At 62.7% G+C, this 55,275-nt stretch carries 55 protein-coding genes (2 of these 55 cut by a window edge); 30 read left to right on the top strand and 25 right to left on the bottom strand.

Going from position 1 to position 55,275, the window contains the following annotated elements:
• The 7 genes from JJB99_RS23425 to JJB99_RS36290 form a co-directional block, all read left to right on the top strand.
• Positions 1-90 carry the 3' end of an HlyD family secretion protein gene (locus JJB99_RS23425; protein ID WP_200494662.1) on the top strand. 1,143 nt of this gene lie to the left of the window's left edge, so only the last 90 of its 1,233 coding nucleotides appear in the window; the start codon falls outside the window, past its left edge; the stop codon is at positions 88-90.
• A gap of 112 nt (positions 91-202) precedes the next feature.
• The gene (locus JJB99_RS36295; RefSeq protein WP_246774951.1) at positions 203-454 is read left to right on the top strand and encodes a DUF2092 domain-containing protein; all 252 of its coding nucleotides are present in this window, start codon (positions 203-205) and stop codon (positions 452-454) included.
• 87 nt (positions 455-541) lie between these two features.
• The gene (locus tag JJB99_RS23415) at positions 542-2,221 is read left to right on the top strand and encodes a DUF3300 domain-containing protein (RefSeq protein ID WP_200500262.1); all 1,680 of its coding nucleotides are present in this window, start codon (positions 542-544) and stop codon (positions 2,219-2,221) included.
• Positions 2,218-3,135 carry a DUF2950 domain-containing protein gene (locus JJB99_RS23410; protein ID WP_200494661.1) on the top strand — a complete coding sequence of 306 codons (918 nt, stop codon included), beginning with the start codon at positions 2,218-2,220 and terminating at the stop codon, positions 3,133-3,135. The genes JJB99_RS23415 and JJB99_RS23410 overlap by 4 nt, the downstream gene beginning before the upstream one ends.
• Positions 3,119-3,586 (top strand): hypothetical protein, encoded by a 468-nt coding sequence (locus JJB99_RS23405; protein ID WP_200494660.1) that lies wholly within the window; start codon positions 3,119-3,121, stop codon positions 3,584-3,586. Before JJB99_RS23410 ends, JJB99_RS23405 begins: the two co-directional genes overlap by 17 nt.
• An 11-nt stretch (positions 3,587-3,597) precedes the next feature.
• Positions 3,598-3,879 carry a hypothetical protein gene (locus JJB99_RS23400; protein ID WP_200494659.1) on the top strand — a complete coding sequence of 94 codons (282 nt, stop codon included), beginning with the start codon at positions 3,598-3,600 and terminating at the stop codon, positions 3,877-3,879.
• Between the two features lie 199 nt (positions 3,880-4,078).
• Positions 4,079-4,276, top strand: a complete 198-nt coding sequence (locus JJB99_RS36290; protein WP_246774950.1) for a hypothetical protein — start codon at positions 4,079-4,081, stop codon at positions 4,274-4,276.
• A 580-nt stretch (positions 4,277-4,856) separates the two neighbouring features.
• Here JJB99_RS36290 and JJB99_RS36790 read toward each other — a convergent pair.
• From JJB99_RS36790 to JJB99_RS23375, 5 genes are all read right to left on the bottom strand, one after another.
• Positions 4,857-10,454, bottom strand: a complete 5,598-nt coding sequence (locus JJB99_RS36790) for a DUF2235 domain-containing protein (protein ID WP_349628975.1) — start codon at positions 10,452-10,454, stop codon at positions 4,857-4,859.
• A gap of 7 nt (positions 10,455-10,461) precedes the next feature.
• Positions 10,462-11,658, bottom strand: a complete 1,197-nt coding sequence (locus JJB99_RS23390; protein WP_210347625.1) for an AAA family ATPase — start codon at positions 11,656-11,658, stop codon at positions 10,462-10,464.
• A 23-nt stretch (positions 11,659-11,681) separates the two neighbouring features.
• A complete protein-coding gene (locus tag JJB99_RS23385; protein ID WP_200494657.1) occupies positions 11,682-13,232 on the bottom strand; it encodes a hypothetical protein in 1,551 nt (516 codons plus the stop codon).
• Positions 13,232-14,464 (bottom strand): hypothetical protein, encoded by a 1,233-nt coding sequence (locus tag JJB99_RS23380; protein WP_200494656.1) that lies wholly within the window; start codon positions 14,462-14,464, stop codon positions 13,232-13,234. The genes JJB99_RS23385 and JJB99_RS23380 overlap by 1 nt, the downstream gene beginning before the upstream one ends.
• 567 nt (positions 14,465-15,031) lie before the next feature.
• Complete coding sequence (locus JJB99_RS23375) at positions 15,032-16,165, bottom strand: site-specific integrase (protein WP_200494655.1); 1,134 nt, start codon at positions 16,163-16,165, stop codon at positions 15,032-15,034.
• Positions 16,166-16,336: 171 nt separating this feature from the next.
• Between JJB99_RS23375 and dusA the strand changes: the two genes are divergently transcribed.
• Positions 16,337-17,296 carry a tRNA dihydrouridine(20/20a) synthase DusA gene (gene dusA, locus JJB99_RS23370; protein ID WP_246774949.1) on the top strand — a complete coding sequence of 320 codons (960 nt, stop codon included), beginning with the start codon at positions 16,337-16,339 and terminating at the stop codon, positions 17,294-17,296.
• 5 nt (positions 17,297-17,301) lie between these two features.
• Here the strand turns inward: dusA and JJB99_RS23365 are convergent, their stop codons facing one another.
• The 5 genes from JJB99_RS23365 to JJB99_RS23345 all read right to left on the bottom strand — a co-directional run bounded on the left by JJB99_RS23365 (position 17,302) and on the right by JJB99_RS23345 (position 22,041).
• The gene (locus JJB99_RS23365; protein ID WP_200494653.1) at positions 17,302-17,856 is read right to left on the bottom strand and encodes a TIGR02281 family clan AA aspartic protease; all 555 of its coding nucleotides are present in this window, start codon (positions 17,854-17,856) and stop codon (positions 17,302-17,304) included.
• 28 nt (positions 17,857-17,884) lie between these two features.
• Complete coding sequence (locus tag JJB99_RS23360) at positions 17,885-18,088, bottom strand: DUF1289 domain-containing protein (RefSeq protein ID WP_200494652.1); 204 nt, start codon at positions 18,086-18,088, stop codon at positions 17,885-17,887.
• 44 nt (positions 18,089-18,132) lie between these two features.
• Positions 18,133-19,728 (bottom strand): sensor histidine kinase, encoded by a 1,596-nt coding sequence (locus tag JJB99_RS23355; RefSeq protein ID WP_200494651.1) that lies wholly within the window; start codon positions 19,726-19,728, stop codon positions 18,133-18,135.
• Positions 19,729-19,868: 140 nt separating this feature from the next.
• Positions 19,869-21,146, bottom strand: a complete 1,278-nt coding sequence (gene nhaD, locus JJB99_RS23350; protein WP_200494650.1) for a sodium:proton antiporter NhaD — start codon at positions 21,144-21,146, stop codon at positions 19,869-19,871.
• Positions 21,147-21,168: 22 nt separating this feature from the next.
• A complete protein-coding gene (locus JJB99_RS23345) occupies positions 21,169-22,041 on the bottom strand; it encodes an NAD(P)-dependent oxidoreductase (RefSeq protein ID WP_200494649.1) in 873 nt (290 codons plus the stop codon).
• A gap of 196 nt (positions 22,042-22,237) precedes the next feature.
• Between JJB99_RS23345 and JJB99_RS23340 the strand changes: the two genes are divergently transcribed.
• The 9 genes from JJB99_RS23340 (at position 22,238) to JJB99_RS23300 (ending at position 30,990) form a co-directional block, all read left to right on the top strand.
• Complete coding sequence (locus tag JJB99_RS23340; RefSeq protein ID WP_246774948.1) at positions 22,238-22,687, top strand: VOC family protein; 450 nt, start codon at positions 22,238-22,240, stop codon at positions 22,685-22,687.
• A gap of 53 nt (positions 22,688-22,740) precedes the next feature.
• Positions 22,741-23,877, top strand: a complete 1,137-nt coding sequence (locus JJB99_RS23335; RefSeq protein ID WP_200494648.1) for an Mrp/NBP35 family ATP-binding protein — start codon at positions 22,741-22,743, stop codon at positions 23,875-23,877.
• Between the two features lie 202 nt (positions 23,878-24,079).
• Positions 24,080-25,171: a TRAP transporter substrate-binding protein gene (locus JJB99_RS23330; RefSeq protein ID WP_200494647.1), complete on the top strand. Its 1,092-nt coding sequence runs from the start codon at positions 24,080-24,082 to the stop codon at positions 25,169-25,171.
• A gap of 373 nt (positions 25,172-25,544) precedes the next feature.
• A complete protein-coding gene (locus JJB99_RS23325; protein ID WP_200494646.1) occupies positions 25,545-25,883 on the top strand; it encodes a YunG family protein in 339 nt (112 codons plus the stop codon).
• A 605-nt stretch (positions 25,884-26,488) separates the two neighbouring features.
• Positions 26,489-26,947 (top strand): hypothetical protein, encoded by a 459-nt coding sequence (locus JJB99_RS23320; RefSeq protein ID WP_200494645.1) that lies wholly within the window; start codon positions 26,489-26,491, stop codon positions 26,945-26,947.
• Between the two features lie 114 nt (positions 26,948-27,061).
• Positions 27,062-27,289 carry a hypothetical protein gene (locus tag JJB99_RS23315; RefSeq protein ID WP_200494644.1) on the top strand — a complete coding sequence of 76 codons (228 nt, stop codon included), beginning with the start codon at positions 27,062-27,064 and terminating at the stop codon, positions 27,287-27,289.
• A gap of 215 nt (positions 27,290-27,504) precedes the next feature.
• On the top strand, positions 27,505-28,593 hold the full coding sequence (locus JJB99_RS23310) for a TRAP transporter substrate-binding protein (protein ID WP_200494643.1): 1,089 nt from the start codon (positions 27,505-27,507) through the stop codon (positions 28,591-28,593).
• Between the two features lie 290 nt (positions 28,594-28,883).
• Complete coding sequence (locus tag JJB99_RS23305; protein ID WP_200494642.1) at positions 28,884-29,558, top strand: response regulator transcription factor; 675 nt, start codon at positions 28,884-28,886, stop codon at positions 29,556-29,558.
• 1 nt (position 29,559) lies between these two features.
• Entirely contained in the window at positions 29,560-30,990 is a 1,431-nt protein-coding gene (locus tag JJB99_RS23300; RefSeq protein WP_200494641.1) for a sensor histidine kinase, read from the top strand.
• Here the strand turns inward: JJB99_RS23300 and JJB99_RS23295 are convergent.
• The 6 genes from JJB99_RS23295 to JJB99_RS23270 all read right to left on the bottom strand — a co-directional run bounded on the left by JJB99_RS23295 (position 30,959) and on the right by JJB99_RS23270 (position 37,294).
• Entirely contained in the window at positions 30,959-32,245 is a 1,287-nt protein-coding gene (locus JJB99_RS23295) for a M20/M25/M40 family metallo-hydrolase (RefSeq protein WP_200494640.1), read from the bottom strand. The two genes, JJB99_RS23300 and JJB99_RS23295, sit on opposite strands and share 32 nt — an antisense overlap.
• 109 nt (positions 32,246-32,354) lie before the next feature.
• Complete coding sequence (locus tag JJB99_RS23290; RefSeq protein WP_200494639.1) at positions 32,355-33,956, bottom strand: TRAP transporter large permease; 1,602 nt, start codon at positions 33,954-33,956, stop codon at positions 32,355-32,357.
• Entirely contained in the window at positions 33,953-34,492 is a 540-nt protein-coding gene (locus tag JJB99_RS23285; protein ID WP_200494638.1) for a TRAP transporter small permease subunit, read from the bottom strand. The genes JJB99_RS23290 and JJB99_RS23285 overlap by 4 nt, the downstream gene beginning before the upstream one ends.
• 325 nt (positions 34,493-34,817) lie before the next feature.
• On the bottom strand, positions 34,818-35,852 hold the full coding sequence (gene moaA / locus JJB99_RS23280; protein ID WP_200494637.1) for a GTP 3',8-cyclase MoaA: 1,035 nt from the start codon (positions 35,850-35,852) through the stop codon (positions 34,818-34,820).
• A gap of 118 nt (positions 35,853-35,970) precedes the next feature.
• Positions 35,971-36,465 (bottom strand): hypothetical protein, encoded by a 495-nt coding sequence (locus JJB99_RS23275; protein WP_200500259.1) that lies wholly within the window; start codon positions 36,463-36,465, stop codon positions 35,971-35,973.
• Positions 36,466-36,619: 154 nt separating this feature from the next.
• A complete protein-coding gene (locus JJB99_RS23270) occupies positions 36,620-37,294 on the bottom strand; it encodes an HAD-IA family hydrolase (RefSeq protein WP_200494636.1) in 675 nt (224 codons plus the stop codon).
• Between the two features lie 148 nt (positions 37,295-37,442).
• Here JJB99_RS23270 and rpiA point away from each other — a divergent pair, with 148 nt between their 5' ends.
• The 3 genes from rpiA to gor are packed head-to-tail and all read left to right on the top strand — an operon-like array spanning position 37,443 to position 40,124.
• Positions 37,443-38,168 (top strand): ribose-5-phosphate isomerase RpiA, encoded by a 726-nt coding sequence (rpiA, locus tag JJB99_RS23265; protein ID WP_200494635.1) that lies wholly within the window; start codon positions 37,443-37,445, stop codon positions 38,166-38,168.
• 2 nt (positions 38,169-38,170) lie between these two features.
• Complete coding sequence (locus JJB99_RS23260) at positions 38,171-38,689, top strand: DUF2059 domain-containing protein (protein WP_200494634.1); 519 nt, start codon at positions 38,171-38,173, stop codon at positions 38,687-38,689.
• A 46-nt stretch (positions 38,690-38,735) separates the two neighbouring features.
• Positions 38,736-40,124 (top strand): glutathione-disulfide reductase, encoded by a 1,389-nt coding sequence (gene gor, locus JJB99_RS23255; RefSeq protein WP_200494633.1) that lies wholly within the window; start codon positions 38,736-38,738, stop codon positions 40,122-40,124.
• Positions 40,125-40,190: 66 nt separating this feature from the next.
• On the opposite strand, the gene JJB99_RS23250 is transcribed toward gor, so the two are convergent.
• Both JJB99_RS23250 and JJB99_RS23245 read right to left on the bottom strand, forming a co-directional pair.
• Positions 40,191-41,834: a porin gene (locus tag JJB99_RS23250; protein ID WP_200494632.1), complete on the bottom strand. Its 1,644-nt coding sequence runs from the start codon at positions 41,832-41,834 to the stop codon at positions 40,191-40,193.
• A 237-nt stretch (positions 41,835-42,071) separates the two neighbouring features.
• Complete coding sequence (locus tag JJB99_RS23245) at positions 42,072-42,539, bottom strand: hypothetical protein (RefSeq protein WP_200494631.1); 468 nt, start codon at positions 42,537-42,539, stop codon at positions 42,072-42,074.
• Between the two features lie 156 nt (positions 42,540-42,695).
• On the opposite strand from JJB99_RS23245, the gene JJB99_RS23240 reads away from it, so the two are divergent.
• Positions 42,696-43,004, top strand: a complete 309-nt coding sequence (locus JJB99_RS23240; RefSeq protein WP_246774947.1) for a hypothetical protein — start codon at positions 42,696-42,698, stop codon at positions 43,002-43,004.
• A gap of 260 nt (positions 43,005-43,264) precedes the next feature.
• On the opposite strand, the gene JJB99_RS23235 is transcribed toward JJB99_RS23240, so the two are convergent.
• From JJB99_RS23235 to JJB99_RS23225, 3 genes are all read right to left on the bottom strand, one after another.
• Positions 43,265-44,494 (bottom strand): carboxylate-amine ligase, encoded by a 1,230-nt coding sequence (locus JJB99_RS23235; protein ID WP_200494630.1) that lies wholly within the window; start codon positions 44,492-44,494, stop codon positions 43,265-43,267.
• A gap of 20 nt (positions 44,495-44,514) precedes the next feature.
• Complete coding sequence (locus JJB99_RS23230) at positions 44,515-45,342, bottom strand: class II glutamine amidotransferase (protein ID WP_200494629.1); 828 nt, start codon at positions 45,340-45,342, stop codon at positions 44,515-44,517.
• Between the two features lie 65 nt (positions 45,343-45,407).
• Positions 45,408-45,854, bottom strand: coding sequence for a DMT family transporter (locus tag JJB99_RS23225; RefSeq protein WP_200494628.1), 447 nt, complete (start codon positions 45,852-45,854; stop codon positions 45,408-45,410).
• Positions 45,855-45,961: 107 nt separating this feature from the next.
• On the opposite strand from JJB99_RS23225, the gene JJB99_RS23220 reads away from it, so the two are divergent.
• The 5 genes from JJB99_RS23220 to JJB99_RS23200 all read left to right on the top strand — a co-directional run bounded on the left by JJB99_RS23220 (position 45,962) and on the right by JJB99_RS23200 (position 48,822).
• A complete protein-coding gene (locus tag JJB99_RS23220) occupies positions 45,962-46,342 on the top strand; it encodes a nuclear transport factor 2 family protein (RefSeq protein WP_200494627.1) in 381 nt (126 codons plus the stop codon).
• Between the two features lie 402 nt (positions 46,343-46,744).
• Positions 46,745-47,206, top strand: a complete 462-nt coding sequence (locus JJB99_RS23215; RefSeq protein ID WP_200494626.1) for a TerB family tellurite resistance protein — start codon at positions 46,745-46,747, stop codon at positions 47,204-47,206.
• Positions 47,207-47,208: 2 nt separating this feature from the next.
• Positions 47,209-47,571: a hypothetical protein gene (locus JJB99_RS23210; RefSeq protein WP_200494625.1), complete on the top strand. Its 363-nt coding sequence runs from the start codon at positions 47,209-47,211 to the stop codon at positions 47,569-47,571.
• Positions 47,568-48,206 carry a TerC family protein gene (locus JJB99_RS23205; RefSeq protein ID WP_200494624.1) on the top strand — a complete coding sequence of 213 codons (639 nt, stop codon included), beginning with the start codon at positions 47,568-47,570 and terminating at the stop codon, positions 48,204-48,206. The genes JJB99_RS23210 and JJB99_RS23205 overlap by 4 nt, the downstream gene beginning before the upstream one ends.
• 34 nt (positions 48,207-48,240) lie before the next feature.
• Entirely contained in the window at positions 48,241-48,822 is a 582-nt protein-coding gene (locus tag JJB99_RS23200) for a TIGR00645 family protein (RefSeq protein WP_200494623.1), read from the top strand.
• 30 nt (positions 48,823-48,852) lie between these two features.
• On the opposite strand, the gene JJB99_RS23195 is transcribed toward JJB99_RS23200, so the two are convergent.
• Positions 48,853-49,935: a substrate-binding domain-containing protein gene (locus tag JJB99_RS23195; protein WP_200494622.1), complete on the bottom strand. Its 1,083-nt coding sequence runs from the start codon at positions 49,933-49,935 to the stop codon at positions 48,853-48,855.
• A 113-nt stretch (positions 49,936-50,048) separates the two neighbouring features.
• Between JJB99_RS23195 and JJB99_RS23190 the strand changes: the two genes are divergently transcribed.
• The gene (locus JJB99_RS23190) at positions 50,049-51,533 is read left to right on the top strand and encodes an aldehyde dehydrogenase family protein (protein WP_200500258.1); all 1,485 of its coding nucleotides are present in this window, start codon (positions 50,049-50,051) and stop codon (positions 51,531-51,533) included.
• A 182-nt stretch (positions 51,534-51,715) separates the two neighbouring features.
• Positions 51,716-51,979, top strand: a complete 264-nt coding sequence (locus JJB99_RS23185; RefSeq protein ID WP_200494621.1) for a hypothetical protein — start codon at positions 51,716-51,718, stop codon at positions 51,977-51,979.
• Here the strand turns inward: JJB99_RS23185 and JJB99_RS23180 are convergent.
• From JJB99_RS23180 to JJB99_RS23170, 3 genes are all read right to left on the bottom strand, one after another.
• Complete coding sequence (locus tag JJB99_RS23180; RefSeq protein ID WP_200494620.1) at positions 51,956-52,792, bottom strand: COG4705 family protein; 837 nt, start codon at positions 52,790-52,792, stop codon at positions 51,956-51,958. The genes JJB99_RS23185 and JJB99_RS23180 overlap by 24 nt on opposite strands.
• Before the next feature lie 75 nt (positions 52,793-52,867).
• The gene (locus tag JJB99_RS23175) at positions 52,868-53,266 is read right to left on the bottom strand and encodes a hypothetical protein (RefSeq protein WP_200494619.1); all 399 of its coding nucleotides are present in this window, start codon (positions 53,264-53,266) and stop codon (positions 52,868-52,870) included.
• A gap of 63 nt (positions 53,267-53,329) precedes the next feature.
• Positions 53,330-54,079, bottom strand: coding sequence for a COG4705 family protein (locus JJB99_RS23170; protein WP_246774946.1), 750 nt, complete (start codon positions 54,077-54,079; stop codon positions 53,330-53,332).
• Positions 54,080-54,334: 255 nt separating this feature from the next.
• On the opposite strand from JJB99_RS23170, the gene JJB99_RS23165 reads away from it, so the two are divergent.
• Entirely contained in the window at positions 54,335-54,967 is a 633-nt protein-coding gene (locus JJB99_RS23165; RefSeq protein ID WP_283815993.1) for a response regulator transcription factor, read from the top strand.
• Positions 54,964-55,275, top strand: the 5' portion of a protein-coding gene (locus JJB99_RS23160) for an ATP-binding protein (protein ID WP_200494617.1). It continues 999 nt past the right edge of the window; the window shows 312 of its 1,311 coding nt (coding positions 1-312); its start codon is at positions 54,964-54,966; its stop codon lies off the right edge, out of view. Before JJB99_RS23165 ends, JJB99_RS23160 begins: the two co-directional genes overlap by 4 nt.

Genomic DNA, 55,275 nt, shown 5'->3' with positions numbered 1-55,275 from the left:
GTCGATGCGACAGCTCTCGTACACGCGCTGCTGTTGCGGATCCAGGCGCTGCTGCTGCCTATCCAGACGCTGGTTTTCGCCGGCCACTGACTGGTCGAATTGACGTGATGGCTTTCACGGCGACGGCGGCAACCGCGAACTGGCCAAAGCTTGATTCGGTGTCCCATGCGCCTCAACGGGCTTCCATTCCAGGAGGATCAATATGAAGCAACAACAGGCATTCCTTCGCGCTAGACTCTGCGCAATGTGGTGGGTTGCAGCAGTGGTGGTGCTGCTGCCTGCAACGTCCCCCGCCCGCGCGGACGATCCCGCCAGGATTTTGAAGGGAATGACGGACTATCTCGGCAGCCAGAAGACGCTGTCCGCATCCTTCGAGAGCGACATCGAGATCATCACGCCGGAGCTCCAGAAGATCCAGTTCACAAGGCAGCAGGGCGGTCAGGCGCCAGGATGAAGGCCGTGGGAGTTTCTTTGATCTCTGTCAAAGAAGACTGGTCAGCGGATGCTGATGCTTGCTGCGATAAGTTCGATGGAGGACACGATGCGTCTTGCCGGCAAGATACTGGTTCCGCTCGTGCTGCTACTGGCATTTGGGGAGCCTGCCTTGGCTCAAACTCCGGACAGCGCGCCAACGCCCGCGCCGCAAGCGCAGCCGGCAAATCAGCCCGCGCCGACGGCCGACCTGTTGAAGCCCGAGCAAATCGAGGCGCTGGTGGCACCGATCGCGCTTTATCCCGACGAGCTCCTCGCCAACGTACTGGCTGCCTCGACTTATCCGCTGGAGGTCGTGCAGGCCGACCGCTGGCTGAAGGAGCGCAAGACGTTGAAAGGCGACGCGCTGAGGACGGAGGTCGACAAGCAATCCTGGGACGACAGCGTCAAGGCGCTGGCGAGCACGCCGGAGGTTCTGACCATGATGAGCGACAAGCTCGAATGGACCCAGAAACTGGGCGATACCTTCCTCGCCCAGCAGCCGGACGTGATGGACGCAATCCAGCGCCTGCGCACCAAGGCCTATGACAACAAGAAGCTCGTCACGACCAAGCAGCAGAAGGTGAGCATTCAGACGCAGGAGAACAAGCAGGTGGTCGTGATCGAGCCGGCGGACCCCGGGACGATGTATGTGCCCTATTACGAGCCGGCGACCGTCTACGGCGCCTGGCCCTATACCGAATATCCCCCGTACTATTTTGGCTACCCATCCTATATCGGCGCCGGAGTGGTCGCAGCCGGCCTAGCATTCGGTACAGCCTGGGCCATCGGGCGCTGGGGCAACTACTGGGGCGGCGGCTGCAACTGGGGCAACCGCAACGTCTATGTCAACCATCGCACCACCAACATCGGAAATGGCTGGCAGCATAATCCGGCGCATCGCCAGGGCGTGCGCTACAACGACACCAACGTCCAGCAGCGCTTCGGCAATAATAATCTGAAGGCCGGCGTGTCCGACCGGATGGATTTCCGCGGCCGCGACGGACAACAAGTGCTGCGTCCGGACCAGGGCGGGCGAGCTCGTGCCGGCGACCGTGCCAGCGCAAGCACGCGCGACCGGCCCGGCGGCGGCGACCGTGCGGGTGCCGCGGACCGTGCCAAGGGCGGCGGTGATAGGGCCAAAGGCGGTAGTGCAAAGGGTGGCGGCGATCGGGCCAAGGCCACGGGCGGCGGCGATCGCGCGAAGGCTGCCAACCGTGGTGGCGCCAGCGCAGGCAATCGCGCGGCGGCGGCTAACCGTGGCGGCGGTGGCGGCAACCGTGGCGGCGCCATGAACGTCTCGTCGGGCCGGGCGGCTTCTGCGGCATCCGCACGCGGGCGGTCCAGCATGGCGAGCATGCCGCGCGGTGGCGGTGGCGGTGCGAGCTTCTCCGGCGGGCGCGGCGGTGGCGGCATGTCTGCTGGCGGAGGTGGCTTCCGTGGTGGTGGCGGAGGAGGCCGCGGAGGTGGCGGCGGTGGCCGACGCTCGGACATCGCGCTGAAGCACGACGTTGTGCTGCTCGGCCATCTCGCCAGTGGGATCGGCTATTACCGCTTCAGCTATCTCGGCAGCAACAAGGCTTATGTCGGCGTCTTGGCGCAGGAGGTCGAGAGCGTGAAGCCGGAAGCCGTGACCCGTGGCAGTGACGGTTACCTACGAGTCTACTATGAGCGGCTCGGGCTGAAATTCCGCACATACAGCGATTGGCTCGCCGGCGGCGCAAGAATCCCCGCGGAGGCCTTGCCATGACAAGTCTGAAGTCGCTCCAACGCGTGGCCCTGACGGGCATCATGGCACTGGCGCTGCTGAGCACAGCATCGCAGGCGCAGCAATCCTTTTCCACACCGGAGGATGCAGCCGCCGCGCTGGCGGCCGCGGTCAAGAGCGGTCCGAACGACATTCTGAAGGTGCTCGGCAGGGCCGCCGACGACATCGTCTCTTCCGGCGACGAGGTTGTCGATGCCGACATCCGCCAACGTTTCACCTCCATGTATGACACCAGGCATGCGATCAAGGTGGAGCGCAACAAAAAGGCCACGCTCATGCTGGGCCCGGACGATTTTCCGTTCCCGATTCCGCTCGTCAACACCAAGCGCGGTTGGGAATTCGACACCGATGAAGGACGCATCGAGGTTCTCTATCGTCGCATCGGACGCAATGAGCTCGACGCGATTCAGACTGCTCTCGCCTATGTCGATGCCCAGAACGAATATGCCGACAAGGATCGCGGCGAGGGGGTGGGCGTTTACGCGCAGCACATCGTCTCGACGCCGGGCAAGAAGGACGGGCTGTTCTGGCGTGACGACGCCGACCCAAGCCCGCTCGGCGCGATGGCAGCGGAGGCCTCGGCCGAAGGCTACAAGACCGGCGAGGGTGCCATCGCGCCTTATCACGGCTACTATTTCCGCATCCTGAAAGGACAGGGGGCGGACGCGCCCGGCGGCACGCTCGACTATGTCGTGAAGGGTAAGATGATCGGCGGCTTCGCGCTAATCGCCTGGCCGGCCGAATACGGCAATTCCGGCGTGATGACTTTCCTGGTCAATCACAACGGCACGGTCTATCAGAAGGATCTGGGAAAACGGACCGAGTTCATTGCCCAGCGCACCACGCTCTTCGATCCGGACCAGACCTGGAAGAAGGTCGATGCCGCGAAACCCTGAGCGACGGCGAATCGCGCTGCGTTGGTTCATCAATCGCCTGGCGGCGGTTGCGCTGCTCGCGTTGACTGCTCCGGTGACGCCGGCCTCGGCGCAAGCCTCTGGCGACGTCCGATTGAAGATCGTGAAGGCAGGTCTACTCGTAGGCGGCGGCGTAGGCAGCGGCGTCCTGATCTATCGCGGTCGCACCTATCCCTTCCGCCTGTCCGGCGTCAGCCTCGGCATCACGGCCGGCGCAACCGTCGGGCGACTCGAGGGCCGGGCGTCGGGCATCCGCGAGGTCTCCGACTTTGCCGGCTCCTACAGTTCCGTCGGTGGTGGTGCTGCGCTGGTCGGCGGCCTGAACGGCGTCCATCTGCGCAACGAGAAAGGCGTCACGATGGTGCTGCAGGGACCCAAGGCTGGCCTGGAATTCGCCGCCAACATCAGCGGAATCAGGATTTCATTGAAGTAGCGGGATGATCGATGGCCGAAAAATATGCTCGCCCTCGATTCTGGGCGCCCTTGCTTCTGGGCATGGTCGTGGCCACGTCCGCTGCCACCGCACTGCCGCTCACGCCCTTCCGCTATGAGGCGCAGGCGCAGCGTCATTGTCCTGGCGACACCGTTGTTTGGATCGACTTTCGCAACGAGATTTACTACCTCAAGCGACAGCGGCACTACGGGCAGGGCAGCACGGGTAGTTTCGTTTGTCAGAAGGAAGCCCGCGCCGGCGGCTTCCGACGCTCGGTGCTTGGGGTCAGGTGAGACGAGCTCTTTCCATTCCTTCCAGGTTCGACTGCTTCCCTATTTTCAGGCACGGCCGGCCTTGATCCAAATCAATGTCGCACGAAGGCTCGTGCCCATAAGTCGACTGTCCGACTAACAGTGCTCAAGTGGGAGGGGCGTCGTGAATTTCCTTCAGTGCTCCAGAATTCGGTCGACGTGCGCGAGTTTGGCATTCACTATGTCTCTCGCCCTCGGCGTGCTGCTTGGTGGGAGTCCGGCAAAAGCCGTGGTGTACTGCCAGTACGTTGATTATCCCCCGACCTGCGTTGCGCGGGCGGGTGTCGTGCTGCGACCGCGCCCGGTTGCGCGCGCTGCGGTCCGGCCTGGTACGCCGATGAATCGCGGTGGACCCGTAGACCGCGTCGGACGGCGGTGAACCGACTAGGCGAAGTAGGCGAAATGATTGCAATGGTCTCAGGCTCGCGATGAAGCAGGCACTCGAAATGTTGTCTGAGATGTCTGCAGCCGCCGCTGCACTGTTGTGGCTGACATCCGCCCGCGTAAGGCTGAGAGATCCGATCGCCAGGCGTGGTTTGGGGAGTGGCCTAGACGATCCAAAAGCCGTGCTGCGACTGGTTTACGAGCAGAGTCGCTGGAGTGCATGGGCGGCGATTGCTGCGGCGATGGCAGCAGTCCTGGCCATGGCGGACGGACTTTTGCCCCGCGGCTGAGGATAGAGGATAAGAGGGTGAGAAGAGACGTATGTCACGAACCGTTTCTCCGGCGCCGACTGCACGCGCTCAAAGGCACTTTTGGCTTCGAAATGCACCTTATGCCTTAAACGATCGTTCCAACCCGTTGAAATCGCAACAAATGCGACCGCCCTCCGAGCGCACCACAAACCCACTGCCTCTGGATAAAGGACGAGCGTCCATCCGGTTAGATTTTAGTGCCCACTGGCTCTTGGCAAAATGCTGACGTCTTATGAGAGACGTCTTCTCCATGACGCGCATTTGCTAGCTCCTAACAGGGGTTTGGTCACCAAGCATCGCGGCGAGTGGTTCGATCTGATAGGTCCGCGGCAGATTGATGGGGCGATAATCCGCCAGCGCCTCCATTCGCTTGATTACCGATTCGTGAATTACCGCGCCTTCCGGAATCAAGCGCGGCTCGCCGTCGGGGATATAAAAGCCAAGAAAGGACTTTCGCTCCGGCCATTCCTTGAACTTGGCTGACTTCGGCAAGAATTCGAGCAGCGACCAGGAGAGGGTTAGCGAATTGTGTATCGGTGCGGTAAACGCCGGGGTCGCGTAACGGGTCGAAGATTGTCTTGACTGAATGCCCCAGGCCACTTCGCGGAACACGTTCTGATTTATCGAAAGGCCACATCGAGCGGCCTCCTCAACCATCCAGATCAACGAGTATTTCGACAGGCCGCTCTCTTCCTCCGGATAACCGCCTCCGACATCAGCGTGCACTCCGGCAAACCAGGTTTGCAAGCTATCCTGCGGTTCGGCGCGACCTGGCGTGGGGCCAGAACCAACGAATGCCTGAGGCTCAATCCATGGAGTTAGGCGAAACATCGCTCGTCGCTCGTCAATGGAGATTGCCTGTCGGAATGTTCTAACGCTCGGATTGGATATGGTGAACGCGAGCTCTTCCAGACTTGGAAGGAAGAGCCGGTCAGACCGAGGGATGACGGCGGGTGCCACAGTGTCCCAGACGCCCACAAACCTTATTGTTGGCCGCCTTGCGGAGAAAGCCTTGGCAAACTGAGTTGCGGCATCCTCAATTCCGGATGATGTAGTCCGTTCGCCCACGCTCGATCTCTTGTACGCGGTCAGCCCAGATCTTGCAAAGCTCAACTGTTGCGGGGCGATCAGTCCAACCTTATGCACGAATCCGGCCGCAACGCGTGCCGCATAGGCGCCTCGCCCAAATCCGAATAGGTAGATCTCGTCCCCGTCTCGATAGTTTTGAACCAAAAATTCGTATGCTTTGAGGACGTCGTCGTCAAACGAGTAGCCCGTCGCCTGCCCGAGCACGCCCAGGATATTATTTCTAAACCTATGCCAGACGTCGAAATCGGACGCTGCCGATCCTGCTACGCCCGAGATGTAGAAAACAGTTTGGTGCAACGATTCTATCTCTCCTTGTAGGCACCGATACATCTTGAGGACATTCGAGGCGCTCTGACCGTAACCCATCCCTGCGCCATCGATTAAAATCACAATCCGCTTGCGAGAACCGATCGCTTCAGTCGATGCAAAGCCACTGGAGTCGGGGCTCTTCCTCCACGAAACCTGTGCCTCGACAGTCTCGGCGTTGGGCTGAGCGACTACCTCATTGTCAGAAGGGGCAATGGTGAGGGCTTTGGCTTCTGGTGACAAATCGGCAACCGTGCGCAGAAGCGAATCTCGACACACCCCTCCTAATGCGAAGAAAATCGTGGGAACAAAGAGAGCAAAGACGGATGCTGACCGGTTCGAAAGCTTCAGGATGTGGGGTGCGGGGCCGTCAGTTGGGATGAGCGACGCATCAAGGAAAACGAGGCATCCGAAGGCTACAAGGCAAACAATGCCCAGGCGAAATCCAGTGTTGTTCTGGGCAAACGAAACACCCGCCATCCACGAGAGAAGGGTGCCCAACGCGAGGAGCGACATGCTGCTGCTGTCACCATCTGGGATGAGTATCGAAAGAGAGAACAGCATTGCGACCATCCCAGCCGTCAGCAATGCGCTTGGGATAAGCCAAGTAGTGGCGATCGACGCTATAGAGGTCAGCGAAGCGGCTTCAGCCACCAGACGTCGCTTATAAAGCGGCCCGACTATAAACGCGGAGAATCCCGCAAATGCACTAACAGGCGAGATGAGACCCACATATTCGGCCTTAGAATTGAGTGCGATTGCGGCACCTGCTGCAATGAAAACAGGAACAACAACAAGAAGTGCTTGTCTTCCCAGGCGAGACAGCCCGCACAGAAAAAGAGCGAGGATCAAAAGCGTGCTGGGCGCCCACTCAAAGCTTGCATTGTACTTCGGTATGAACCGAGACGTTGGCGCTGCGCCCAATTGATTGCCTCCTATCGCCCCTAAGGCCTCGGACGGCTGCTTATTCGTCTGCTCCTCGAGTTTAAGCGCTGCGGCTGTCGGGTGCGATGGAGGACTAAAAGGTCCTGTGGAAGAGAGATGTACCTGGAACGAAAGAGCGGCCACAAGCAGTACTGCAACAACGGATGGAATTGACCGTATCGAGAGGATCTGCACAAGCAACCGTGGCCGTGCAAATAGCGCTGAGAGGATCAACGCGGTTGCGGCCAAATCGAGAGATGGGGGAGAAAGCCAGTACGGCGCGATCGGCCAGAACGCCGGGAGGACCATTAGCGCGGTTGTTCGCCAGCCGCGCAATCCGAAATGCCAGCCGAGCCAAATCGCCAAAGGGAGAACGAGATATGAGAAGTCGAATAAGAAAGGCCCCGCCGGAATCGATAAGGCCGTGGCAAAGACCAAAGGAGCGGTCACCCAGAGACGCGGCGCGATGGTACGGGCACGCCATTGCGTTGATTGATCAAGGATCGAAGGTTCATAGGTGAATATGCGTTGAGTGAGAGGCCATATCGCTGACAACGATGCCGTAGAGTAAAGGAGTGCAAACGAATCGTCGATGATGCCAAAATTTCGCAAAAGCACCATCAGTACGCCGGTCGCAACAATTGCGAGCAATGCTGAAAGATAGATGGCCCAATTACTGGGGCGGCGTTGTGCCAGCGGTAGCCCGACGAAGGCTAGGGCGATCATCGAGGAAATGACCGAAACAGCGACGTGGAATTCAATGCCAGTCGAACTGTGGAGGGGCGAAATGAAGCGCGCTAATAGCGGGGGCGCGCCCTGCGCGCTGCCGGAGGAGAGCCAATATACGTAAGAGTAGGTGCTGAGAGGGAGCGCCAGCGCGATCGGTGCAATTATGCCGGAGTAGAATATCACTCCGCGTATCGACAATAGCTTTTGCTGCCACAGCGTCACGAGGCAACCGAATAGGCCACCTAGCAGGATTGGTCCGAACGAAACATAGGGCAGATAGCCTGTGACGAAGTTGTCAGTGGGAAGACCATTGACAGCCCACAAACCAAGCTGAAGATAACGAAACAGGGTGGCAGAAGCGATTTCGCCGATAACTACGCCGGCCACAGCTTGGCCGAATGGAACGCGTTTCAGAGGAAATGATTGTTGCAGTTGCGCTCCGCCGAATGAAATCAAGATCGCTCGCACGATCCCAAGGGTGGGGATCAACGCGAGCCACAGTGACGCCTGTGCGTCCCACATCAATAACGCTATCTCTGCGGCAAACAGGAGCACTAGGTTCGTTGGCCAATCATGTAGCCCGGTGCCGCGGGTCTGCTGCAAAACGGTACGCAGATCGGCATACTCCCGATCTGCACGTTGGCGCATGGTGAAAAGGAGCGCGACCATAACGGCGACAATTAGAGGTGCGAAGAAAGCGACCCAAAGATCTTTCGGCGAAGGGTTAAAGGTGAGGTCTTCCGTCGGGAATGCGCCAAGCCAACCGAACGCAAGAGACAAAAGAGCACCCATGCCTGCGAACATCTGCGAGAGTCGGAACGATGAGGTCGGTCGTATTCCGGACGTTGCAAGCCATGCGATGGCGAGCGCGAGTGGGGTGATGGCTAACGGACGAAGCGCCGGCGCAGCGAATAATGGAAGATTATCAGCCATCAGGCGCATAAATTCGGCCCAACGCAGAAGAGCTGACTGGGTCCACACAAATAGATCGACGCCGCCGGCGAGAGTCGCAGCTACCAAGGCGAACCCTGTACCCGCGATTAGCCAGTCAATCCGATCTGGTGCTCGCAGCAGGGTCGAGAGGCCTGCCCAACGTAAAGGTGCAGGCAAATCGAACTCTCCTTTCAGAAATCCGACAAACAATTCGTCTGCCGTAATACCCGCGCCGGTGCTTCCTTCCGCGTGAATCTTCAGAACCGTTCTCTTGTCGTCCGGCTCCGGTTCCCGATCCAGCATCTTGGTCCAGGTATTACGCAGGACGCGCACGTCGCCCCGGTCAGCCCTCTGCAGGGCAAGCAGCAAATCCTCGCGAAGCCATTCAGGTATGAAGCCTTCTTTGATCCAGACCAGTCGTCCCAACTTGAGAAGCCGATCACGCTGGACGCTAGGATTACTGGCGGGATAGAGGTGCTTGTCCAAAGTTGACATCAGCTCGAGATGCACCTTTGGAAACGCAGCGATTCCGACGAGTAGCCGAAATTCCTCCGAGGTGAGCAGCCGCTTCAAAGTGTCCGTCAAACTGCGTCGGACCTCGTCAGCCGGCTTCGTGCGGGAAAGCCAGATGAAGCGCTGCTCTTGCCATAGGTCGAATTGAGCTTCCCGAGCCGGTGCAACCGGCTCGGGCGTCAGTTCCTCAGCCTGGATGCGCTGCGCAAGCGTCGATATGCCGCTCGCGTCTGCCGGCAGTACCAGAATTCCTGCCTGAGCGGCTTGAACTTCGGCGCCACTCCAAAGGTCGCGCGCTTTCGGTGTGAGAAGGACCACGTCTCTCGGCACATCGTTATCGGTCAGCCAGCGCGCACGACCTCCGTTGCGAGGGTCGATCGTGCGGGCAGCTTCGGACAACATTAAGAGGCGCGTTGGCCGCGCCTTGCCGAGCGCCCGCTCAAGTGGCGAATGCGCCCCTCGTGGACCTCCCTCTCTTACCCAATCAGGGGAGCGGCGGAATTCGTACAAGGAGTGCCTTACACCCGAGCGGGCCAGCAACGCTGACAAGCGGGCGCCGAAGGCGGGCAGAGGGTCTTGCGCGCCGCTGCGTTCGACTAAAAGCATCCAGTTGGCCGCTAAGCGCCGAAAACCGCGAACCGGGAGGAATCTACCGCCGGCTTGGGCAGTTGCACGTACAGTTGCAGATACGTCGATATGTCCGGTCGTCGTCAAGGTCGGTCGATTGAGAACACGTGCAGCTCGAAGAAAATCAGGGTTGTCGACATCTGCTGCGGGTGGATCGACTACAACATTCCGAAGAGTTTCCGGGCCGATGGGGCCTCCGGAGTGAAGCGCTAAGTGGATACGGCGGTAAATGAGCCAGCCAATCGTACCGAGACCGACTACAAGCACAATGAAAATTGTAATGATCTCTCGCTGTGTAAGGCCGTAAGTCGAGGTGGACAGCTCCACAACCGTTCGCACCAGCGGGATGGCCTGGCCCAGTAAAGTTGGGCCTAACTTTGAGATGCCGACGAGCAAAGCTCCAAGTACAATTGCAGCCGCTAGGAGCCATATCCCCCCGATCATCGGCTGCGGTCTAGGCATCACTCGCAACGGCCTCTGGTCTTGAGAGGTCGGGCCGGACGAAAAGTGCTGCTTGAGGATCACCTGTAGGCGTGCTGTTTGATCGGAGCGAGTACAGAGCACTGGCGCGACCCAGCGCGCTAGCTCTTCGGGGTCTCTCGGCGCTGCGTCACGTTCACCAAGCAATCGCAGAAGTTGGAGAATCTTGAGCTGTTCGCTCACACCGGTTTGCAGCCCTGCATCGCGCAACGCGGGCAGCAGAGAGGTCGAACGATCGAGCCAGTCGCTTACTCCGATCATCCCATTCTCACTCGGGTGAGGCCTCTGTTTTCGGTTTTAGCAGTCCGTCGATTTGTCGAGTTAGGATGTCCTGCGTTTCCTTACCTTTCACGAGCAAAGCCAGGCTGTCTCGGACCGCCTGGGGCATGTCCTCCGGCAGCTTTTTGTCGCTTCCCAAACCGTGTAAGTGCAAGTACGAGAACCACGCGAGAAATTCAGCTGTGCCTGGTCTTCGCTCCCCAGGGGGGAACTTTTTCCAAATTTCATGAAAGAGACTAACTCCCGCTGAAACGGCGGTAGAACCGCGCAGTTCAGCGAAGCGTAACTCGACCATTCGAGCCAAAGCTTTGGCATCAGGATAAGGAATGTCGTAGAAGGCGACCCGGCGAAGGAACGGTTCGGGCAGACTTCGCTCTGCATTGCTCGTAATTACGACGATTGGTCGGGTCCCTGGGATGTTGGTGTCTTTGTCCCGTGGGACGCGGATACGCAGTCCAAGCTCGCGAATCTCGAATGTCATGTCCTCCAACTCTCGCAGGAGATCGTTGGGCAAATCGCGCGGAGCTTTGTCGAGCTCGTCAATTAAAACGAGGGATACCGTTGGTGCGGGCTGCTCCAGAAATAGTCCCGGGGCTATATCTTTGAAGTACTGATGCGGCTCGTGTGAATGTCGTCCGATGAATGCGTGTCCCTCTAGTGTTTCGAGTTCAGCCATTGCGCCGCCTGCCTTGAGAATGGCCTGACCTAGCGGTCGGAATCGCAGATACGCCGACAGCGGTCGAGTGTCGGCCTCTTGGCCGGCATCATCATTGCGAGCGCTCGCTTGAGCGTCCTGAAATCGCCCGAGTTCGTCAAAATCATAGAGAAGGTCGCGCGATGTCGCGTCCGACTTCACTACGACTTCGAGCGGATCACCGAGCCCAAGCTCCCCCGCTAGCGCATAAGCGAGACGGGTCTTTCCACTGCCAGGTGGACCAGTCAGGAGTAATGGCAGACCGAGTAGTAGTGCCACATTTACCGCGCTCTTGAGCCCGGGATCGGGGATATAGGTCTCTTTCTGCCGGAGCAGGTCGTGTACGGAGGGTGGGAATACGGGAGGCGCGGCGCGCTTATTGCCTGGTAAGCCGGTATAGAATTCTGCGAGCTTGCTAGACGTTCCGGAGGTGCTTCCTCCCGCTTCCCCTCGTTTGCCAGGACTGCTCGCGGCTTCCGATTCGTCAACCATCATGTCTCTCCTTGCAGTGTTCTTTACCCCGCACGCTTCGTGACGAAGTCGACGAGCGTTGCCATTCGAAAGGGTCGCAAAGATTGGATTGCCGGTGCTCCTAGCGCCCTGGCTATTGCGCTATCGAGATCACCCCGTCCGGGATGACGCGTGCGCGGCATTGCGTCGTCGAGCCATTGCAGCAACTCTTGCCAACGAATCTCGGTTAGACGACGCCTATCTACTGAAGGGAGCGTTGGCTCGTGATAATAGTGGGCTGTATCGATCGCATCTTGCCCGGGGGCCGGATCCGGATTGACGTGGCCCACAATAAGCAGCGGAAGGGTTGGCGCGCTTTTCGCTAGAAGATGCGCCAAGATGTTGTTCCAGAATGCTAAGAGCTCTTTGACGAGTTCTCTATCCTGCGCAGTGCAACCCTCCACTTCAAGATATGCAGCTATTATGCAGTCGCCCATGGCGGCTAGCTCTTCAGCGACGTCGTCTGCGGTCTCCAGCTCATCGTTGCCAACTAGCGCCTCGGCGAGATTTTTTGACAGGTCCCGCTTTCTGTCTTCTATAAGGCCGGTCGCGGGCCAGACAGCGGATGCGAGCCCTCCCGCAATCTTTTTATCGTTAGCGCTGTTGAACAGTTCGTCTTGCAAACGGCTGATCAAGTAAGAAAGTTGATCAGAATTGAGCGCGTGCAGATCCAAGAGAGTGCGAGGGACTAAACTAGTCGGAAGCAAGTCTTGGCGTAAGTCCCAATCTCGCGCCGTCTTCAGCGCGCCGCTAACAAAATCGCACTGCTTCTTCCGATCTATTTTGAGAATATTGTCGCGTAGTATCTTGAATTTCGATTGGTCAGCACCGTAAAGGCCAAGCGTTACCAGGTCCCCCCATTGATCTCTTAGAGCAGCGTCCCAGTCGCTGGCGTTTGGCGGTAGTTCATATTTTTCAATGCACGACCTAACGGCGGCGGCAAAGCCGTTGCTCAGGCCGTCGTTGCGGCTTTCAACCGGAGCTGTCTGCATCTCCGGTGCGGCTAGAAAACGGACCTGTTGAAGCCCCTGTCCTGGAATACCCGGCGAGGTATCCACGAAAGTCGTGCGCCCCGGAGGCGACCATTCCGAAGGCACTTGACAGGTATTGACGCATAGAAATTGCCGGCTGAAGCCCATTCCAAAAAGCTGGTGGCGAAACCTATCAAGACCTAGGCATCGGTATGTCGCCTGGGCCGTCACGGCAGGTTTGCTGTCGGCTAGGATGAGGCAGGGCTCCATGTCGACCAAGAAGCCATGACCACTGCAAAAGAAAAACAGGTTAGAGGCGGCGAAGCCCGGGCGATTGAAGTCGCCAATGATGAAATTACTGATTCGTTCCCAAGTTGCTGGCTCTACGGCAACGCCCCTGACGTGAGTCGGCGTGTCACGTCCCATGCTCAAAAAAAGTTTGATGTTGGCTATTGGGACGTTCTTATCACATAGCGACTCCGTAATTGCGATTGCGTCTCGGGCGGTTCGATTGTCAGCGATGTTCCAACCGTCCAAGTCTTGATAGCTCGAAATACCGATTATGAGTGCTGACAATTGCTCCATCAGACCTCTTTCAGGAAATCTCTGACTTCTTCCCACATCGACGATTGTCGCCAATAACCGGAATGCGAAGCGGGAAATGGAAGTTCACTGTCTACTCGAGTGTCCCTGCGAGTGCCTCCGCCGGTGAACACGCCATCAATCTTGAAGCTCAGAAAATCGCGCGGGTCCCAGAAACTGAGCCAATCTGGAAAGTTGGTCGGCAACTTAGTGCCGTAAGGTAGTGTGCGCAGGGCATCGATTTCATAGAAGAAGCCAGGTTGCGAGCCAGCTGTGATGAGCTTCCTAACCCGACTGCGCATAGATGCGTCTTCGACAAGCGCTTCGGTAGCGGCGACACCACCAAGGCTGTGGGCAAGGATCGCAATCGGCTCGGCGGCCGCCGATACGACCTCTCGAATCCGATTGCGAACTAAGTCACCATGCGCTTGGTAGACGATGACGTCCCCCGCAAGAGGGGTCGCGGCTCCCAAGAGCGCCGCGCGTTCGCGGGCTCCTTTGTTGGTTAGCCAACCTGCGAGCGCCTTCTTGGCCCAGTCCGTAACGCCAAAAAGCTGACCAGCGTGTAACAATTCCTCAGTCCGGTCGACCATAACCTGAAGATCTGCGCCCCCGGGCGGAGGAATGCCGAGATCCATGCCACGGCGAACTGTTTGGGCCACGATGGCGCGAGCGAGCGCGCGGAATGCTTGCGGATGAGAAGTCGCACCTGGCGTTTCAGGAGCCGCTCTGACTTTGGCCACGGCCTCGGCGAAACACGCCTCCAGTCCAGAATCCTTCAGCAGGACTAGCAGCGGTCCCGTGGGTGCGAGACCGGCAGCGAGACGGGTTTGCAAGACGACCGAGGCTGGAATGGCGCCCCCAGGTGGGCCAGCGGCAGCACTGCCAGGCGGACCGGCGACAGCAGGTGCACCGCTCTTCGCTCCGCTTTGAGCCATTGTGACGAGCGCTCGTAGCTCGAAAGTCGGGTCTTCGAGGAGAACTCGCCATATCCCGAGGGGGTCATCTGGCTCAGCCGATACGGCGAGCCTTCCGTCGTAAGTAGGGAAAGACTTTCCACTGGCATGCAGTTTCGCGCCGAGATCATCGCCCCATTGGCATTTTACCAGGGTCCATTCGATCTTCTTGCGAAAAAGCTCCCAGCCAATCGCACGAAACGTCACATCGTACGGGTGTTCGCTGCCGTCCGTTGTCTTGCGGCTGCCAATGCCGTGAACAAAAACCAAGCTTCCCATCGCCCACCCCCATCGAGATGAGAACCAAATGAATTATGAAATACCCGTGTAGATTGCACGATTTGAGCCCGGCAAATCAATGCTAAATCGCACCAACGGGCAGACATCAGCCGAATTGCGTCAGCAATGGAATGCGATCCCCAAGGTCGGCTTACGCTAGGTACAAACCTTCCCTACCTTCGGTCTGGCCGCGACTGCTGCCCGTAGAATACAGTGCAAGCCGCGGCATCACAACGGAAAGTAGATCCCGCGCTGGCTCTGCTGTCCCGTGCCGCCGCCGAGGGCGGGGGGGCCAACGGGAGAAGCCTGCTTAGGCCGAATCGCGAGGGCTACTGCCCGCCGGCATCTTGAATGCATGTAACCGCTTGAACGTCGCCACGTCCAGAGCGGGGTGCATGCTTGTCATAGTCGCGTTGGCTCGACTTTCGAAAGGTGCCACACGCACGATAGATGCAGGCTTGCCAACGGCTTTTTCCAGATACCTTGAGAGTGGGATCGAGTAGTTGCGGACCTCTCCGACCGGTAGATAAGGCCATCCAATTTTCGGCCGCTGGCCGGCTCCGTTGTTTATACTGCACGATTTGGCGTCTGAGCGCTCGCGGGCAGAGGCGAGGAGGCCAAGGTCTCCACGAATTCTTCGAGAGTTGGCTGTGGCGCTGTTTGCAGCTTGTGGAGCTCTTCAGGCTTCAGTTTAGTGTAGCGCCGCAAGCTCCGCCAATCCTTGTGCCCGGTGACTAGCGCCACCTTCTCGATCGTGAGTCCCGCCTCAAAGAGGCGGCTGGTACCTTCGTGTCGCAAGTCATGAAAATGCAGATCCTCAATCTTCAACTCGTCGCAGGCTCGTGTGAATGCCGCGCTTACTGAGCGGTGATTGTACGGAAAAACGCGCCCCCAACCTCTCGTGATGATGCGCTGCTGGAGCATGATCTCCCATGCATCATATCCAGTCAGATTTAGAAGAGGGACCTTCTGATCGTTGCCATCCTTTGACCGAGGGTCCTTGCGGTCGCGGATAACCAGGAGCCGTTTTTGCATGTCGACATCGGGCCAGTCGGGTCGGCAGATCTCTTCCTGCCGCATGGTTGTCGCCACAGCGTAGCGGACAATGCGGCCCATCGGGATGAATTGCCGACGATTGGTTTCAAAGTATTCGATGAGCTCGTCGAGCTCATCTTGGGTTGGCCGTCGGTCTCGCTCCTCCGAATTGCCGACAAGACCCAGGTGCTTCATTGCGAAGCGCGCTAGTCGTACCTCTTCAGCGGAGACCTCAATGCCATGCACAGCGGCAGCATGTGTGGCAACGGTTCTGATGAACGAGAAGTCGATCGCAAGCGTGGCCGGCCCGGCACCTTGCTTCGCCCGCTTTCGACCGAATTCGATCAGTCGCTCACGATTGAGGTGGGAGAGTTTCACTGCTCCCAAAGTTTCTTTCAGCGCCTCCAAGACAGCCGCCTTGGAGCGACGGGGAGGGCGACCGACCTCGTGCATATCTTCGACATGAAGGTCAATGATGTCGCCGAATGTACGAGCCTGCGCAGCAGCCTTTGGTTTCGGTGATCCGCGGCGGTCGATATTGCGCTCCATATCGAGAGCCCAGTCTTCACCGTCCTTGCGACGGCGGAAGGTCTCTGACACATAGCGGTTCTTGCGACGGACCTGGACCCGCCAGTTCCCGGAGGGCAACTGAGTGAAGCTGGCCATGGCCGTGTGCACTCCCCAATTCGTGTGCGCTACGTGTGCACTGAGAGGTCAAAACGGGTACAAACGTGTGCAATTTCGGCTAGTTTGGAGTGCACACGTTCGTGTTTCATCCTATTGAGATGATAAGGTAAATCATTGAAATCGCAACACTATCGTTTTTCTGTGGCTCCGATGATGGATTGGACCGACCGGCACTGCCGGGTGTTCCACCGTCGGCTGACCCGGCGCGCGCTGCTTTATACGGAGATGCTGACCACCGGCGCCGTCATTCATGCCGAGCGGGAACGGTTGCTGGGATTCGACGAGTCGGAGCACCCGGTCGCGCTTCAGCTCGGCGGCTCCGATCCGCGCGAACTGGCGCAGGCTGCGCGGATCGGCGAGGCGTTCGGCTATGACGAGATCAATCTCAATGTCGGCTGCCCGTCCGATCGCGTGAAGGACGGTCGCTTCGGCGCCTGCCTCATGGCCGAGCCGGAGCTGGTGGCGCGGTGCGTCGAGGCGATGAAGCGCACGGTTGCCGTGCCCGTCACCGTGAAGTGCCGCATCGGCATCGACGAGCAGGATCCGGAAGTCGCGCTCGATGCGCTTGCGCGCGCGGTCGTCGCCTCCGGCTGCGATGCGCTGATCGTGCACGCGCGAAAAGCCTGGCTCAGCGGTCTGTCGCCGAAAGAGAATCGTGACATCCCGCCGCTCGACTACGATCGCGTTCATCGCCTTAAGCGCGCGATGCCGGATGTGCCCGTCATCATCAATGGCGGCATCCCGAGCATCGACGAAGCCAAAGCGCATCTCGAACACGTTGACGGCGTGATGCTCGGTCGTGCCGCCTATCAGGAGCCGTGGCGGCTGCTCACCGTAGATCGGGATATCTTCGGCGAGGCTGCGCCGCATGCGACCATGCAGGACGCGTTCGAGGCGATGATTCCTTATATCGAGCAGCAGCTCGCGCGCGGCACGCGGCTGCACGCCATGACGCGCCATTTCGTCGGCGCATTCCACGCGGTGCCCGGCGCCCGGGCGTTCCGCCGCCATCTCGCCGAGCAGGGCGTGAAGCCGGGCGCTGGCCTCGACGTGTTACGCGATGCAATCGCGCGTGTCGGCACGCATGCCCCGGTGGAAGCGGCTGCTTAGGTGAGCTAATCGACTGCCGTACGCGAGCGGCGGTGGCTGCTCTGCAGCTCCGGATAGCCTGTCAGCATCAGCTTGTCGGCGCGAACGCCCCAGCTCTCCAGGCGATCGAGGAAGCTCATGCCGAGCAGGTTGGTCTTCATCTGCCCACGCTGCACGACGAGAGCCGGGACTGACTTCTCGACCAGGTGGCCGACGGCGAGACGGTCGAGCGTGAGCCTGGCTGCCTTGGTATGGCCGCCGGCGGTTTCGAGGTCGACGTCATATTCGAGCATCTCGAGCGGCAGCCCGATCGCTTTCGCGGTTTCCCAGGTCAGCACCACCGACGTCGCGCCGGTATCGATCACCATCGGTGCGGCGACGCCGTTGATCTTGGCACGCAGTGCGAATTCGCCGCCCTGGCCGCGCTGGATCTGCACGGCGGGAGGTGGGGCGGCGATCTGCGCGCGGAAAATATGCGAGACCTTGTTGCTGGCGCGCGCGATCTGGTCGGGATCGCCATAGGCGACGACGGCGCCGGCCGTGCCGGCCAGCATGACGAGGACGAGCAGGAAGCGGATCATCGCGCGCCTCCAGCGGCACGCGGGCGGCTCAGGCGCGCTTCGAGGTTGCCGCGGTCGGCGTCAGTCCGGCCTCCGTCATCCGCGCCGGCAACAGCGCCATGAGTGCCAGCCGTTCCGCGCTCTCCATGGCGTGCCAGCGCGCGATCTCGGGCAAGGTGCGGCCGCAGCCGAAGCACAGCTTGGTCCTGGAATCGATCATGCAGACGGCGACGCACGGCGTTTCTTTGCTCATTCGGGTATTGTGAGGGATGGTCGGGCATTTCTGCAAGCATCTCGTCAGGAGCCCGTGCCAGCGCTCATGATCGGCTTGTGGCGCGGCCGGCGCTTCTCGTCGGGAAGCACAGAACTCTCCGGCTGGAGCGGCGGAGATTCGTCCGATATCGGTGCCAGCGCGCTCATCACCCGCTCCGGCGGGAAGGTGACGATCACCTCGGTGCCGATGCGCAGCTTCGATTTCAGCGTGAACGTGCCGCCATGCAGGTCGATCAGGTTCTTGGCGATGGGCAGGCCGAGCCCGGCGCCTTGTTCGGCCGACTTGATCGAGTTGGAGCCCTGGCCGAACGAGGCGAGCACGACCGGGATCTCGTCCTCTGGGATGCCGGAGCCGGAATCTCTCACCGAGAGATATTGTCCGCCCGACGCGGTCCAGCCGGCCTTGAGCCAGATCTCGCCGCCTTGCGGGGTGAACTTGATCGAGTTGGAGAGCAGGTTCAGCACGACCTGGCGGATCGCGCGCTCGTCGGCCCACAGCCGCGGCATCGCCTGCTCGAACACCTCGTGGATGGTGATGCCGCGGCTCGAGGCGCGCAGCTTCATCAGATGATGGCAGTCGGCGACGATACCGACCAGCGACACCGCTTCCTCATTGAGCTCGTAGCGCCCGGCCTCGATCCGCGACAGGTCGAGAATCTCGTTGATGAGGTTGAGCAGGTGCACGCCGGAATTATGGATGTCCGCCGAGTACTCCTTGTAGACCGCCACCGCATGCGCGCCGAAGATCTCGCTCTTCATCACCTCGGAGAAGCCGAGGATCGCGTTCAGCGGCGTGCGCAGCTCGTGGCTCATCTGCGCGAGGAAACGGGATTTGGCGACGTTGGCGGATTCGGCGCGGTGGCGTGCTTCGTCCGAGATTGCTTTTGCCTGTTCCAGTTCGCCGATCAGCGCGTCCTTCTCGGCACGCGCCTCGAGCGTGGCGAAAGTCGAGGAGTGCAGGCGGTGCGCCAGCAGCACGAAATAACCTTCGGCCGCGAGCGCGAGCGCTGCCAGGATGTAATTGTCCAGCGAGCCGATCATCACGAAGCTCAGCGCCATCGCGACCGCGACCGGGGCGGTGGCGGCGAGAGCTGCGATCGGAAGATTGGCGGCGAGCATGCTCGATACTGCGATCACCAGCAGCATCAGGAACATCATCAGGGTTTCCGTGACCATGTCGAGCACGGGATGGATCAGGATCGCCATCCAGCACAGGCCATAGAGCAGATCGAGCACGACGAAACGCGTCCGCCAGGCGCGCGTTGACGTCGGTGAGGCGGGCTCCGCCAAAAAGCGCCGGCAGCTGCGGATCATCGCGGCGTGAATGCAGACCATGCCACAGGTCCAGGCCGCGGCCGGGATCGGCTGCATCCACAGCCCGAACAGCACGCCGGTGGCAACCACCAGCAGCATCACGACATAGGAGGCCGACAGCCGGGTCTGCGCATATTGGCGCAGCATCTCGGCGTCGAAGGCGGGCCGGGTTCCGCTGCTCGACGTTAACTTGTCGCGCGCTTCGCGCACCCGCTGCGCCGCGGCCCTTCGGCTGCTCGCCGACGGAGCGCTGACCGGCTCGGCCGGAAGCTGCACAACCTCTGGCTTTTCAGCGGGGTTACTCATCGAAACAACAACGATTCCTGGCCCGCGCGAGGCGGGCCTTCTGCATTGTCTATCTGTGGCAAGAAATCCTTAAGAGGTGACTTAAGCAGCTAAAGAATTACGTTAACCGAGCGTTAATTTTCTGCCCGCGCGCTTGCCGCTCAATGCAGCGCCGCATATTGCGCGACATAGACCACAGCCCCTGCCAGATAGCCCGCGAGCGCGGGGACGGCGATGCGGCGGGCGTACCAGAGGAACTCGATCCGCTCGAGCCCCATGGCGGCGACGCCCGCGGCCGAGCCGATGATCAGGATCGACCCCCCGGTACCGGCGCAATAGGCGATGAACTCCCAGAGGAAGCTGTCGGGCGGGTAGTGGGCGAGATCGTACATGCCCATGGTCGCGGCCACCAGCGGCACGTTGTCGATGACCGCGCTGAGCAGGCCAAGCACGACGACGATGATGCCCTGGCGGCCGATCGTCGCCTCCAGCCATCGGGCCAGCATGGTGAGCAGGCCCGCATGTTCGAGGCAGGCGACCGCGAGCAGGATGCCGACGAAGAACACGATCGAGCCCATGTCGATCCGCGTCAGCGCGTGCGCCAGTGTCAGGGGATGGCGGACATGCTCGTCCTTGCCGCGGTGAACGACCTCGCCGACCAGCCAGACGATGCCGAGCCCGAGCAGCACGCCCATGAAGGGCGGCAGATGCGTCACCGTCTTGAAGGCGGGCACGGCGATCAGCGTGCCGAGCCCGAGATAGAACATCAGGTTGCGTTCGAATGCCTCAACGACCCGCAAGCCGTCGTCCTTCGGCGGCGGCGCGATGGTTTTGCCCTTGATCAGAAAGCTGAGGAAGGCGAGCGGAACGAGCAGATTGACCAGCGAGGGCAGCAACACCGCGCCCATGATGTTCAGCGGCGTGATCTGTCCGCCGATCCACAGCATGGTCGTGGTGACGTCGCCGATCACGGTCCACGCGCCGCCGGCATTTGCCGCGATGACGATGAGGGATGCGAACAGCAGCCGGTCCTCGCGCTTCGCAATCAGCCGCTGGATCAGCGAGACCATCACGATGGTGGTGGTCAGATTGTCCAGGATTGCGCTGAGCACAAAGGCCACGAAAGCGACCAGCCACATCAGTTGAACCTGGCTGGTCGTGCTGATGCGCGAGGTGATGACCTCGAAACCATCGTGGGCGTCGATGACCTCGACGATGGTCATCGCCCCGATCAGGAAGAACACGATCTGCGCGGTGGAGGCGACCGACTCGTTGAGCGCGTGGTTGACCAGCGCGGGGTCGCCGGTGACGATCGCGTAGACCGTCCAGAGCAACGCGGCGCCGATCAGCGCGCTGGCACTCTTGTTGATCCCGAGCGGATGCTCGAGCGCAATCGCCGCATAAGCGACAACGAAGATGACGGCGATTGCGGTCAGCAAGGCGGGAGCAGTCCCTCAGATGTCAGCGATTGAGGCGCGCGAGCAGGCTCGACGTATCCCAGCGCTTGCCGCCCATCTTCTCGACCTCGGCGTAGAACTGGTCGACCAGCGCGGTCGCCGGCAGGTTGGCGCCGTTGCGGCGGGCTTCAGCCAGCGAGATCGAGAGGTCCTTGCGCATCCATTCGACCGCGAAACCGAAATCGTACTTGCCCTCGTTCATGGTCTTGTAGCGGTTCTCCATCTGCCACGACTGCGCGGCGCCCTTGGAGATGGTCTCGATCACTGCGGCGACGTCGAGGCCCGACTTCTGGGCGAAGTGGATACCTTCCGAGAGGCCCTGCACGAGGCCGGCGATGCAGATCTGGTTCACCATCTTGGTCAGCTGACCGCTTCCGGCGGGGCCGAGCAGTTTGCACATCCGCGCATAGGCGCCGGTGATGATCGGCTCGGCGCCGGCATAGGCATCCTGCGCGCCGCCGCACATCACCGTCAGCACGCCGTTCTCGGCGCCGGCCTGGCCGCCAGAGACCGGGGCATCGACGAACTTGAAGCCGGCCTTGGTCGCGGCGGCATCCAGTTCGCGCGCGACCTCGGCGGAGGCGGTGGTGTGGTCGACGAAGGTCGCGCCCTTCTTCATGCCGGCGAAGGCGCCGTCGGCGCCGATCGTGACCGCGCGCAGGTCATTGTCGTTGCCGACGCAGCACATCACGAAATCCTGGCCTTCGGCGGCGGCCTTCGGGGTCGCCGCGGTCTTGCCGCCGAACTTGTCCGCCCATTCCTTCGCCTTGGCTGCGGTGCGGTTGTAGACGGTGACCTCATGGCCCCCTTTTTTGACGAGGTGTCCGGCCATGGGGAAGCCCATCACGCCGAGACCGAGGAAAGCGACTTTAGCCATGTGTGGTACCTTGTCCGTAGTTTGGGTTTTACGGTTCTTGCCGGGCGAGGGCGCGCCGGTTCCGCCATTGCGGCGGTTCGGCCGCACCATAAACCCTTGCGGCCGGAGGGCAACGGCTTCGTTCGACGCCGCCCTGTGCTAGGATGGAGGGACCTTTAGGGACTTCACCAAGGACTTCAAAAAAGGGAGCGAAGACATGGGTGCGGCTTTGGGCGGCGTGAGCGTTGGCGTGCTCGATCATTTCAACATCCGGACCCGGCATCTGGCCGAGACGGTCCGCTTCTACGAGGACGTGCTGGGCCTCGAAAAAGGCCCTCGGCCGAATTTCGCCTTCCCCGGCGCCTGGATGTACAGCGAGGGCAAGCCGGTGGTGCACCTCGTCGATATTTCCCAAACCGCCGAGCCACAAAAGCCGGATTCCGGCGTTGTCCACCACGTCGCCTTCATCAGCCGCGGGTTCGATGGCATGAAGCAGCGGCTGGCCTCGAAGGGCGTGACATTCGACTCCCGCCAGGTGCCCGGCGGCGAGCTCTGGCAGATCTTCGTCCACGACCCTAACGGGGTGATGATCGAGCTGAATTACGAGGCAGCCAGGGAGCAGGGGGCCGCGCCCGCCGAGATGGCTGACGATATCGGCAGGCAGTAGCCTTTTGGGCGTTTCCGCTCTAATGGGGCATCTTGAAATCTAGGAGATGCGCTTTGAGCGTGACGCAGCAACAGGTTCTCGACAGCCTCGCCCGGATCAAGTCGCCGCGCGGGGTCGCGCTCACCAATGCCAATGTGCTGAGCGCGATCAGCGCGTCCGACGGCAAGGTGTTCTTCTCGATCAATGTCGATGCCGCCGAGGCGCGGGCCTGGGAGTCCATCCGGGCCGAGGCCGAAGCCGCGGTGCGCGCCATTCCCGGCGTCACCACCGTGATGGTCGCGCTGACCGCCGAGCGCAAGCCGGGCTCCGCGCCGCCGCCACCCCCGCAGCCGAGCCGCGGCACGCCCGGCGTCCAGCCGGTCCATGCCCACAAGCCGCCGCAGGGCGGCGGGTCGCCGATGGCGCGGCAGTCCGAGATTCCGGGCGTGGCCGCGGTCATCGCGGTCGCCTCGGGCAAGGGCGGCGTCGGCAAGTCCACCACCGCGCTCAACCTTGCGCTGGGCCTGCGCGACCTCGGTCTCAAGGTCGGGCTGCTCGACGCCGACATCTACGGCCCCTCGGTGCCGCGCCTGACCGGGCTGCACGACAAGCCGGAGCTCGACAGCGAGCGCAAGATGATTCCGCTGCGTCGTTTCGGCCTTGCCATCATGTCGATCGGCTTCCTGGTCGAGGAAGAGACCGCGATGATCTGGCGCGGCCCGATGGTGATGTCGGCGGTGACGCAGATGCTGCGCGATGTCGCATGGGGCACGCTCGACGTGCTCGTCGTCGACATGCCGCCGGGCACCGGCGATGCCCAGCTCACGCTGGCGCAGAACGTGCCGCTGAAGGGCGCCGTGATCGTCTCGACCCCGCAGGACCTGTCGCTGATCGACGCAAGGCGGGGGCTTGCGATGTTCAAGAAGGTCAACGTGCCCGTGCTCGGCATCGTCGAGAACATGAGCTATTTCCAGTGCCCGCATTGCGGCACGAAATCCGACATCTTCGGCCATGGCGGGGCGCGGCATGAGGCCGAGAAGCTGCAGGTGCCGTTCCTGGGCGAGATCCCCCTGCACATGGCGATTCGCGCCAGCTCGGATGCCGGCAATCCCGTCGTCGACAGCGAGCCGGACGGGCCTCATGCGGCGATCTACCGCGCCATTGCGGGACAGGTCCGGGACCAGCTCAAGGGCGTCATCGCTGCAGCCTGAGGCTGTCAGGCCCATCCTCCGGGGACATGCGACTTTCGTAGAGCCCCGTCCTGTCAATGTCGCGTTCCGAAAGCGCCCCGGCCGTGTTAAACGCCCACGGCAGTCAGAGGCCCTTCGGTTCGACGCGGCAAGGCGTCGCCGGAATGAGCAGCGGCAAGAAGAGAAGTTGAGGGGAAACGCCCCAGCAAGGAGAGACCTGAAGATGAAGCGTCGTGATTTCCTGAAAGTGTCGGCAGCAGGCGCGGCGGCGACCGCCGCGGTGGCCTCGCCGGCGATCGCGCAGTCCTCGCCCGAGATCAAATGGCGCATGACGTCGAGCTTCCCGAAGTCGCTCGACACCATCTACGGCGGCGGCGAGCAGGTGGCGAAGTACGTCGCCGAGATGACCGACAACAAGTTCCAGATCCAGGTGTTCGCGGCCGGTGAAATCGTCCCCGGTCTGCAGGCGCTCGATGCGACCTCGAACGGCACGGTCGAGATGTGCCACACCGTCTCCTACTACTATGTCGGCAAGGACCCGACCTGGGCGATCTACGCTTCGGTGCCGTTCGGCCTCAATGCGCGCCAGCAGAACTCCTGGTGGTACCAGGGCGGCGGCGAGCAGCTCGGCAACGAGTTCTTCAAGAAGTCGAACGTGATCGGCTTCCCCTGCGGCAACACCGGCACCCAGATGGGCGGCTGGTTCCGCAAGGAGATCAAGACCGTTGCGGATCTCTCGGGTCTCAAGATGCGCATCGGCGGCATCGCCGGCCAGGTGCTCCAGAAGGTCGGCGTGGTGCCGCAGCAGCTCGCCGGCGGCGACATCTATCCGGCGCTGGAGAAGGGCACCATCGACGCGGCCGAGTGGGTCGGTCCCTACGATGACGAGAAGCTCGGCTTCGCCAAGGTCGCCAAGTACTACTACTATCCGGGCTTCTGGGAGGGCGGTCCGACCGTCCACGCCTTCACCAATCTCGACAAGTGGAATTCGCTGCCGAAGAACTACCAGGCGATCCTGACCAACGCGATGGCCAACGCCAACAGCTGGATGGCCGCACGCTACGACATGCAGAACCCGAAGGCGCTGAAGAGCCTCGTCGCCGGCGGTACGCAGCTGCGTCCCTTCACCAACGAAGTGCTGGAAGCCTGCCTCAAGGCGACCAACGAGCTGTGGGCGGAGATCTCGGCCAAGAACGCCGACTTCAAGAAGTCGATCGACGCCATGCAGGCCTACCGCTCCGACGAATATCTGTGGTGGCAGGTCGCCGAGTACACCTTCGACAGCTTCATGATCCGCTCGCGCACCCGCGGCTGATCTTTCCAGCAAGTCGCAATCGGAAAGCCCGGCCTCCGAGAGGCCGGGCTTTTTCTATGCTGCGGCGGATCCGAAGGTGCCCACACAAAAAATATCGAAAACAACCCCATGCACAGTAGAAATGAGGTGAGGGCGCGTTGTCTCGTCGACGCTCCCAACAGCTTGATGCGACGGGGCAATTGAGCGGGACACTGCGATCACGGAGTCGCCGGTGCCGGCGCGCCGATTCTGTGACCGCGACCGCAACGACGAGGGATGGCGTTGGGGCTCGGCCAACTGGCGAGGCGGTTTGACACGTCGGGCAAAACAGTGGCATAAGGTGAAAATCGCATAATCCGAAATCGGCCTGCCGCCGATAGTTGGAGGAGGCACGATGAGCTTCGATCCCGATGACATCCAGCGCGCGCTGCGTAAGGCGTGGTCGCTGTCGACGGCCAGCAAATGGACGGCGGGCAATCCGGCGGCGGGACAATGCAACGTCACCTCGCTACTGATCCACGAACTCTTCGGCGGTGACCTGCTGAAGACGCCGCTGCCAGCCGGCGACCATTTCTACAATCGGATTGGAGGTCATAGGTACGACTTCACGGCGTGCCAGTTCGATGCGCCGATCGTTTATATGGACGTCCCGACGGATCGCGCCGACGCGGAGTTGGGAGCAACCGGCGAGCAACTGGCAGAACTGAGGACAGCTTTTCAGAGCGAACGATAGGTAGCGCGGAAGCGGACCTCATCAGCCCGCCGGTTGAGTGGCCGAGCAGCACGATACCTAGCGTATAGCCCGGCCTTCGCTCAACCAGCCACTGGCTTCCGAGCCATTTCGACAGGTGCTCGGTGTCCAGCCGACCAGCGAAGCGGTTTGAAGGTCGGGCAAAACAGCGGCAGAAGGGACGATCGCTTAATCCGAAATTGTCGCGCAGCGCCGAATCTGTGTCGGGGACCGCAGTTGCGATCGCGATCGGAATCTGATCGGATCAGCGACATTTGGGCAGCTTAGGTGCGAAACCCAGGTTGGGTCGTCATGCTCCATCCTGTTTCCTTGGGGATGCAATGAGATATTCAGTTGTTCTTTTTTTCCTGCTTGCCGGCGCTGCGGTTGCAGAGGCCGCTCCACCGTCGAGCTGCGCAGCCAAGTTCATCGGTGACTGGCGACATTCAGGCAGTGGCAACAGAGGCACGCTCCTTCCTGACGGCAGAGCGTTGTGCAGCGAGCACTGGGCTTGTGTTCAGGGGACCTGGACCTGCTCGGGAAACGTACTGACCTATACGAATAGCGGGGGGACGTGGAATTACACGCTGGAGCCGGATGGCAAGTCCATGTCCACCAATGGCGGTGCCGCCACCGCTGTCCGGATCGGAGCGACACCGGCAAGCGCACGTTCCCGGGATCTTGGCTCAGCAGCGAAGAACGTGACGGCCGACATCCTTGGCGTGGATCGAACGCAGCCGGATCCGACGGCGACTCCCGTGCCGAAGCCGGTTGCCGCGGCACCTGCAAGTGCCGTTCGGCCGCCAGCACCGGTCAGTTCGGCTTCACCATCAGATCCAAACCAGTGCGTCGTCGAGAAGGCCTGGCCGAAAGCTCCCGGCGTCAACTGGTACAGCCTGAAGAACACCTGCAAGCGACCGGTGAGGTTGGATTATGACGACTGCGACCTGAATATCAGCACGAACATGGTTTCGTGCTCGACAAAGCCGCTTTCGCTTTCAGCGCGCAGCGAATTTGGTCCTGTGCCCAATCACAAGCATCCGCTCAACGCACGCAATTTCCGCTAGCAGCATCTCGAATCCGCGGCGGTCTGGCGCGCAGGATGGGTAGAGCGAAGCGAACCCATCACGTTCACGTCGGGCGCTGTCGATGGGTTTCGCTGGGGACCTCTGGGAATTTTGGTGGGGCATATCGGCTGGCTGGCCAACCCGCTGATGCTGCTCTCCACCATGCCGGTAAAGCGCTCTCTCAAATTGGCCTTCGCGGCGCTGGCAATTCCGGTCGCCGCATCATCCATTACCCTGACAGGTTTCCTTGTTCTGGACGTCAAATTGCTGGTCGATGGCACCGCTATTGCTCGCGGCACTTTTGAAGCCGGAACGCCGGGACGTTGCTTCCAGCCAGCTTGAGGCAGGATGAGGCCGCTTGGGCCCACAAGCGGACCCTCGGACTTACCGACTAACGAGGGCCGGTCATCCGGCCAAAGCAGCCCACCCCCAATCTCAGGGCCGGCTTTTTCTTTGCCGCAGTGCGATCACGATGGCGTTCGACCCGGCGCTGCGCCATGCTGCGCTCAAGCCTCGGCAAGAAGGCTCACAATCACCATCCATCAGGGTAGGACACCATGAAGAGAAGAGACTTCATCAAGGTTACAGGACTTGGTGCGGCCGGCGCCGCCACGTTAGCTGCTCCCGCGATCGCGCAGACGATGCCGGAAATCAAATGGCGCATGCCGACGAGCTGGCCGAAATCGCTCGACACGCTCTATGGCGGCGCCGAGATGATGAGCAAGATGGTTGCGGAGGCGACCGACAACAAATTCCAGATCCAGACTTTCGCGGCCGGCGAGATCGTGCCGGGCCTCCAGGTGCTCGATGCCGTGCAGAACGCCACCTGCGAGATCGGCCACACCGCGTCCTACTATTATTTCGGCAAGGATCCGACCTTCACCTTCGGCTCCTCGGTGCCGTTCGGCCCCAACATGCGCATCAACCAGGCCTGGTACATGCAGGGCGGCGGGCGCGAGGTGCTCAACGAGTTCTACAAGAGCTACAACGTCGTCTCGCTGCTCGCCGGCAACACCGGCTGCCAGATGGGCGGCTGGTTCAGGAAAGAGGTCAACACGCCCGAGGATCTCAGCGGGATGAAATTCCGCATCGGTGGCTTCGCCGGCCGCGTGCTCCAGAAGCTCGGCGTGGTGCCGCAGCAGCTCGCCGGCGGCGACATCTACCCGGCGCTGGAGAAGGGCACGATCGACGCCGCCGAATGGGTCGGCCCCTATGACGACGAGAAGCTCGGCTTCTACAAGATCGCGCCGCATTACTACTATCCCGGCTGGTGGGAGGGTGGGCCGATGCTGCTCGCCTTCGTCAATCTCGACAAATGGAACGCGCTGCCGAAATATTACCAGAGCGTGCTCGAGCAGGCCGGCCACTACGCCAACAACTACATGATGGCGCGCTACGACGCCGCCAATCCGCTGGCGCTGAAGAAGCTGCTCGCAAGCGGCACCAAGCTGCACGCCTTCTCGCCCTCGATCATGGATGCCTGCTACAAGGCGGCCAAGGAGCTGCATGCCGAGGTCGGCGCGAGCAACGCCAACTTCAAGAAGGTGCACGATTCCCTGGCAAAATTCTCCGGCGACGGCTACGCCTGGTTCCAGGTCGCCGAAGTCGGCTACGACATCTTCATGGCGCGGCGCTCGCAGAGCTGATCGGTCGAATGCAGCGCCCCGGGATGTAGGCTCCGGGGCGTTGCTGCTACAGCTACAATCGGAGCTGGCGGCGACGAAATAGCGGGGAGCGCGGTAGGACGCCGTCACGGCGGGACGTTAGTCCATCGTGGCTGTTTCGCAGACGAGGCGTTCCCGTCCGGCTTACACGAACCTGACCGGGCGGCCGGCCGCCGGGCACTTTTTCGCTGGCCGAAGCGGGCGGAATGGTGGAAGAGAGCCGGAAGCGGCGCGAGCCGCGCGGGGACACCGGAACATCCGTCGGGACTACGATGCGCCTTCTGATCGTCGAGGACAATGCCGAGCTGTCGCGGCTTGTGGCCAGCGGGCTGGCGGCGGCCGGCTATGAGAGCGACGTCGTGGGCAGCGCCGCCGAGGCGCGCGAGGCCGTCAGCAGCGTCAGCTATGCCGCGATGATCCTCGACCTCGGCCTGCCGGACGGCGACGGGCTGTCGGTGCTGCGCGAGCTGCGCCGCCAGATGGAGCCGCTGCCGGTGCTGGTGCTGACCGCGCGCGGCGGCCTGCAGGATCGCGTCAGCGGCCTGCGCAGCGGCGCCGACGATTATCTGGCAAAGCCGTTCGCGATGGAGGAACTGGTGGCGCGGCTGGAGGCGATCCTGCGCCGGCCGGGCCAGCTGCTCGGCCGCTCGCTGTCTCTCGCCAACCTCGTCTACGACACCGAGAGCCGCCAGATCTTCGTCGACGACCAGCCGCGGATCATCTCCGCGCGCGAAACCTCGGTGCTGGAGATCTTGCTGCGCCGGCAGGGGCGGGTGGTGCCGAAGAAGAATGTCGAGGACCACATCTTCGGCCTCGAAGGCGAGGTCGCCTCCAACGCGGTCGAGGTCTACGTCTCGCGATTGCGCAAGCAGCTCACTGAACACGGCGCCAAGGTCGTGATCCACACCATCCGCGGCGTCGGCTATCTCATGGCCGAGGAGAAATAGCGTGGCCGCCGCGCCGGCCTATGGCCGATCGCCGACATTCAAGTCGCTGATCTGGCGCATCGTGTTCCTGCACATCGTGGCGGTCGCGGTGGTCGCGATCTTCCTGCCGCTGGTGCTGTTCTGGCTGCTCAATTCGGAAGTCGACCAGCTGCACCGCGATGCCATGCGCGCGCAGGCCGAGGTGCTCGCCGAGCGCATCGTGGCGCAGCCGGACGGGCAGTTGACGTTCAATCTGCCGGACAGCCTTCGTGGTCTCTACTCGGAAGCCTACGGCCGGTATCTGTACGATATTCGCGATGCCGACGGCCGCTTGTTGTTTTCGTCCCGCCGCAAGACCGGCGCGGCGGTCCAGGCGCCGCCGCTGTCAGAGACGATTTCCGGTGCGAGCGTCATTCGCATCATCGACGGCAAGGTCGTGCGCATCCGCGTCGCCGAGGACCTCGCGCACCGCGACGTCATCATCGACGACATCATCTCGAACTTCTTCCGGCGGGTCGGATGGATCACCATTCCGGTCCTGCTGATCCTGCTCGGCATCGATATCGTCATCTTCCGCCGCGCGATCGCGCCGCTGTGGAAGGCGTCCGAGGAGGCCAGCAATATCGGCCCGGCACGCACCGACATCCGCCTGCCGACCGAGCAGATCCCGCGCGAGATCCTGCCGCTCGTCACCGCGGTCAACCAGGCGCTCGACCGCCTCGAGGACGGCTTTCGCGTGCAGCGGCAGTTCACGGCCGATGCCGCCCACCAGCTGCGCACGCCGCTGACGATCCTGCGGACGCGGATCGAGACGCTCGGCGACAGCGCCACGAGGCAGGCGCTGCATGACGACATCGAAGGCATGAGCCGGATCGTCGCCCAGCTCCTGGAGATCGCCGAGCTCGACACGCTGGTGCTCGATCCCGGCGAGACCGCGGATCTGCGCGCCGTCTGCGCCGAGGTGGTCGGTTCGATCGCGCCGCTCGCGATCGCCCAGCACAAGGACATCGCGCTGAGGGGCACCGATGCGCCGGTGCTGATCCACGGCAATGCCGAGATGCTCCAACGGGCGATCTTCAATCTCGCCGAAAACGCCATCAAGTTCACGGCGAAGAATACGGCGGTCGACGTCGAAGTGGGGGACGACGGTTCGGTGCGCGTGCGCGACTGCGGCCCTGGCATCACCGAGGCCGAGCGCGACCTGATCTTTCAGCGCTTCTGGCGGGCCGACCGCCAGCGCTCTGACGGCGCGGGCCTTGGCCTTTCGATCGTGCGGGGCGTCGCCGAGGATCATGACGCGACGGTTGCGGTCGACAATCTCCCCGGCGGCGGTGCCGAGTTCACGCTGCGATTCAGGCTGGCGGACAAGAGCGCTGCCGCACCCTCTCCCTCAAGGGGAGAAGGAAAAGGGAGAAAGGCCGTTATTTCAGCTTGCCGGTCGACAGATCCATGATCATGCGCGTGGTCAGGTAAAGACGCGGCACGATGCTGTCGATCTTCACATATTCGGCGTCATTGGAGTGCGCGCCAAAGCCCGACAGGCCCATGCCTTCGATCACGGCGCCCTTGGTCTCAAGCGCGGCAAAGGCAGCATCCGTGCCGCCGCCGGTTGCCTTCTCGTCGACCTTCAGCGGCAATCCGATCTCCTCATAGATGGTTTTGCCGTAGGCCGCCACGCGGCGCGAGGCCTCGTTGGCCTCCAACGGCGGACGGCGCACCTCGAATTTCAGCTGGACCTTGGAATCCGGCAGCAGGTGATTTTTGATCTTCTCCTGGAGCGTCTTCTCCAGCTCGTCGAAATCCGACACCTTCAAGGCGCGTGCATCGGCTTGCGCGGTGGCTTCGGCAGGGATCACGTTGCGGTTGGTTCCGGCCTTGGAAACTGTCCAGTTCAGCTTCAGGCCCTGCTCGGGTTTGGACAGGTCCTTCATCTGCAGGACCTGGTGCGAGAGCTCGTAAAGCGCGTTGATGCCGCCCTCGGGCCTTGCGCCCGCATGCGACGATCGGCCAGTCACCGAGAGATAGGCCGAGCCGATGCCGCTGGTGGCGAGCCGCAGCGTGCCGTCGGTGCCGCCGCCTTCGAACGAGAACACCACGTCCTGATCGGAAGCGAATTTGGTGATGGTGCTGCGCCAGCCTGGCGAGGAGATTTCCTCATCGCCGTTGGTGAGCACCGTGAGCGTGCCGTAGTCTTTGAAATTCAGCTTCTGCAGCATCGCGACGGTGTGGAGAATGAGCGCGACGCCTTGCTTGTCGTCGGCAATGCCGAGGCCGTAGGCCTTGTCGCCGTCGATCCGGAACGGCTGGTCCTTCAGCATGCCCTTCAGGTACACCGTATCCATGTGGGCGATCAGCATGATCTTCTTGGTACCGGTACCCCTAAACACGGCGTGGACGGCCGGGCCGATCTTGCCGGGCGTGTCGTCGAGGCGATAGATGTCGGTCGGCTGCATGATCTCTACCGTGCCGCCGAGCTGCTTGAGCTGGTCGGCGACGCGGCCTGCGATCACGTTCAGGCCCTCGATGTCCCTGCTGCCGGTTTCGATGTTGACGAGATCGCGCAGGGTGTCGAGCAGCGGCTGCTGCTCCTTCTGCGCCAGCGCCTGAACATCGGCCACCGGCTCGGCATGCGCCACGGTGGCGGCACAGGCGAGCCAGAGCGAGGCAATTAGCGAACCGGCGAGCGGAGCAGGATGCAGTCGGGCCATGCGCAGCGTTCCCAAAGCTTGAGGAACGTCCGGTATGCCCGTGTTTGCCGCACGTGTCACGCGCGTCATGCTCCGCCGGGACGGAGCATGACGACGAGGGGCGCGACCGCTACTTCTGCGGCGGGCCGAGATCCAGCGGCGGCAGGTCGATCTGCGGGACCTCGATCTTGACCTTGTCGAGGTCGACGTTGAGCGGCTTGTCCAGCAGGCCGGTCACCGTGATGGGGAAGGCGATCACGATCAGCACCATGATCATCTGCAGGCCGATCCAGGGCATCGCGCCCCAATAGATGTCGGAACTCTTCACTTCCTTCGGCGCGACGCCGCGCAGGTAGAACAGCGCAAAGCCGAACGGCGGATGCAGGAAGGAGGTCTGCATGTTGACGCAGAGCATGACGCCGAACCAGATCAGCGCCGGCCCGTCGCCGACGACCGGTCCCAGGATCTTCTGCGCGATCGGCGCGATCATCGGCAGGATGATGAAGGCGATCTCGAAGAAGTCGAGGAAGAACGCCAGGAAGAAGATGAAGAGGTTGATGAAGATCAAAAAGCCCCAGACGCCGCCGGGCAGCGAGGTCAAGAGATGCTCCAGCCAGACGCCGCCGGAGACGCCGAGGAACACCACCGAGAAGCAGGTCGAGCCGATCAGGATGAAGGTCACCATGCAGGTGAGACGCATGGTGGACTCATAGCCCTGCTTGATGAGGTCGCGCAGGTCCGGGATGCGGGCGGCCGAGATGCAGATCCAGGCCACCGCGAGGTAGGTCACCGCGAACGCGAGCTTGAAGATCAGGTTTTCGGTGAACAGCATCGCGACGATGGTGCCGATGCCGGCGGCGACGACGCCGACGACCAGCACCTTGCGGTCGGTCGAGGTGAAGTCCTTGTGGTGGATCGCGGCGAGCACGATGGCGCCGACCGCGCCCATGGCGCCGGCTTCCGTCGGGGTCGCAAGGCCCATCATCATGGTGCCGAGCACGACGAAGATCAGCACGGCGGAGGGGATGATGCCCATCAGGCACTTCTTCCACAGCGCCCAGCCGGTCAGCGTGCGCGCTTCCAGCGGCACCGGCGGCACGTGGCCCGGCTTGATCAGGCCGAGCACGAACGTGTAGCCGGCGAACAGCAGGATCTGGAACACCGAGGGGCCCCAGGCGCCGAGATACATGTCGCCGACCGACTTGCCGAGCTGGTCGGCGAGCACGATCAGGACCAGCGAGGGCGGTACCAGCTGCGTGATGGTGCCGGAGGCCGCCAGCACGCCGGTGATGTAGCGCATGTTGTAGCCGTAGCGGATCATCACCGGCATCGAGATCAGCGCCATGGCGATGACCTGCGCCGCCACCGTGCCGGTGATGGCGCCGAGGATGAAGCCGACGATGATCACGGAATAGCCGAGGCCGCCGCGGATCGGGCCGAACAGCTGGCCCATCGAGTCCAGCATGTCCTCGGCGAGGCCGCATCTTTCTAGTATGGCGCCCATGAAGGTGAAGAACGGGATCGCGAGCAGCAGCTCGTTGGAGAGCACGCTGCCGAACACGCGGCCGGGAATCGCCTGGAGGAAGTTGAGGTCGAAGAAACCGAGATGGATGGCGAGGAAGCCGAAGGAGAGGCCGACGGCCGCCAGCGTGAACGCGACGGGGAAGCCGATCAGCATCGCCAGAACCAGGCCGCCGAACATCAACGGCGGCATCATTTCCAGCGTAATCATTGGGTCGGCCTCTCGTACTTGGCGTCGATCGTCACATAGCCCTGGAGAGCCGCGATACGCTTGATGACTTCGGAAACACCCTGGAGAGCCAGCATCACGAAGCCGGCCGGGATCACGAACTTGATCGGCCAGCGGACCAGGCCGCCGGCATTGCCCGACATCTCGCCGACGTTATAGGCCTGCATGAAGAACGGCCACGACAGATAGGCGAGCAGGAGACAGGAGGGGATCAGGAAGAACAGCGTGCCGATCAGGTCGAGCCAGAGCTGGCCGCGTTCGGACAGGGTCAGATAGAAGATCTCAACCCGCACGTGCTCGTTGCGCTTGAAGGTGTAGGACGATCCGAACATCACCAGGATCGCGAACATGTACCATTGCAGCTCCAGCCAGCCGTTCGAGGAGTTGCTGAAGGCGTAGCGGATCATGGCGTTGGCCGCGCTAACCAGGCACGCGAGAAGCACGAGCAGGTTACAGACGTACCCAATCTTTTCATTGAGGGCGTCGATGGCGTTGCTCACCGCCAGCAATGGACGCATCTACTTCATCTCCGTCGCGGCCTAACACTTTACGGGAGGCTTCAGCGCGCATCGCCGGGCCGGCGTGCGAAAAGCACGCGACCGCACGGATCGTCGTCCGGAGCGATTGCGGCGTCAGTCCTCCCCTCGTGCCTTGCCGTCTTGACCGCGACCGCCAACGGGCGGGCCGGCTTATGTTGCCGGGCAAGCAAAGGCGGTCGCACCAAATCAGCGGCGTCACGTGCCGTCAATCGGAAAATGGACAAATTGACGCCAGGTCAAAAGCTTAAGATTGCAAAAGCTTAAGATCGCAAAGGCTTGGGTTAGCGGCGCTGGCGCGAATCCGTCAGCCGCCGGTGACGCTCATGTGCCTGGAAACGCTGGGGCGGTCGTGACGGCGGTCGATGATGAAATCGTGGCCCTTGGGCTTCAGCCCGATGGCGCGGTCGATCGCATCCGCAAGCAGCATGTCGTCATCCGATGCACGCAGAGGTTTGCGCAGGTCCGAGGCGTCCTCGTGGCCGAGGCAGGTGTGCAGCGTGCCGGTGCAGGTGACGCGCACCCGGTTGCAGGATTCGCAGAAATTATGGGTCATCGGCGTGATGAAGCCGAGCTTGCCACCGGTCTCGGCGACGCTGACATAGCGCGCCGGGCCGCCCGTACTCTCGGCGAGGTCCGTCAACGTGAACTGCTGGGCGAGGCGCGCGCGCACCAGCGACAGCGGCAGATACTGGTCGATGCGGCCGGAGCCGATCTCGCCCATCGGCATCACCTCGATCAGCGTCAGGCCCATGCCCTTGCGGTGGGCCCAGCGCATCAGCTCGGGCAACTCGTCCTCGTTGAGGTTCTTCAGCGCCACCGCGTTGATCTTCACGGCGAGGCCCGCGGCGCGCGCGGCCTCGATGCCTTCCATCACCTTGTCGATCTCGCCCCAGCGGGTGATCTCGCGGAATTTCTTGGGATCGAGCGTGTCGAGCGAGACGTTGATGCGGCGGACGCCGCAGTCGGCGAGCTCCTGCGCGTATTTCGCAAGCTGGGTGCCGTTGGTGGTCAGCGTCAGCTCGTTCAGGGCGCCGCTCTTAAGGTGCCGCGACAGCGAGCGCACCAGCGTCATCACGTTGCGGCGGACCAGGGGTTCGCCGCCGGTGAGCCGCAGCTTCTTCACGCCCTTGGCGATAAAGGCCGAGCAGAGCCGGTCGAGTTCTTCCAGCGTCAGCAGGTCCGCCTTGGGCAGGAACGTCATGTCTTCCGACATGCAGTAGAAGCAGCGCAGATCGCAGCGGTCGGTGACGGACACGCGCAGGTAAGAGATGGTCCGCCCGAACGGATCGGTCATGGCGCTCGACAACGCGGCGCGGGGGCTCGCAGGAGATCCGTTCATACCAAACGCCTTGTCATTGACGGCAACGGGTGCACCTTTGCTCAGCGGTGCTGTCGGAGCAATCTAAGCATCGGACGCGGCAAGGACAATCGGGTGGTATACACAGATTGGCGCCGGATCAGCGCTTGCCTGCGCTCGGATCGGGGAACGGCGAGCCCGCGGCAGGTGCAGCATCGGCCGGTGCCACGGCAGGCGCCGCTGCAGCCGATTTTGGCTTCTTCGGCCGGTGCGGCTTCCTCACCGGCTTGGGCGGCACCGCCGGCTGAAGTTCGGCGAATACCGGATTCGGATCGGTCGTGACCGAGGCGGGTGTGGTGAAATCGCCGGGATTCTTGATCATGTTCACCGGCACGCTGGCCGGCTGGTATTTTGGCAGGGCGAAAGCGACCGTGAACGGCGCATCAGGGGCGGGAACCGAGACCGAGCAGGGGGTTTTGCAGCCCGGCCCGAGCGAGGTCGTGGCGTCAGCGCCCGGCGGATTGGATTCGAGCCGGACCTGGACGGTCGGCGGGGCCGATTTGAACATGTCCCAAGACATTGAGGAGCAGCCACCGAGACTTGCTGCCCCCAGGAGGCTCGCTCCCGCTAACGCAATCGCGATGACACGACGCATAACCATCCACTTCTGCTGCGACGAACCGCCACATACCCCGACCGGACCTTATGAGGGTCGCTGAGGGCAGGCAACCGGCGGGCGGCGCATAGTTAATAAATGGTTAACGCAGGGTTCCGGAGAATAACCCAAGTTATTTCAGGAGTTTATGGTCCTAGGCCGTCATCAGGCTGCGGGCGGCAGCCGGCAGGTCACGCATGTGATGGATCAGCCGGTCGGGCTTCAGTTCGGCGATCGGCACGTCCGTGTAGCCGAAACTGACCCCGATCACGGGAACCCCGGCGCGGCGGGCGACGCCGACATCGGTTCCGGCATCGCCGACCATGATCGACGCTTTGACCTCTCCGCCGGCGCGCGCCACCGTCTCGCGGAAAATGGTCGGATCCGGCTTCTGGACCCCGAAAGTGTCGGCGCCGCAGATCGCGGCGAAGTGGCGGGTCAGGCCGAGTTGGTCCAAAAGCCTCTTGGATAGCCATTCCAGCTTGTTGGTGCAGACCGCAAGGCGATGGCCCTGGGCGGCAAACTGGTCGAGTGCGGCTTCGAGCCCCTCGAACGGCCGGGATTCGACTGCGATGTGGTCGGCATAATAGCCGATGAAATCCGCCGTCATCCGGTCCATCTCCGCGGGCGTGACGCTGCGGCCCTCGGCCTCCAGCCCCCGCTCGATCAGCTTGCGGGCGCCGGCGCCGATCATGTTGCGGGCCGAGGCCATCGGCACCGGCGGCAGCCCTTCGCGGTCGAGTACGTGGTTCAGCGCGGTGATCAGGTCGGGCGCCGTGTCCACAAGCGTGCCGTCGAGATCGAAAACGAGGGTGTAAGGGGAGATCATGGTCCAAGCGCTATCGGGCCGGCCGGATCGGCGCAAGGGCCGGAGCCATAAGTTCACCTTATAAGATCGGCCCAGAGGCCTATTCCGGCGCGACAAACGAGGCTACATAGGCCGCCGCAAACACCCCTGATCGAGAGGCGGGCGCATTTTGGATATGGACCAGTTGAAGCGGCAGGCTGCGGCGCGCGCGCTCGAGGAGGTGCGTGACGGCATGCAGCTCGGGCTCGGGACCGGCTCGACCGCAAGGCATTTCGTCGAGCTGCTCGGCGAGCGCGTCGCAGCCGGACTCAAGGTGATCGGCGTGCCGACCTCCGAGGCGACGCGCCTCGACGCGATCCGCTGCGGCGTGCCGCTGACCACGCTCGACGAGATCGACCATCTCGACCTCACCGTCGACGGTGCCGACGAGATCGATCCCGACTTCAACCTGATCAAGGGCGGCGGCGGCGCGCTGCTGCGCGAGAAGATCGTGGCGGCTGCCTCGGATCGCATGATCGTGATTGCCGACGACAGCAAATGGGTGCCGACGCTGGGCAAGTTTCCGCTGCCGGTCGAGGTCATTCCGTTCGGGCTCGGCGCGACGCGCCGGGCGATCGAGACGGCATTTGCGGACTGCGGCGTTTCAGGGCAAATGGCGGTCCGCAAGGCCAAGGGCGGGGACAAGGATGGCCACGTTTTCGTCACCGATGGCGGCCACTGGATCGTCGATGCCCAGCTCGGACGTATTGTGGATCCGCCCAGCCTCGCCAAGGCGCTGAGCGCGATCCCCGGCGTGGTCGAGCACGGCTTGTTCATCGGCTTGGCCAGCTCGGCCGTTCTGGCGGGTGGCGAGGGAATTCGCGTGATTGAACGGCGAAAGCCGAAAGGAGACTAGGAATGAAGAGCGTTTTGAAGTTGTTGCCGGCGGCGGCCCTCGCTGTGGGATTGGTGCTTTCGGCCGCCCCGGCCATCGCGCAGCAGGGCGCTCCGCCGAAAGCCTCGCCCGCGGCGATCGCGGCGGCCAAGGAGATTTTGCAGATCAAGAACGCCGGCGCGATGTATGCCGGTGCCGTGCCCGGCCTGGTCGAGAAGACCAAGATCGCGCTGACCCAACAGAACCTGAACTACCAGAAGGACCTCAACGAGGTCGCCCCGATCGTCGCCCAGCAGCTTCAAGGCCGCCAGAACGAGATCGGCGAGGGCATGGCGCAGATCTATGCCAGCGAGTTCACCGAGCAGGAGCTGAAGGATCTCGTCACCTTCTACAAGTCGCCGCTGGGCAAGAAGCTGATCGAGGCCGAGCCGCGCGCCATCGGTCTCAGCATGGCTTTCATGAACTCCTGGGCCCAGAACTTCTCCGAGACCGTAATGGGCGCCTTCCGCGCCGAGATGCGCAAGCGCGGCAAGGAAATCTGACCATACCTATCTGTCCAGGTATTCCTTGAAGAGGTCGGAGTGGACAATGGCTGAATTCGACGTCGACCTCTTTGTCATCGGTGGTGGTTCGGGCGGCGTGCGTGCCGCCCGCATCGCGGCCGGCCACGGCGCCCGCGTCACGATCGCGGAAGAGTACCGCATGGGCGGCACCTGCGTGATCCGCGGCTGCGTGCCGAAGAAGCTGTTCGTGATCGGCTCGCATTTCCGTCACGAGCTCGAGGACGCCGCCGGTTTCGGCTGGACCGTTCCGCCCGCGACCTTCGACTGGCCGACGCTGATCGCCAACAAGGACAAGGAGATCGCGCGGCTGGAGGCGGCCTACACGACCAATGTCGAGAAGTCGGGCGCGCAGATCGTCAAGAGCCGTGCGGTGATCGAGGACGCTCATACCGTCCGTCTGCTCGAGAACGACAGGAAGATCACCGCGAAGTACATTTTGATCGCCACCGGCGGGGCGCCGAACCACGGCGCTTCGATCCCCGGCATCGAGCATGTGATCTCCTCCAACGAGGCGTTCCACCTGAAGAAGCTGCCGAAGCGGATCGTGATCCAGGGCGGCGGCTATATCGCACTGGAATTTGCCGGCATCTTCGCCGGCTTCGGCTCCGACGTCACCGTAATCTATCGCGGCGACAACATCCTGCGCGGCTTCGACGAGGACGTCCGCACCCATGTCCGAGCTGAGATGGAGAAGCAGGGCATCACCATCCTCACCGGCTGCACGGTGACAAAGGTCGATCGCCACGGCGAAGAGTTCACCACCCATCTGTCGAACGGGTCGAGCCTTGCCTCCGAGCAGGTCATGTTCGCGATCGGCCGCCATCCCAACGTCGCCAATCTCGGCCTCGAGAACGCCGGCGTTGCCATCAATCCTGGGAACGGCGGCATCGCGGTGGATCATTTCTCCAAGAGCTCGGTCGACAGCATCTATGCGATCGGCGACGTCACCCATCGCTTCAACCTGACACCGGTCGCAATCCGCGAGGGCCATGCCTTCGCCGACACCGTGTTTGGCAAGCGCGAGGTGCAGGTCGATCATGCGCACATTCCGACCGCGGTGTTCTCGCAGCCGGAGGTCGGCACGGTCGGCCTGACGGAAACCGAGGCGCGTGCGCAGTTCAGCCATGTCGACATCTACAAGACGACGTTCCGCCCGATCAAGGCGACGATGTCGGGCCGTGACACCCGCGTGCTGATGAAGCTCGTCGTCGACGGCGCGACCGATCGCGTGCTGGGCTGCCACATCGTCGGCGACGCCGCCGCCGAGATCACGCAAGCCGTGGCGATCGCAGTGAAGATGAAGGCGACCAAGGCCGATTTCGACGCGACGATTGCGCTGCATCCGACCGCGGCCGAAGAGCTGGTGACGATGCGCACCCCGACCGCGCGCCATATAAGGCAGGCGGCGGAGTAGGCCGCCCTGAATTCTTCCATTGGGGCTGCGGGGAGCCATGACTGGCGCCCCGCGAACTCCGAATGTTCAGAAGTCGAACGTCATGCCGGTCGTGACCGCTTCGGCCTTGTTGCCCGCAACAACGTTGTTGTTGGCATCGCGCCCGCAGACGCCGTAGCCATGTCCGCTGACACCGAGGCAGTAGTGCGCGCCCGGTCCGTTGCGCAGATAGCTACCGACGAGATACCAGCTCACGAACGGGCTGAAGTGATACTTCACGCCGAGTGCGTATTGGTCCGCGCTGGAGTCGAGGGTGTTGAGCGCGAAGTCGGCGGCGCCCGCCGGCGCCGAGACCGTGACTCCCGGAACGGGATAGGCGTTAAAGACGCCCGTGCCCGGCGAGCCCGGCGACGCATTGGCGTGGGCCCAGGACGCGCTGACATCCCATTTGTCGACCGTCTGGGTCGCGCTCAGGAAGTAGCCATCGCGCGAACGCTCGTTGAAGTCGGCGACCGTATGTTCGCGGCGCAGCATCTCGTAAATGCCATACAGCTGGAGGTTACCGATCCCGTCGTTGAACCTGTAGCCCAAGCCAACTTTCGCAGCCCACTCGTTGGCGATGCCGACCGCACCCGGCGGCACGATCAGAACGCCGCCATTGCTCAGGGGCGTCACCGCCTCATCGCCGGTCCGATTGGTCCCTTCGTGGAACTCGTAGGCCGCGATCCCCGTGAAGCCGGCCTGGTTGTAGGTCAGCGATGCGCTGTAGAGATTGCCGTACGACCCATCGGTGCAGCCTTCCGGCGCCGACGTCAGCGGGAAGCCGGAGCCGCTGCCGCGAGATGAGGTGGCCGGGCAGTTGAAATCGCCGAGCGCGTAGTCGCTGTTGTCCTTCGCCGTGTTCTGTCCCGGCGAGATCATGACGGCAGCCTGGAAGCCGTTCCACACCGGCGATTCATACCAGATCGCGTGACCTGCGCGCCAATCGAACTCGGCGCGAAGGTCGCCGCCGGTATTTCCCATGATCGAGTTGTAGTCGCCGAGCGTTGCCGAGAACGGATCGAACTTCGACGTTGCCCTCTTGTAGGGCGTATCCGCCTTGCCGGCCTTGATCGTACCCCAGGGACTTTCCATGCCGAGGAAGCTGTCGCGGGTGCCGAACGCTGCACGTTCGGTCGGAACCGCCGCGACCTCGACGAGCGACTCGAATTGCGCGATGGCGGCCCATCCGGGATAGCCGTAGGGATCGAGGTTGTGCCGCGCGCGAACGCCGAAATAGGTGAGATTGCTGGCGACGCCGAACTTGGTGCCCTGGTCGTAAACGCCGGAATTGAAGATGTCGCCCGAGAGATCGACATGGCCGTAGAGCGTCACGGTGGTGTTGTCGATGAATGGATTGGTTCCGGGCGCCTTGCTGTAAAGCGGAGCGCCACCGATGCTGACGACAGTGTGCTCCGGCGCTGGTGCCGGCGAAGGCGCGACCGCCGCATGCAGGACAGGGTTGCCCTTGGACGAGGCTGGTGCGGCGACGGCAACCGCAGCTTTCGGCTCGCGGATGTGATTGACGCGTTCGCGAAGCTGCGCGTTCTCCTTCGCAAGCTTTGCGTTGCTGCGCTCGAGTGCGTCGAGGCGGGCGACAACGTCATCGAGCGTTGCGGCACGCACCGGTTGATTGAGGGCTGTTGCGCATAGGGCCGCTAAGCCCGTTCCAAGCAGAAAGGCCTTCTTCATGTCGTTTCCCCTTTATCGCCGCAGACCGTCTGATGGGCCCGGGATAAAGCGGAAGCTATTGTATGCCAGATGCCATATACAACGCGAATGCTGGCGGCCTGTGCGCTTTCTGGCCAACTGTGTCTTGATCGCAACTATTCCCGATAAAGTAGGTCATGCGGCGATCTGTCCCATTGCGGTGCGGTAAGCCGCCCCAGGTCAAAATGGCGTCAAAATGGCAAGTGGCTTCGGGATTGCTCAATCGCCCCAAGGCGATTCGCCGTGCGCGAGACGGCTGGCAATGTCGGTCTGGAATACCGGCGGACCGAACGCGAACCACTCATCGCCGATCTGGTAGACGAGCAGCCGCCTGTTCTCGGCGCAAAATCGGGTCAGCCAATCCAGCGCCTTCTTCTTTGGTTGCTTGCCGACTGGCACCACGACATCGACCGGCAGGCCGCGCCAGAAGAAATTGGCGGCCAGCATGATCATGCTCGATTGATCCGGTCGCATCCAATCCGGCAGCGGGCTCGACGCGACCAGCCAACCGCAGATGAATTCCCGGCACGGATGTTGCGGGCGTTCGGGATAAATCGAACATCGGTGCGCGACGCTGAACGGGCACGGTTGCCCTTTGCGCACCTTGTGCCCGCGCACCTCGATCTGCAGCCAGCCATCGCAGCAGGCGGTGCAGGTCCCACAGGTTCTGGCGTCGTCGCGGTTCACGGTCGAAGCTGGGACTCCTGGCGCATCTCGATCGCTCAGGAACTACCAGCACCATTTGCGAAGGAGCAAGACCTGTAGGGCGGAGAGACCGGTCGCGCAACTATTGACGGAATGTTCATGGTCTGTTCTTATGCTGCGACCGAGATAGAGGCAGCCATGGACAACCGCATCAACGAACTCCGTAGAACCATCCGAGCGCTCCGCATCAGCATGCGCGAGGCTGAAGCGATCGTGCATGAGCAGATCAACCGCGATGAGGATTGCAGCTTCGTGGCGCAGGAACTCATCAAGATGCGCTCGGTCATGAGCTTTCTCGTGAAGGAGCGGACGGCGCTCGGCGATCAGGAGCCGATCGTCGTGAGCAGCTTCTTCATCCCGCGGCGTCGGCCGACGCGAAAGCTGCGTGCTGCTGTTTCGCCGACTGCGGATGCCGTATTCCGTCCGCGCCTGGTGGCGAGGGTTTGACGCGGGGATCTGCTGATCCAAAGGCGTAAGGCGCGGTCTTGTCTGGTTTGCCAGTCGGGCTGTCCGCCCATTTCGCCATCTCCACGGTCCGCGCGTCGACGCTTTCGCGCCAGAACCAGCTGGGCCGCGCGCGGCCGCTCTCGAACAGGATCGGGACCAGGCTGTGGCCGCAACCGGCGCACCAGGTGATGTCAGTCATGTATTCCCCTACGGCGCGGTCAATTCAAAAAAGACGTTCTCGTTCGAGGCTTGCGCAGGCGCTATGACGGCGCTGGAGCGCTGCGCCCGGTGGGCGCGCTTGTTCCGAAGACCGTCGATGCAGCGATCCATCGCGACACGGCTGCGATGTCGTCGCCATTTTCGCGATAAGCGCGAAGCTGGAATTCAGCCGAGCTGCCGCGGTCCACGATGGTGCGGCAATGCGCGATTTCGGCGGCACAGCCCAATGCATCCGCGTCCTCGGTGGTATCGTTGATGATTCGGGAGAGCATCTCCGAGATCGTGACCGGTCCGTCCCTGGAAGCGAAGATGCAATCGGTGCCGTAGCGCTGGGCACGCCATTTATTCTCGACCGCAATGGCGCGTTCGACCACCGTGACCTCCTTCGATAGATGCGGCCGCAGGTAGAGGTGGCGCGTCAGGCAGCGATAGAGCGAGGCAATCGCGACGGCATCCTCGACCAGGGTGCAGGTATCCGGCGCACGAAGCTCGAGGGTCGGATTCTTCATGGACGGGCGCATCGCCCACCAGATGTGGCTTTCATCGGGAATCACTCCGGAGCGCTGCAGAGCGCCGATGTACGCGTCGTAGTCCTGCCTGTTCTCGAACAGTTCGGGAAGGCCGGTACGCGGCAGCTCGGAATAGGCCGCAAGACGGTAGCCCTTCAGTCCCGTCTTGTGGGAATTCCAGAATGGCGAGGAGGCGGACAACGCGATGATCAGCGGCAGGTGCGGCAGCATCGCCCGCATCACCGCTATCCGCCTCTCGGGATCGGGCAGTTGAACATGCACATGCATGCCGCACATCATATTGCGGTGGCCGATGCTGCGCAGATCCTCGATCATCTCCTCGTAGCGAGGCTTGGGGGTCGGCTGCGACATGCGCCAGACCGCGGTCGGATGCGTGCCGCAGGCCATGATCACGAAGCCGTACTGCGCGGCGACGCTCGCGACCTCGCGGCGGAGAAACCTCAGCTCTTCGCGCGCGTCATTGACATCGACATGAACGTTGGTGGCGACCTCGAGCTGGGATTGCAGCATCTCACGCATGGCCTGGCCGCCGGTCGACCAGTTCGCGGATTCGAACAGCTCGTTCGGAGTCTGGATCGCGACCTCCAGGCTGCGGCGGTCGGCGAGGAAATATTCCTCCTCGATGCCGAACGAGTATTCCGCCGCCTTGCCGCGTCCACCGGCCGAGCGAATGACGAGGTGCTGGCCGCCGTCGGAGGGATCCAGCCGCAGCAGTTTCAAGACGTCTGAAGCAATTGTCATCATGCCGCCCGGCAGGAGTGCTATCTGCGGGCTACAATCCGCCTGACAGGGACGGGTTCCGCGTCGGCCCCACCGGAAATTGCAAGGTCGAACGGAATAATTTTCGCGTTTTCGGACGCGCGCGCGACCAGGGCGTGATTGGGCGGCACTTCCGTCCAGTCCGTTTCCTTATCGAACGGCTCGGATACGACGATGACCTGGCCGCCGTCCTCGCGGAAATACAATGTGTTCGCGGCGTCGTTGACCGCGATCCGGAACGCATAGAGATCCCGGCCGTTGGCGATCGCGCTGGTGAAGCGCAGCCGTTCGCGCAGCGTGCCCTCGTTGACGAGGCCGACGAGAGCTTGCAGCACGGATCGCGTCGCGCCGAGCGGATCGTTCTCGAGACCCGCGCCCATCATGGCGAGGAACACGGCTTCCGAATCGGTCGTGCCCAGCCGCGACGGATAATAGGCATCGGGGATCAGTGCCTCGACCTTGCGCCGCAGCCGATTCCAGCTGCCGACGAATCCGTTGTGCATGAACATCCAGTGGCCGCAGGCGAAGGGATGGCAATTCTGCCGCGTCACCGCCGTGCCCGTGGCGGCGCGGACATGGGCAAAGAACAGATGCGAGCGCAGATGGCGGCAGAGATAGCGCAGATTTTCATCCGACCAGGCCGGACGCGTCTCGCGATAGAGACCGGGTTCGGGATGCTCGCCGTACCAGCCGAGACCAAAGCCGTCGCCATTCGATCCCGCCGTGGACTGGAGCGAGCGGATGCTCTGCGCCACCAGCGAATGCTCGGGCTCGGTGACGTAGGGCTCGAACGAGGTTGTCTCGCCCCGGTATGCGATCCAGCGGCACATGGGTATTCCTGTCGCGGAATTGTCCTGAGGTGCACCAACAGGCCTGACGGCAGGATGGTTCCGCCCTACATGCGGATCAGAACGACCCCGGCGACCAGCAGCGCGGCGCCGGCGATCCGGACGGCACTCACGGGATGGACGGGAACGCCGAGCACGCCAAAATGATCGAACGCGACGGATCCGAGCATCTGGCCGGCGATCAGCAGCGCGAAGAATGTCGCGGCGCCGAGCCGCGGCACGAGGAAGATGCCAAGGCCGATGAAGATGGCTCCGAACAATCCGCCGCTCCATGCGAACCAGGGTATCCGGGCTGCGGTCGCCACTGAGGGGATGGGATCGCGCGTCAGCAGCGCCAGGGCCACCATGCAGAGCACGCCGAGGAAATAGCTCATGAAGCCGGACCACGCCGCCGAGTTGAGCGCAGTCCGCAGGTTGGCGTTGAGCGCCTGCTGCACGACGAGGCTGATCCCCGCCGCCACGGCGAGGAGCATCGGAAGCGCCAGTTTCAACATGGCTGGTTCGTCTCCTTGTTCAGCCCGCCGTTTGATTTTGCCTCAAGTGAAAGGCGCGATGTATATCTTTATCTCCGGGCCGCCCGGCTTCAATATTGGAGATCGAAATGGATGACCAGGTCACATGGGCGGCGCTCCAGCGCCATTGGGCTGCTTCGGACGCAAACGATTTCGAGGCCGAGCATGACATCTACCGCGAGGACGCCGTGCTCGACTATCCGCAGTCGGGCGAGCGCATCCACGGCCGCAGGAACATCCAGGAGAGCCGGTTCGTGCAGCCGAACGCGAAGCGCTTCACCGTCAGCCGGATTGTCGGCGGCGGCGATCTCTGGGTCAGCGAGTTCGTATTGAGCTATGACGGAGTGCCGTCCTACGTCGTCAGCATCATGGAATTCCGCGACGGGCTGGTCGCGCATGAAACGCAATATTTCGGCGACCGATTCGATCCGTCGCCGTCGCGCGCGCATCTCGTCGAGCGGGTGAATTGAAAGAGCAACGCTGTCGCTCACACTCGTCATTGCGGACGTAGCGAAGCAATCCGGAGTCGTTCCGCGGCGGCAGTCTGGATTTTCTTCGCTGCGCTCGCAAGGACCATGTAGAAGCAGTCACAGCGCGTCCGGACGCCAACGCGCATCAACGTGGAACCGATGCGGCCGCTGGTCGCAGTCTTGTCGCCTTGATTCCGACAGACCCACCTCTATGTGTGACGCGAACAAGAATCCGGGCCCCTCTGGCGAGGACGCCGACGAATGTCGGCAAACCTCGCGATGTCGGATGACCTGTCCCGCGCGAATGCGATGGATCGGCCGATCGTCGGGCCTCTCGAGTTCCTTCCGATCAGTCGTCCATCGCAGCTCCGCGCGGCCATTGCGCAAGATTGAGGAGCAACGATGTCTGACGCCGCCACTGCAAATCCCATCGAACTCGAGATCACCGAACCGTCCAGCCTGAATGAGCAGGCCGCGGTGGCGCTGGTCATCGCCGGCGCGCTGGTCGCCGTGGCTGACCGGCGCGTTTCGCCAATCGAGCGCGACGAGGTGATCCGCTTCATCCGGGATCGCGGCCTGGCGCCGCATATCGGCGACGAGCGGCTGTTTGCGATGTTCGACGAACTGGCGGAACGATTGGAGGAGCCGGACTTTGCCAACGTGGTGATCGATACGCTGCGGCCGGTTTCGAACATGCCGCTCTCCTCGGATTTGATGGAATTGTCGGAGCGCGTCGCGGCCGCGGACGAGGACGTGCATCCGCATGAGGTGCAGGTGATCAAGCTGCTCCGCCTGCTGACTTTGGTGCTGCCGCGCGCAAAGCTGGTCGGCCCGGGCGCGGCGAGTGCCGCCACGCAGGAGTGAGCATGAGCGCAGCATCGGAGGAGGGTACGACCGGAGCTGCGGGCGCCACCGGCCGGATGGCCGGTGGCGATCCGCGCCTCGACAGGCTCGTCGATCGCCTGCCGCCGCGCATGGGCAACGCCGTCACCTATCTGCTCAAGCCGTCCAGCCGCTGGGTCAGGATTCCGTCCGGCGCGCTGCTCGTCGTCGGCGGCGTGCTGTCCTTCCTGCCGGTGCTCGGCGTCTGGATGCTGCCGCTCGGCCTCGCGCTGCTCGCAGAAGACGTACCGGCGCTGCGCGCCTCGCGCTCGAAGGTCCTGGATTGGGTCGAGCGGAAGAAGCCGCAGTGGCTCGATCCGTCCGCATCGAAACATGATCAATCATGACTGAATTCGTCACCGCTGACGCGCTGACCGCGCTGCTTCAGGTCGTCCTGATCGATCTCGTGCTCGCCGGCGACAATGCCGTCGTCATTGGCCTGGCCGCTGCCGGCCTGCCGGCCGGGCAGCGCCGGCGCGCCATCGTCGTCGGCATCGTCGCGGCGACCGCATTGCGCATCGTCTTTGCCGGCGTCGCGACCCAGCTGCTCCAGGTGATCGGCCTGCTGCTCGCCGGCGGCGTGCTGCTGCTCTGGGTGTGCTGGAAGATGTGGCGCGAGCTGCGCGAGCAGTCCGCGCATGCGAGCCAGCTCGCTTTCAGCCATAGTGGCGGCGCCGGCACCGCAGATGTGCCGCGGAAGACCTTCGGGCAGGCGGCGTTGCAGATCGTCGCTGCCGACGTCTCGATGTCGCTCGACAACGTCCTCGCCGTCGCGGGCGCGGCGCGCGAGCATCCCTACATCCTCGCCTTCGGCCTGCTGCTGTCGGTCGCGTTGATGGGTGTTGCCGCCGATCTGCTCGGCCGCGTGCTGCAGAAGCAGCGCTGGATCGCCTATGTCGGCCTCGCCATCATCGTCTACGTCGCCTTCGAGATGATCTATCGCGGCTCGCTCGAGCTCGCGCCCGTGATCGCGAGTCTCTGAGGCGCCGCGTCCCGTTTGCAATCCGGAGTGATTAATGACGTCCGAACTCAATGCACCTTCGGCCGCGCCTTCGCAGCCACAGATCGGCCCGTTCGCCCAGCTGATCTTTGGCTCGCGCTGGCTGCAATTGCCGCTCTATGTCGGCCTCATCATCGCACAGGGCGTCTACGTGCTGCTGTTCCTGAAGGAACTCTGGCACCTCGTCGTGCACTCGTTCGACGCCAGCGAGCAGCAGATCATGCTGGTCGTGCTCGGGCTGATCGACGTCGTCATGATCTCGAACCTGCTGGTGATGGTGATCGTTGGCGGTTACGAAACTTTCGTTTCGCGCCTGAACCTGAGCGGCCATCCCGACGAGCCGGAATGGCTGAGCCACGTCAATGCCAGCGTGCTCAAGATCAAGCTCGCGATGGCGATCATCGGCATCTCCTCGATCTCGCTGCTCAGAACCTTCATCGAGGCCGGCAATCTCGGCACCACGCGCAGCAATTTCACCGAGAGCGGCGTGATGTGGCAGGTGCTGATCCATCTGACCTTCATCATCTCCGCGATCGGCATCGCCTGGGTCGATCGCCTCAGCGAGAACGGACACCGCAAGGAGGCGCGTCACGGTTGAGGCTGCGGCCTGCTATTGCGCCGCGCTTCATCACCGCACGGCGTGCATCTCCAGAAACGCCTTCACGCCGGTGACAGCGCCGGTATCCGACGGCACGTAGCCGGGCAGGGTGGCCACGGCGGCGCGGAAATCGGCGCTGCGGATGATTTCGAGGATGCGCTGCATCGGGGCGGTGTCGAGGAAGGCGCGCTTGCAGACGAAGAAATAATCCTCGGTGAGGATGCGGATGAAATCGAGGCCGAAATGCCGGGCGGCGGCCTCGACGCCAAAGCTCGCATCCGCCATGCCGCTGGCGACATAGGCCGCAACCGCGGCATGAGTGAACTCGATCTGCTGCGCGCCGTTGACGCGGCTTTCGTCGATGCCGTTCGCGGCGAGCAGCTGGTCGAACAACAGGCGCGTGCCGGAATCATGGTCGCGGTTGACGAAGCGGACGTTCGGTTTGGTGAGGTCGTGGAGCGAGGCGAGCCGCAGCGGATTGCCACGCGCAACCATTAGCCCCATCTCGCGCGTGACGAAACTGATGATGCGGTCCTCGCGCGGATCGAGCCATTCGCGGGCTGCCTTGATGCCTTGCGCGCGTAGCGCGCCGTGCGGCAGATGCAGGCCGGAGAGGTCGCAGGCGCCCTGGGCCAGCGAGACCAGCGAATGCTGGTTGCTGACATAGCGCAGATCGACGCCGATGCCGGGATCGCGGTCGAGGAATTCGCGCAGCTTGGCGACCGCGAAGCCGTGGCTGGCATGGACGCGGATCACGGAAGGGCGCTGTTCGAGGAACGGCTTGATCTCGCTCGCGAGCTCCTGCGCCAGGTTCTCGAGCTGCGGCCCGAGCCGCGCCTGCATGCGCTCGCCGGCCCACACCAACCGCTCGCCGAACGGCGTGAGCTTTGAGCCCCTGCCGCGCTGGGTCTCGACCAGCGGCGTGCCGAAGAACTCGGACCATTGCTCGATCAGATTCCAGACATGGCGATAGGAGAGGTGCGCGTCGCTCGCGGCGCTGGTGATCTTTCCCGTCTTCCGGATCTCGTTGAGGATGCCGAGCATGACCACCACAGTGCGGGGGCTAGCTTCCCGGCGAAACCGCCAGACGGCCTCGATCTCGATCTGAAGCATTGGCCTTCCTTATGAACTACGCTTCATATGTGAAGCGTCCATTTGCAAATCATATCATATTTACTCCAGCCGCTGCGCCTCTAGTCTGGCATACCAGCTCAGGAGGAAATATGATGTCTGTTGCATATGACTTTGCGCATTCGCCGGCCACCGAATTCATGGCGCGGCCGCAGCATCTGCTCATCGACGGCCGTCGCGTGCCCGCGAGCTCCAGCCGCACCTTCAAATCGATCAATCCCGCCACCGGACAGGTCATCGCCACCATCGCCGAAGGCGGCGAGGCCGATGTCGAGCACGCCGTGGCTGCCGCGCGCCGGGCATTCGAAGGTCCGTGGCGCACGATGCGGGCGTCCGAGCGCGGCCAGATCCTGCTGCGCTGGGCCGACCTGCTCAAGCGCAACGCCGATGAGATCATCGAGCTGGAATCGATCGATGCGGGCAAGCCGATCTCCGCGACGATGCGCCAGGACTTTCCGGCGGCCGTCGACACGTTGACCTACTACGCCGGCTGGACCGACAAGATCAGCGGCGAGGTCGTGCCGGTGCGCGACGACGCCCTGACCTATACCGTGCGTGAGCCGGTCGGCGTGGTCGCGGCGATCGTACCGTGGAACTTCCCGCTGATGATCGGGATGTGGAAGCTTGCGCCGGCACTGGCCTGCGGCTGCACCATCGTGATGAAACCGGCCGAGCTGACCTCGCTGTCGGCGCTGCGCATCGCCGAGCTTGCGCTCGAAGCGGGCCTGCCGGCGGGCGTCTTCAACGTCGTCACCGGTCCCGGCCGCGTTGTCGGCGACGCGCTGGTCAATCATCCTGATGTAGACAAGGTCACCTTCACCGGCTCGCCCGGGGTGGGGCGCGGAATCATGAAGGCCGCGGCGAGCAACTTCAAGCGCGTCTCGCTCGAGCTCGGCGGCAAATCGGCCAATGTCATTTTCGACGATGCCGACCTCGAGGCGGCCAGCAAGGCTGCGGCCTCCGGTATCTTCTTCAATGCCGGCCAGGTCTGCTCGGCCGGTTCGCGCGTGTTGGTGCAGGAGAAGGCCTATGACGAGGTCGTCGAGCGGCTCGCCGCGCGCGCCAAGTCGATCAGGATCGGCGATCCGCTCAATCGCAAGACCGCGCTCGGGCCCGTCATCTCCGAGAAGCAGATGAAGTCGATTCTCGACTACGTCGACATCGGCCGGAAGGAGGGCGCGAGGCTCGTCACCGGCGGGACGCGTATCGGCGACCGCGGCTATTTCATCAGCCCGACCGTGTTCGCCGATGTCGCGCACGAGATGCGGATCTCGCAGGAGGAGATCTTTGGGCCCGTGGTCAGCGTCATCAAGTTCAAGGACGAGGCTGATGCCTTGCGGATCGCTAACGACACGGCCTACAGCCTCGCCGCCGGCGTCTGGAGCCGCGACATCGGCAGGCTGCAGCGTTTCGCCAAGCGGGCGCGGGCGGGCACGGTCTGGATGAACACCTATGGCTATACCGATGTACGCCTGCCCTGGGGCGGCGAGCGCGACTCCGGCCTCGGCCGCGAGCATGGCACCGCCGCGCTCGACAATTTCACCGAGCCGAAGGCGGTGTGGATGAACTTGGCCGTCTGATACCTCCCGAGCGGCCAATCCTGGGCCCGCCTGATCCAGTCAGGCGGGCCCTTTTTTGAGATCGATAAAATCGTCTGCAATTCGCTCAGCGGCGGCAAACCTTGTGGACAAGAAGCGCGCCGCCTTAAACCAGGGCTTTGGAACTGACCTGCATCCTGCCTGCAAAAGGGCAGGGCACGATCATGTCTATTCTCAAGGAGATCGTCGCGGCGGTCGCGGGAGTCTACGCGCTCCTGTTCGTCTGCGACGCATTGTTCGGCGTCGGCGAGGCGCGCTTCGACGACAACTATTACAGCGCCAGCTTCTACGCGCCGCGGCCGAAGGAATTCCGCTTCGCGAGCGACACACCGCCGGCGGTGCGTGTCAGCGAAGCGTTTGCACAGTTTGCGCCCGGCGAAGCCAAGCCGAATAAGCGCTACTCGTCACTGGCGACGGTCATCCGCTAAGCCAGGGCCCTCCACCTGCTGCTCAGGTTTGCTCGGCCGTTCACGCTGTCCGGGATGCTGTCCCGCACGTTGAGGGATCAAGACCAGGCACAGCAGCATGAAAATTGCGATCGCCGCAGAGGCCAGCGGCCGGCTCAGGGCCAAGCCGCCATGATCGAGTGGTTTGTCGAGGAAGTCGCCGACGGTGGCGCCGAGTGGGCGCGTCAGGACGAAGGCCCCCCAGAACAGCGCGACGCGCGAGACGCGGGTCCAGAAGTAGAGCGCCGCAATGGCGGCCAACCCGGCCGCGAAGATCAGCGCGCCGCCCCGGTAGCCCATGTTGCCGGTATCGGCGATCCAGTCGCCGAGTGCAGTGCCCAGCGTCTGTGAAAAGGTGATCGCGGCCCAATAGAAGGTCTCGACGCGCGGCGTGTTGACGCTATCGACGGAGATCGTTCCCTCGGTGCGATACCAGAGGCCGAGCGCCAGCACGAGGCAGGTGAGAAGCAGCGTCGAACCGCCGGTATATCCGATGCCGAGCGAGCGGTCGGCGAAGTCGGCCATCGTGGTGCCGAAAGTCGTCGATGCCACGATGGTCGCCCAATACAGCGCGGGATGGAATTTCCGCGCGCGGACTTGCGCTGCGACCAGGACGATCATGGCAGCCAGGAACAGGCATGTCCCTGCAAGATAACCCCAGTTCAGCGTCATTGTGACGGTGTCGCCGCCGGTCTCCCCGAGGGTCGTCGCGGCGATCTTGACGATCCAGAAACCGAGCGTGACCTCCGGGACCTTGCTCTCGCTGACGATGCTGCTCTTCGCGTGATCTTTCATGGTGTCCTCCTTGTTGCGTCAGCCGGGACGATCGCGGCTGACGCTTCAAACCTTGGATGGTGGGCCGCAGCAGGGTCAGGCTCTCGCGATGCCATCCATGACCGAGAGCAGATCGGCGACGGCCTGCTTGCACTTTGCCGCGTCCGGCGAGCCCGCGCGCAGCGCCTCCAGCGCCCGATCGATCGCCTTGTCGATGGTGTGCCAGTCCGACGCCGCGCGCGGCTTCAATCCTGCTTCGGCGTCGTCCCATTTCGTCTCGAGATCCTTGATCCGGGCCTTGGCGCCGACGAGGTCGCCCTTGTCGATCAGCGCGGCGACATCGACCACGATGGTCCGGAACGGTGTGAGATCGCCGAGTTTTGCCGTCGTGGCCTCCGCGAGCGGCACAAAAGTAAAGTGCTGGCTGGCATGCATCCGCGGCTCGCTGCTGAAGGTTGTCAGTAGACAGACGGTGATGGCGGATATCAGTTTCATCGTGCAGTTCTCCTCTTGTTGCTTCTGTCTCCTGCACCAGCGGTCAAAGCTTTTGGTGTGGAGCTATCGCGTCGGATCGGGCCGGCGCGCGTCCTCACTCTCGAACGTCACCCAGGCGACCAGGCCGACGATCAGGGTCAGGAAGGCGATGCTGGTCTGGATCATGCCAAGGCCCATTCCGCCATAGTCGCGCGATTGCGACAGCAGATCGCCGAGCGAGGCGCCGAGCGGACGCGTGAGGATGTAGGCGAGCCAGAAGGTGAGGACCGGGTTGACGCCGACGTAGAGGGCGATCGCCACCGCCGCGATCAGCGCTCCGAATGCGACGACGCCGAGCTGGAAGCCGAGGCCGAGCGCTTCGGTGGCGAGATCGCCGGCGGCGGTGCCGAGCGCGAAGGTGAACAGGATTGCGCTCCAGTAGAACAGCTCGCGTCGCGTCGTGACGATCGAACTTATCGACAGCGTGCGCTCGACGCCGTACCAGACTGAAAATGTCGCCGCGAGCGCGCACGCGAATGCCGAGGTGCTGACATAGAGGCTGACATCGAGCTTGTCCGTCAGGAGATCGGTGAGCTGCGTGCCGACGACGCTGACGAGGACGACGGTGAGCCAGTAGATCCAGGGCACACAGGCGCGCCGGCTCAGTTGCAGAAGCAGCGCGGCGGCCAGCAGGCCGCTCATGCAGATCGCGGTCAGGCTGGCACCAAGGCCGACATGCACCGCGAGATAGTCGGCGCCAGTCTCGCCGACCGTGGTTGAGAGTACCTTGATGGCCCAGAAGATCGCGGTGACCTCCGGAACCTTGTTCAGCATCCGTCTTGCGTCAAAGCTGGAATATTGTGGCACGCCCAATCTCCCAAAGCCGAAGCGATGCGGGACCATCGTGCAGCCGACTTAGGCCCGGCTTAGGATCAGAAATCACGCCGCAGGGTAGTCTTCGCCGCAATTTCGGCCCGCTGAGGCTCCCTAACTCTGCGCTAAGTCGGGATGGCCACGATTTTGGCGGCCGAACGGCCCGGCGGTTTCGAGGATCGAGTTTTGCGGGTTCTGCTGATCGAGGATGACAGGATGGTTGGCGCCGCCGTCGAGCTGGCGCTGAAGGACGCCGCCTACGCCGTCGACTGGGTGAGAGATGGCGAGACCGCACTGCTTGCCGCGGCGAGCGAGTGCTATGAAGTGCTGCTGCTCGACCTTGGTCTGCCGAACGCGGACGGCCGCGACATATTGCGGCGGCTGCGCGCCGATGGTCGCAAGCTTCCCGTCATCGTCGTGACCGCGCGCGACGCGATCGACGACAGGATCCAAGGCCTCGATCTCGGCGCCGACGACTACCTCGTCAAGCCGTTCGAGATCCGCGAATTGCTGGCGCGCATGCGCGCGGTGCTTCGCCGCGAAGGCAGTGGCGCCCCCGCTGTCCTCGGCAACGGCAGGCTCAGTCTCGATCCGGCGACTCGCGAGGCCTCGCAGGATGGCCAGACGGCCATCCTGACCGCGCGCGAGTTCGCTCTGCTCCAGGCCTTGCTCATACGGCCCGGCACCATTCTGTCGCGGAGCGAGCTCGAGCGGCAGCTTTACGGATGGAACGAGGAGGTCGAAAGCAACGCGGTCGAGTTTCTGATCCATGCCATCCGCAAGAAGCTTGGTCCGGAGGCGATCCGCAACGTGCGCGGGATGGGGTGGATGGTGGATCGCGCGCCATGATCAGGTCGCTGCGCGGCCGGCTGTTCATCAGCTTGACGGCGGTCGTGCTGTTGACCGGTCTCGTGGGCGGCGTCTTTGCGCATCGCTGGGCATTCGACGAAGCCATCGAGACGCAGGACTCGGTGCTGATCCAGATCGCGGACCTCGTTCAGAGCGGCGGTTTCACCGGCGCTCAAGACCTTCATGGGGTGGATGAGGATGCCGAGGTGTGGCTGATGGAATTGACGAAGATCCCGCAAGGTACCTCCGAGGAGCGTCAGTTGTGGCGGCTTCAGGACGGGATTCGCGATGCGACGCGGAAGGGAAAG

The sequence above is a fragment of the Bradyrhizobium diazoefficiens genome (genome assembly GCF_016616235.1).
In the GTDB taxonomy this organism is placed as follows: Bacteria; Pseudomonadota; Alphaproteobacteria; order Rhizobiales; family Xanthobacteraceae; genus Bradyrhizobium; species Bradyrhizobium diazoefficiens_H.
Note: the sequence above shows the minus strand (reverse complement) of the source record. Positions and strands in the feature narration are given on the sequence as shown.

What these genes read in the sequence shown, in the direction of transcription:
- JJB99_RS23240 (WP_246774947.1), top strand. Translation starts at nt 42,696, where the DNA reads ATGGACAACCGCATCAACGAACTCCGTAGAACCATCCGAGCGCTCCGC.
- JJB99_RS23305 (WP_200494642.1), top strand. Translation starts at nt 28,884, where the DNA reads ATGCGCCTTCTGATCGTCGAGGACAATGCCGAGCTGTCGCGGCTTGTG.
- JJB99_RS23365 (WP_200494653.1), bottom strand. Translation starts at nt 17,856, where the DNA reads ATGATCCGCTTCCTGCTCGTCCTCGTCATGCTGGCCGGCACGGCCGGC.
- JJB99_RS23310 (WP_200494643.1), top strand. Translation starts at nt 27,505, where the DNA reads ATGAAGAGAAGAGACTTCATCAAGGTTACAGGACTTGGTGCGGCCGGC.
- JJB99_RS36295 (WP_246774951.1), top strand. Translation starts at nt 203, where the DNA reads ATGAAGCAACAACAGGCATTCCTTCGCGCTAGACTCTGCGCAATGTGG.
- JJB99_RS36790 (WP_349628975.1), bottom strand. Translation starts at nt 10,454, where the DNA reads ATGATCGGAGTAAGCGACTGGCTCGATCGTTCGACCTCTCTGCTGCCC.
- JJB99_RS23230 (WP_200494629.1), bottom strand. Translation starts at nt 45,342, where the DNA reads ATGTGCCGCTGGATCGCATACCGGGGCGAGACAACCTCGTTCGAGCCC.
- JJB99_RS23210 (WP_200494625.1), top strand. Translation starts at nt 47,209, where the DNA reads ATGAGCGCAGCATCGGAGGAGGGTACGACCGGAGCTGCGGGCGCCACC.
- JJB99_RS23200 (WP_200494623.1), top strand. Translation starts at nt 48,241, where the DNA reads ATGACGTCCGAACTCAATGCACCTTCGGCCGCGCCTTCGCAGCCACAG.
- JJB99_RS23415 (WP_200500262.1), top strand. Translation starts at nt 542, where the DNA reads ATGCGTCTTGCCGGCAAGATACTGGTTCCGCTCGTGCTGCTACTGGCA.
- JJB99_RS23405 (WP_200494660.1), top strand. Translation starts at nt 3,119, where the DNA reads ATGCCGCGAAACCCTGAGCGACGGCGAATCGCGCTGCGTTGGTTCATC.
- JJB99_RS23355 (WP_200494651.1), bottom strand. Translation starts at nt 19,728, where the DNA reads ATGAGTAACCCCGCTGAAAAGCCAGAGGTTGTGCAGCTTCCGGCCGAG.
- gor (WP_200494633.1), top strand. Translation starts at nt 38,736, where the DNA reads ATGGCTGAATTCGACGTCGACCTCTTTGTCATCGGTGGTGGTTCGGGC.
- JJB99_RS23330 (WP_200494647.1), top strand. Translation starts at nt 24,080, where the DNA reads ATGAAGCGTCGTGATTTCCTGAAAGTGTCGGCAGCAGGCGCGGCGGCG.
- JJB99_RS23295 (WP_200494640.1), bottom strand. Translation starts at nt 32,245, where the DNA reads ATGGCCCGACTGCATCCTGCTCCGCTCGCCGGTTCGCTAATTGCCTCG.
- JJB99_RS23275 (WP_200500259.1), bottom strand. Translation starts at nt 36,465, where the DNA reads ATGCGTCGTGTCATCGCGATTGCGTTAGCGGGAGCGAGCCTCCTGGGG.
- JJB99_RS23190 (WP_200500258.1), top strand. Translation starts at nt 50,049, where the DNA reads ATGTCTGTTGCATATGACTTTGCGCATTCGCCGGCCACCGAATTCATG.
- JJB99_RS23215 (WP_200494626.1), top strand. Translation starts at nt 46,745, where the DNA reads ATGTCTGACGCCGCCACTGCAAATCCCATCGAACTCGAGATCACCGAA.
- JJB99_RS23250 (WP_200494632.1), bottom strand. Translation starts at nt 41,834, where the DNA reads ATGAAGAAGGCCTTTCTGCTTGGAACGGGCTTAGCGGCCCTATGCGCA.
- JJB99_RS23410 (WP_200494661.1), top strand. Translation starts at nt 2,218, where the DNA reads ATGACAAGTCTGAAGTCGCTCCAACGCGTGGCCCTGACGGGCATCATG.
- JJB99_RS23270 (WP_200494636.1), bottom strand. Translation starts at nt 37,294, where the DNA reads ATGATCTCCCCTTACACCCTCGTTTTCGATCTCGACGGCACGCTTGTG.
- JJB99_RS36290 (WP_246774950.1), top strand. Translation starts at nt 4,079, where the DNA reads ATGTCTCTCGCCCTCGGCGTGCTGCTTGGTGGGAGTCCGGCAAAAGCC.
- JJB99_RS23340 (WP_246774948.1), top strand. Translation starts at nt 22,238, where the DNA reads ATGGGTGCGGCTTTGGGCGGCGTGAGCGTTGGCGTGCTCGATCATTTC.
- JJB99_RS23400 (WP_200494659.1), top strand. Translation starts at nt 3,598, where the DNA reads ATGGCCGAAAAATATGCTCGCCCTCGATTCTGGGCGCCCTTGCTTCTG.
- JJB99_RS23320 (WP_200494645.1), top strand. Translation starts at nt 26,489, where the DNA reads ATGTCCACCAATGGCGGTGCCGCCACCGCTGTCCGGATCGGAGCGACA.
- JJB99_RS23195 (WP_200494622.1), bottom strand. Translation starts at nt 49,935, where the DNA reads ATGCTTCAGATCGAGATCGAGGCCGTCTGGCGGTTTCGCCGGGAAGCT.
- JJB99_RS23180 (WP_200494620.1), bottom strand. Translation starts at nt 52,792, where the DNA reads ATGAAAGATCACGCGAAGAGCAGCATCGTCAGCGAGAGCAAGGTCCCG.
- JJB99_RS23260 (WP_200494634.1), top strand. Translation starts at nt 38,171, where the DNA reads ATGAAGAGCGTTTTGAAGTTGTTGCCGGCGGCGGCCCTCGCTGTGGGA.
- moaA (WP_200494637.1), bottom strand. Translation starts at nt 35,852, where the DNA reads ATGAACGGATCTCCTGCGAGCCCCCGCGCCGCGTTGTCGAGCGCCATG.
- JJB99_RS23225 (WP_200494628.1), bottom strand. Translation starts at nt 45,854, where the DNA reads ATGTTGAAACTGGCGCTTCCGATGCTCCTCGCCGTGGCGGCGGGGATC.
- JJB99_RS23385 (WP_200494657.1), bottom strand. Translation starts at nt 13,232, where the DNA reads ATGGAGCAATTGTCAGCACTCATAATCGGTATTTCGAGCTATCAAGAC.
- JJB99_RS23220 (WP_200494627.1), top strand. Translation starts at nt 45,962, where the DNA reads ATGGATGACCAGGTCACATGGGCGGCGCTCCAGCGCCATTGGGCTGCT.
- JJB99_RS23175 (WP_200494619.1), bottom strand. Translation starts at nt 53,266, where the DNA reads ATGAAACTGATATCCGCCATCACCGTCTGTCTACTGACAACCTTCAGC.
- JJB99_RS23360 (WP_200494652.1), bottom strand. Translation starts at nt 18,088, where the DNA reads ATGAGCAAAGAAACGCCGTGCGTCGCCGTCTGCATGATCGATTCCAGG.
- JJB99_RS23205 (WP_200494624.1), top strand. Translation starts at nt 47,568, where the DNA reads ATGACTGAATTCGTCACCGCTGACGCGCTGACCGCGCTGCTTCAGGTC.
- JJB99_RS23285 (WP_200494638.1), bottom strand. Translation starts at nt 34,492, where the DNA reads ATGCGTCCATTGCTGGCGGTGAGCAACGCCATCGACGCCCTCAATGAA.
- JJB99_RS23235 (WP_200494630.1), bottom strand. Translation starts at nt 44,494, where the DNA reads ATGACAATTGCTTCAGACGTCTTGAAACTGCTGCGGCTGGATCCCTCC.
- JJB99_RS23170 (WP_246774946.1), bottom strand. Translation starts at nt 54,079, where the DNA reads ATGCTGAACAAGGTTCCGGAGGTCACCGCGATCTTCTGGGCCATCAAG.
- dusA (WP_246774949.1), top strand. Translation starts at nt 16,337, where the DNA reads ATGATGGATTGGACCGACCGGCACTGCCGGGTGTTCCACCGTCGGCTG.
- JJB99_RS23375 (WP_200494655.1), bottom strand. Translation starts at nt 16,165, where the DNA reads ATGGCCAGCTTCACTCAGTTGCCCTCCGGGAACTGGCGGGTCCAGGTC.
- JJB99_RS23165 (WP_283815993.1), top strand. Translation starts at nt 54,335, where the DNA reads ATGGTTGGCGCCGCCGTCGAGCTGGCGCTGAAGGACGCCGCCTACGCC.
- JJB99_RS23185 (WP_200494621.1), top strand. Translation starts at nt 51,716, where the DNA reads ATGTCTATTCTCAAGGAGATCGTCGCGGCGGTCGCGGGAGTCTACGCG.
- JJB99_RS23345 (WP_200494649.1), bottom strand. Translation starts at nt 22,041, where the DNA reads ATGGCTAAAGTCGCTTTCCTCGGTCTCGGCGTGATGGGCTTCCCCATG.
- JJB99_RS23390 (WP_210347625.1), bottom strand. Translation starts at nt 11,658, where the DNA reads ATGGTTGACGAATCGGAAGCCGCGAGCAGTCCTGGCAAACGAGGGGAA.
- JJB99_RS23325 (WP_200494646.1), top strand. Translation starts at nt 25,545, where the DNA reads ATGAGCTTCGATCCCGATGACATCCAGCGCGCGCTGCGTAAGGCGTGG.
- JJB99_RS23290 (WP_200494639.1), bottom strand. Translation starts at nt 33,956, where the DNA reads ATGATTACGCTGGAAATGATGCCGCCGTTGATGTTCGGCGGCCTGGTT.
- JJB99_RS23380 (WP_200494656.1), bottom strand. Translation starts at nt 14,464, where the DNA reads ATGGGAAGCTTGGTTTTTGTTCACGGCATTGGCAGCCGCAAGACAACG.